At 61.3% G+C, this 56,434-nt stretch carries 55 protein-coding genes (1 of these 55 cut by a window edge); 34 read left to right on the top strand and 21 right to left on the bottom strand.

All coding sequences use genetic code 11. From position 1 onward, the window contains the following. From P3T21_RS26115 to P3T21_RS26105, 3 genes are all read left to right on the top strand, one after another. Window positions 1-810 carry the 3' portion of a porin gene (locus P3T21_RS26115; protein ID WP_429258858.1) on the top strand. The gene continues 339 nt to the left of window position 1, outside the view, so only the last 810 of its 1,149 coding nucleotides appear in the window; the start codon falls outside the window, past its left edge; the stop codon is at window positions 808-810. 351 nt (window positions 811-1,161) lie between these two features. Continuing rightward, the gene (locus P3T21_RS26110; protein ID WP_429258857.1) at window positions 1,162-1,980 is read left to right on the top strand and encodes a YhfC family intramembrane metalloprotease; all 819 of its coding nucleotides are present in this window, start codon (window positions 1,162-1,164) and stop codon (window positions 1,978-1,980) included. 26 nt (window positions 1,981-2,006) lie between these two features. Continuing rightward, window positions 2,007-2,372, top strand: a complete 366-nt coding sequence (locus P3T21_RS26105) for a DUF3022 domain-containing protein (RefSeq protein WP_429258856.1) — start codon at window positions 2,007-2,009, stop codon at window positions 2,370-2,372. Window positions 2,373-2,408: 36 nt separating this feature from the next. Here P3T21_RS26105 and P3T21_RS26100 read toward each other — a convergent pair whose 3' ends face one another. Both P3T21_RS26100 and P3T21_RS26095 read right to left on the bottom strand, forming a co-directional pair. Next, window positions 2,409-2,846: a PGDYG domain-containing protein gene (locus tag P3T21_RS26100; RefSeq protein WP_429258855.1), complete on the bottom strand. Its 438-nt coding sequence runs from the start codon at window positions 2,844-2,846 to the stop codon at window positions 2,409-2,411. 216 nt (window positions 2,847-3,062) lie between these two features. Then, on the bottom strand, window positions 3,063-3,572 hold the full coding sequence (locus P3T21_RS26095) for a Spy/CpxP family protein refolding chaperone (protein ID WP_429258854.1): 510 nt from the start codon (window positions 3,570-3,572) through the stop codon (window positions 3,063-3,065). Between the two features lie 159 nt (window positions 3,573-3,731). Between P3T21_RS26095 and P3T21_RS26090 the strand changes: the two genes are divergently transcribed. From P3T21_RS26090 to P3T21_RS26080, 3 genes are all read left to right on the top strand, one after another. Continuing rightward, on the top strand, window positions 3,732-4,616 hold the full coding sequence (locus tag P3T21_RS26090; RefSeq protein ID WP_429258853.1) for a LysR family transcriptional regulator: 885 nt from the start codon (window positions 3,732-3,734) through the stop codon (window positions 4,614-4,616). Between the two features lie 98 nt (window positions 4,617-4,714). Continuing rightward, entirely contained in the window at window positions 4,715-5,179 is a 465-nt protein-coding gene (locus tag P3T21_RS26085) for an Lrp/AsnC family transcriptional regulator (protein WP_429258852.1), read from the top strand. A 246-nt stretch (window positions 5,180-5,425) separates the two neighbouring features. After that, the gene (locus P3T21_RS26080) at window positions 5,426-6,526 is read left to right on the top strand and encodes a saccharopine dehydrogenase C-terminal domain-containing protein (RefSeq protein ID WP_429258851.1); all 1,101 of its coding nucleotides are present in this window, start codon (window positions 5,426-5,428) and stop codon (window positions 6,524-6,526) included. Between the two features lie 47 nt (window positions 6,527-6,573). Here the strand turns inward: P3T21_RS26080 and P3T21_RS26075 are convergent, their stop codons facing one another. Then, entirely contained in the window at window positions 6,574-7,203 is a 630-nt protein-coding gene (locus tag P3T21_RS26075) for an AAA family ATPase (RefSeq protein ID WP_429258850.1), read from the bottom strand. After that, window positions 7,200-7,358, bottom strand: a complete 159-nt coding sequence (cydX, locus tag P3T21_RS26070) for a cytochrome bd-I oxidase subunit CydX (RefSeq protein WP_429258941.1) — start codon at window positions 7,356-7,358, stop codon at window positions 7,200-7,202. Before cydX ends, P3T21_RS26075 begins: the two co-directional genes overlap by 4 nt. 243 nt (window positions 7,359-7,601) lie before the next feature. Between cydX and P3T21_RS26065 the strand changes: the two genes are divergently transcribed. Continuing rightward, window positions 7,602-8,045, top strand: a complete 444-nt coding sequence (locus P3T21_RS26065; RefSeq protein ID WP_429258849.1) for a hypothetical protein — start codon at window positions 7,602-7,604, stop codon at window positions 8,043-8,045. A 152-nt stretch (window positions 8,046-8,197) separates the two neighbouring features. Next, a complete protein-coding gene (gene corA / locus P3T21_RS26060; RefSeq protein WP_429258848.1) occupies window positions 8,198-9,175 on the top strand; it encodes a magnesium/cobalt transporter CorA in 978 nt (325 codons plus the stop codon). Window positions 9,176-9,237: 62 nt separating this feature from the next. On the opposite strand, the gene P3T21_RS26055 is transcribed toward corA, so the two are convergent. After that, window positions 9,238-9,873: a LysE family translocator gene (locus P3T21_RS26055; RefSeq protein ID WP_429258847.1), complete on the bottom strand. Its 636-nt coding sequence runs from the start codon at window positions 9,871-9,873 to the stop codon at window positions 9,238-9,240. Window positions 9,874-10,277: 404 nt separating this feature from the next. Between P3T21_RS26055 and P3T21_RS26050 the strand changes: the two genes are divergently transcribed. The 15 genes from P3T21_RS26050 (at window position 10,278) to P3T21_RS25980 (ending at window position 31,252) form a co-directional block, all read left to right on the top strand. Next, on the top strand, window positions 10,278-11,234 hold the full coding sequence (locus P3T21_RS26050; RefSeq protein WP_429258846.1) for a sugar ABC transporter substrate-binding protein: 957 nt from the start codon (window positions 10,278-10,280) through the stop codon (window positions 11,232-11,234). 267 nt (window positions 11,235-11,501) lie between these two features. Then, on the top strand, window positions 11,502-13,097 hold the full coding sequence (locus P3T21_RS26045) for a sugar ABC transporter ATP-binding protein (RefSeq protein ID WP_429258845.1): 1,596 nt from the start codon (window positions 11,502-11,504) through the stop codon (window positions 13,095-13,097). Continuing rightward, a complete protein-coding gene (locus tag P3T21_RS26040) occupies window positions 13,094-14,113 on the top strand; it encodes an ABC transporter permease (protein WP_429258844.1) in 1,020 nt (339 codons plus the stop codon). Before P3T21_RS26045 ends, P3T21_RS26040 begins: the two co-directional genes overlap by 4 nt. 160 nt (window positions 14,114-14,273) lie before the next feature. Then, window positions 14,274-15,302: a LacI family DNA-binding transcriptional regulator gene (locus P3T21_RS26035; RefSeq protein WP_429258843.1), complete on the top strand. Its 1,029-nt coding sequence runs from the start codon at window positions 14,274-14,276 to the stop codon at window positions 15,300-15,302. A 73-nt stretch (window positions 15,303-15,375) separates the two neighbouring features. Beyond that, entirely contained in the window at window positions 15,376-16,302 is a 927-nt protein-coding gene (rbsK, locus tag P3T21_RS26030; protein ID WP_429258842.1) for a ribokinase, read from the top strand. Between the two features lie 214 nt (window positions 16,303-16,516). Continuing rightward, window positions 16,517-18,262 (top strand): methyl-accepting chemotaxis protein, encoded by a 1,746-nt coding sequence (locus tag P3T21_RS26025; protein WP_429258841.1) that lies wholly within the window; start codon window positions 16,517-16,519, stop codon window positions 18,260-18,262. Between the two features lie 255 nt (window positions 18,263-18,517). Then, complete coding sequence (locus P3T21_RS26020; protein ID WP_429258840.1) at window positions 18,518-19,279, top strand: 2-keto-4-pentenoate hydratase; 762 nt, start codon at window positions 18,518-18,520, stop codon at window positions 19,277-19,279. 640 nt (window positions 19,280-19,919) lie between these two features. Then, window positions 19,920-21,842 (top strand): PrkA family serine protein kinase, encoded by a 1,923-nt coding sequence (locus tag P3T21_RS26015; RefSeq protein WP_429258839.1) that lies wholly within the window; start codon window positions 19,920-19,922, stop codon window positions 21,840-21,842. A 126-nt stretch (window positions 21,843-21,968) separates the two neighbouring features. Continuing rightward, a complete protein-coding gene (locus P3T21_RS26010) occupies window positions 21,969-23,240 on the top strand; it encodes a YeaH/YhbH family protein (protein ID WP_429258838.1) in 1,272 nt (423 codons plus the stop codon). Then, window positions 23,237-24,913 carry a SpoVR family protein gene (locus tag P3T21_RS26005; protein ID WP_429258837.1) on the top strand — a complete coding sequence of 559 codons (1,677 nt, stop codon included), beginning with the start codon at window positions 23,237-23,239 and terminating at the stop codon, window positions 24,911-24,913. Before P3T21_RS26010 ends, P3T21_RS26005 begins: the two co-directional genes overlap by 4 nt. An 834-nt stretch (window positions 24,914-25,747) precedes the next feature. Continuing rightward, window positions 25,748-27,043, top strand: coding sequence for an MFS family transporter (locus tag P3T21_RS26000; protein WP_429258836.1), 1,296 nt, complete (start codon window positions 25,748-25,750; stop codon window positions 27,041-27,043). Window positions 27,044-27,352: 309 nt separating this feature from the next. Further along, a complete protein-coding gene (locus P3T21_RS25995; RefSeq protein WP_429258940.1) occupies window positions 27,353-28,198 on the top strand; it encodes a TauD/TfdA dioxygenase family protein in 846 nt (281 codons plus the stop codon). A 52-nt stretch (window positions 28,199-28,250) separates the two neighbouring features. Further along, complete coding sequence (locus P3T21_RS25990) at window positions 28,251-29,312, top strand: ABC transporter substrate-binding protein (protein WP_429258835.1); 1,062 nt, start codon at window positions 28,251-28,253, stop codon at window positions 29,310-29,312. 222 nt (window positions 29,313-29,534) lie between these two features. Next, the gene (locus tag P3T21_RS25985; RefSeq protein ID WP_429258834.1) at window positions 29,535-30,377 is read left to right on the top strand and encodes an ABC transporter ATP-binding protein; all 843 of its coding nucleotides are present in this window, start codon (window positions 29,535-29,537) and stop codon (window positions 30,375-30,377) included. Continuing rightward, window positions 30,374-31,252: an ABC transporter permease gene (locus P3T21_RS25980; RefSeq protein ID WP_429258833.1), complete on the top strand. Its 879-nt coding sequence runs from the start codon at window positions 30,374-30,376 to the stop codon at window positions 31,250-31,252. The genes P3T21_RS25985 and P3T21_RS25980 overlap by 4 nt, the downstream gene beginning before the upstream one ends. 45 nt (window positions 31,253-31,297) lie before the next feature. Here P3T21_RS25980 and P3T21_RS25975 read toward each other — a convergent pair whose 3' ends face one another. Further along, entirely contained in the window at window positions 31,298-32,245 is a 948-nt protein-coding gene (locus P3T21_RS25975; protein ID WP_429258832.1) for a glycosyltransferase family 2 protein, read from the bottom strand. Between the two features lie 379 nt (window positions 32,246-32,624). Between P3T21_RS25975 and P3T21_RS25970 the strand changes: the two genes are divergently transcribed. The 4 genes from P3T21_RS25970 to P3T21_RS25955 all read left to right on the top strand — a co-directional run bounded on the left by P3T21_RS25970 (window position 32,625) and on the right by P3T21_RS25955 (window position 35,048). Further along, complete coding sequence (locus P3T21_RS25970) at window positions 32,625-33,491, top strand: NmrA family NAD(P)-binding protein (RefSeq protein ID WP_429258831.1); 867 nt, start codon at window positions 32,625-32,627, stop codon at window positions 33,489-33,491. A gap of 87 nt (window positions 33,492-33,578) precedes the next feature. Further along, entirely contained in the window at window positions 33,579-34,064 is a 486-nt protein-coding gene (locus P3T21_RS25965; protein ID WP_429258830.1) for an SRPBCC family protein, read from the top strand. 346 nt (window positions 34,065-34,410) lie between these two features. After that, window positions 34,411-34,614: a cold-shock protein gene (locus P3T21_RS25960; protein ID WP_429258829.1), complete on the top strand. Its 204-nt coding sequence runs from the start codon at window positions 34,411-34,413 to the stop codon at window positions 34,612-34,614. Between the two features lie 203 nt (window positions 34,615-34,817). Continuing rightward, window positions 34,818-35,048, top strand: coding sequence for a hypothetical protein (locus P3T21_RS25955; protein WP_429258828.1), 231 nt, complete (start codon window positions 34,818-34,820; stop codon window positions 35,046-35,048). Window positions 35,049-35,106: 58 nt separating this feature from the next. On the opposite strand, the gene P3T21_RS25950 is transcribed toward P3T21_RS25955, so the two are convergent. Further along, window positions 35,107-35,553: a hypothetical protein gene (locus P3T21_RS25950; protein WP_429258827.1), complete on the bottom strand. Its 447-nt coding sequence runs from the start codon at window positions 35,551-35,553 to the stop codon at window positions 35,107-35,109. A gap of 52 nt (window positions 35,554-35,605) precedes the next feature. On the opposite strand from P3T21_RS25950, the gene P3T21_RS25945 reads away from it, so the two are divergent. Continuing rightward, window positions 35,606-36,328, top strand: coding sequence for a dienelactone hydrolase family protein (locus P3T21_RS25945; RefSeq protein WP_429258826.1), 723 nt, complete (start codon window positions 35,606-35,608; stop codon window positions 36,326-36,328). Window positions 36,329-36,521: 193 nt separating this feature from the next. Here the strand turns inward: P3T21_RS25945 and P3T21_RS25940 are convergent, their stop codons facing one another. Beyond that, window positions 36,522-36,794: a hypothetical protein gene (locus P3T21_RS25940; protein ID WP_429258825.1), complete on the bottom strand. Its 273-nt coding sequence runs from the start codon at window positions 36,792-36,794 to the stop codon at window positions 36,522-36,524. A gap of 103 nt (window positions 36,795-36,897) precedes the next feature. Between P3T21_RS25940 and cynR the strand changes: the two genes are divergently transcribed. Next, complete coding sequence (cynR, locus tag P3T21_RS25935) at window positions 36,898-37,806, top strand: transcriptional regulator CynR (protein ID WP_429258824.1); 909 nt, start codon at window positions 36,898-36,900, stop codon at window positions 37,804-37,806. A 35-nt stretch (window positions 37,807-37,841) separates the two neighbouring features. On the opposite strand, the gene P3T21_RS25930 is transcribed toward cynR, so the two are convergent. Together P3T21_RS25930 and P3T21_RS25925 are read right to left on the bottom strand one after the other, a co-directional pair. Further along, on the bottom strand, window positions 37,842-38,717 hold the full coding sequence (locus tag P3T21_RS25930) for an amidohydrolase family protein (protein ID WP_429258823.1): 876 nt from the start codon (window positions 38,715-38,717) through the stop codon (window positions 37,842-37,844). 3 nt (window positions 38,718-38,720) lie between these two features. Then, entirely contained in the window at window positions 38,721-40,019 is a 1,299-nt protein-coding gene (locus tag P3T21_RS25925; RefSeq protein WP_429258822.1) for an MFS transporter, read from the bottom strand. A 155-nt stretch (window positions 40,020-40,174) separates the two neighbouring features. Between P3T21_RS25925 and P3T21_RS25920 the strand changes: the two genes are divergently transcribed. Continuing rightward, the gene (locus P3T21_RS25920; RefSeq protein ID WP_429258821.1) at window positions 40,175-40,918 is read left to right on the top strand and encodes a GntR family transcriptional regulator; all 744 of its coding nucleotides are present in this window, start codon (window positions 40,175-40,177) and stop codon (window positions 40,916-40,918) included. A 343-nt stretch (window positions 40,919-41,261) separates the two neighbouring features. Further along, the gene (locus tag P3T21_RS25915) at window positions 41,262-42,539 is read left to right on the top strand and encodes an MFS transporter (protein WP_429258939.1); all 1,278 of its coding nucleotides are present in this window, start codon (window positions 41,262-41,264) and stop codon (window positions 42,537-42,539) included. A 110-nt stretch (window positions 42,540-42,649) separates the two neighbouring features. Here the strand turns inward: P3T21_RS25915 and P3T21_RS25910 are convergent, their stop codons facing one another. Beyond that, window positions 42,650-43,273, bottom strand: a complete 624-nt coding sequence (locus P3T21_RS25910; protein ID WP_429258820.1) for an ABC transporter ATP-binding protein — start codon at window positions 43,271-43,273, stop codon at window positions 42,650-42,652. Window positions 43,274-43,563: 290 nt separating this feature from the next. On the opposite strand from P3T21_RS25910, the gene P3T21_RS25905 reads away from it, so the two are divergent. Together P3T21_RS25905 and P3T21_RS25900 are read left to right on the top strand one after the other, a co-directional pair. Further along, entirely contained in the window at window positions 43,564-44,049 is a 486-nt protein-coding gene (locus tag P3T21_RS25905; protein ID WP_429258819.1) for a MarR family winged helix-turn-helix transcriptional regulator, read from the top strand. Beyond that, window positions 44,046-45,341: an MFS transporter gene (locus P3T21_RS25900; protein ID WP_429258818.1), complete on the top strand. Its 1,296-nt coding sequence runs from the start codon at window positions 44,046-44,048 to the stop codon at window positions 45,339-45,341. The genes P3T21_RS25905 and P3T21_RS25900 overlap by 4 nt, the downstream gene beginning before the upstream one ends. 58 nt (window positions 45,342-45,399) lie before the next feature. Here P3T21_RS25900 and P3T21_RS25895 read toward each other — a convergent pair whose 3' ends face one another. Together P3T21_RS25895 and P3T21_RS25890 are read right to left on the bottom strand one after the other, a co-directional pair. Continuing rightward, window positions 45,400-45,927, bottom strand: a complete 528-nt coding sequence (locus P3T21_RS25895; protein ID WP_429258817.1) for a response regulator transcription factor — start codon at window positions 45,925-45,927, stop codon at window positions 45,400-45,402. A 159-nt stretch (window positions 45,928-46,086) separates the two neighbouring features. Beyond that, window positions 46,087-46,992 carry a S1C family serine protease gene (locus P3T21_RS25890; protein WP_429258938.1) on the bottom strand — a complete coding sequence of 302 codons (906 nt, stop codon included), beginning with the start codon at window positions 46,990-46,992 and terminating at the stop codon, window positions 46,087-46,089. Window positions 46,993-47,292: 300 nt separating this feature from the next. Here P3T21_RS25890 and P3T21_RS25885 point away from each other — a divergent pair, with 300 nt between their 5' ends. After that, window positions 47,293-48,177, top strand: coding sequence for a bifunctional helix-turn-helix transcriptional regulator/GNAT family N-acetyltransferase (locus tag P3T21_RS25885; protein ID WP_429258816.1), 885 nt, complete (start codon window positions 47,293-47,295; stop codon window positions 48,175-48,177). Window positions 48,178-48,216: 39 nt separating this feature from the next. Here the strand turns inward: P3T21_RS25885 and P3T21_RS25880 are convergent, their stop codons facing one another. The 8 genes from P3T21_RS25880 to P3T21_RS25845 form a co-directional block, all read right to left on the bottom strand. Further along, entirely contained in the window at window positions 48,217-49,380 is a 1,164-nt protein-coding gene (locus P3T21_RS25880) for a YncE family protein (RefSeq protein ID WP_429258815.1), read from the bottom strand. Window positions 49,381-49,441: 61 nt separating this feature from the next. After that, window positions 49,442-50,257 carry a creatininase family protein gene (locus P3T21_RS25875; protein WP_429258814.1) on the bottom strand — a complete coding sequence of 272 codons (816 nt, stop codon included), beginning with the start codon at window positions 50,255-50,257 and terminating at the stop codon, window positions 49,442-49,444. A 66-nt stretch (window positions 50,258-50,323) separates the two neighbouring features. Then, window positions 50,324-50,632, bottom strand: a complete 309-nt coding sequence (locus P3T21_RS25870) for an acylphosphatase (RefSeq protein ID WP_429258813.1) — start codon at window positions 50,630-50,632, stop codon at window positions 50,324-50,326. A 274-nt stretch (window positions 50,633-50,906) separates the two neighbouring features. Beyond that, a complete protein-coding gene (locus tag P3T21_RS25865; protein ID WP_429258812.1) occupies window positions 50,907-52,550 on the bottom strand; it encodes an NRAMP family divalent metal transporter in 1,644 nt (547 codons plus the stop codon). Between the two features lie 116 nt (window positions 52,551-52,666). Beyond that, window positions 52,667-52,807, bottom strand: coding sequence for a hypothetical protein (locus P3T21_RS25860; RefSeq protein ID WP_429258811.1), 141 nt, complete (start codon window positions 52,805-52,807; stop codon window positions 52,667-52,669). An 870-nt stretch (window positions 52,808-53,677) separates the two neighbouring features. Then, a complete protein-coding gene (locus tag P3T21_RS25855) occupies window positions 53,678-54,751 on the bottom strand; it encodes a VIT1/CCC1 transporter family protein (protein WP_429258937.1) in 1,074 nt (357 codons plus the stop codon). 371 nt (window positions 54,752-55,122) lie between these two features. Beyond that, window positions 55,123-55,587, bottom strand: coding sequence for a DoxX family protein (locus tag P3T21_RS25850; RefSeq protein WP_429258810.1), 465 nt, complete (start codon window positions 55,585-55,587; stop codon window positions 55,123-55,125). Continuing rightward, window positions 55,584-56,399, bottom strand: coding sequence for a DNA-binding domain-containing protein (locus P3T21_RS25845; RefSeq protein ID WP_429258809.1), 816 nt, complete (start codon window positions 56,397-56,399; stop codon window positions 55,584-55,586). Before P3T21_RS25845 ends, P3T21_RS25850 begins: the two co-directional genes overlap by 4 nt. Window positions 56,400-56,434 lie beyond the last annotated feature (35 nt).

Here is a 56,434-nt window from a genome sequence, read left to right as displayed (position 1 = left end):
GGCACGCTCTCGCTAGGAAACCAGCTCGACATGACCGAGGAGTTCGTCTACCTGTACAACATTTCCTCATGGGCGAGCGGCTATGCGATTCACCAGGGCGACTTCGACCGCATGAACGGCGATCGTCTGCCGAACTCGGTCAAGTTTTTGTCGAATGACTTTGCTGGCTTTACCTTCGGCGGCATGTACTCGTTCGGTAATACCGCCGGCAACTTCCATCAGAAAAGCGCGTGGAGCGTCGGCGCGCATTACGATCACGGCCCGTTCAACATGGGCGCGGCCTATACCCAGTTGAACGACCCGTACGGCATCTATGCGTTCGATCCGTACGCGATGATCGGCACGCGCACCTTCCTCGGCCAGCCGACTGTTTCCGTCGATCCGGCAACGGGCGCGGTGACGGATCTGTACAGCTCATCCGCGTTCCCGGTTGACAGGCAGGGCGCATTTGCGGTCGGCGCGGCCTATACGATCGGCGACCTGATGCTCTCCGGCGACTTCACCTACACGACCATCAAGGGTTTCGGCCAAAGCTCGCACATGCAGGTGTATGAGGCGGGCGCGTCGTACAACTTCACGCCGGCGCTGGTGCTGTTTGGCGGCTATCAGCACACGCGCTTTGAGGCCAACCACTGGAACCAGGGTTCGCTTGCGCTGCATTACCTGTTGTCCAAACGCACCGACGTCTATCTCTCGGGCGATTATTTGCGCGCTTCCGATGGCGTGAATGCGGTGATCGGCTACAGTTTCACGCCTTCGTCGTCAAGCACGCAGGCCGATGTGCGGATCGGCATGCGGCACTCGTTCTAACGAAATGGCGCGGGCCGTCGAGGCTCGCGATAACATCGTCGATGTCAGGTGATGGGGCAATCGGGTTCGCGTATGCGATCTGCGATGCGACGATTGTCCCTCTGATGCGCCTGCAGATAACGTCACGCCTGACGCAAGCACGAAAGCGTTTTACGCCTGGTACATCAAGCTGCAATCGAACGACACCTGACTTCCCCGACCTTCATTAGCTTCTCGCCTCGACATAAGGACAGGCGAGAGAATACGGCACCATTGCGGTATTCAAGATGAATTAGATAACAATGGTTATCAGTTAAGATCATGCGGTTTGAGGCGCGCAGCGGTTGCGCGCCGGTTACTGCAAGGAAGCTCATGGTTGTTGCATCGCTCACCCTCACATGCCTCGCGCTCGCGACGCTCTTCGTCGCCGCTTTGCCCATCCTGCTGTATCGCCGTTTCCGCACGCCGCTGGCGCTTGACCGCCGCGACGCGATCGCCGGCATTGCCGTCTTCGCGTTCTTCGCGATGGTGATCGAAAGGGCGCTGAACGCATTGGTGCTTCAGCAAAACGAGGCCACGGCCACGCTGTTATCGAATCCGGTCGTGTTTGTGATTTACGGCGCGTTCGCGGCCGGCATCTGCGAGGAAACCGGACGCTTCATCGCGATGCGGTTGCTGCTGAAGCGCGCGTTGAAGAAAGCATCACCATCGGCTGGCACCGACGGCACCGCGCTGTCCTACGGACTCGGTCACGGCGGCGCCGAAGCGTGGCTCGTCGGCGTACTGGTGCAGGTGCAGTGGATCGTGTTCGCGGTCTTTGAAAACCGTGGTGAACTCGGCGCGCATCTGTCGAATGTGCCGGCCGAATCGCTCATGCGTATTCATCTGGTTCTCGCGAGCCTGTCACCGGCGACGGCGGGCATTTTCGCGCTCGAACGCGTGGCGGCGCTGGTGTTCCAGATCGCGTTGTCGGTGCTGATGTGGCGCGGCGTGCGGGCAGGGTGGCGCTGGATTCTGCCGCTCGCCATCGTCGCGCATGCGGCGGTTGATCTGCCGGCGGCCCTGTTTCAGGCGCGTCTCTTGCCGCTTGTCGCGGTCGATGGCATCTATGTACTCGTGGCGGTCGGCGTTGCGGGTATGCTGATCAAGGTGTTCCGCCGCCCGGCGCGCCCTGCTCATTCACCCCAATAATCACCTGAAGCCCTCGGCCAGTAACGATGGAAGCCTATCAATACGACTGCGCAAGCCCCGACTTCGAGCAACTGGCGCGTGTGATCAGCGACCTGTTCCCGGAGCAGACCCAGTTCATCGAGCGTCCCGCGGACAACGGCACGCCGGTGCTGACCGTGCTCTGGGTCGCGATGCGCTTCGGTTCGACCGCGCGACGCATCACGATGAGCGTCGTGATCACACCGGCCGCGCTCGCGCGCTATCGGGCGACGCCGGCGCGTCTGCGTGACCGCAGCTTCGCGGTGTTGCGCGCGTATGTGGAAGCGACGCTCGGGTCGCTCGAGGAGATGTACGCGAACGGCGAGGCCGTGCCGCGTGAAGTCACGGTCGACCTGGGCGATGAATTCGCGTGAGCTTGATGAAGTGTCGTTGACCGCGGATCGTGCCGCTCAATCCGCGAGACGATAAACCTTCGCGAAGCGCGCGGCCTGAACGACCCCGTAATCGCCCGGCGCGTATTGCATGATCCAGTCGCCTGCGGTGCCGCGCAGCACATCGCCGCCCGCTGCGGTACGCGCCATCGAAAATGGCGCGTCCATCTGTGTCGCCAGCACGACGGCCGGACGATTGCGATACAGGCCCGCGTCGCCGTGCGCCAGCGACGCCGCTGCCGGTAGATATTTCGCATCGAAACGTTCACGCGACACCACCCAGCGATCGCCGGTCGAACCGGTGATCAGCGCATCGCCGCGCGTGTAGCGGTTCGGGCCTTCGAGGCTCATCAGTTCGCCGTCGCCAGGCGCGAATTCGACGCTGACAGTTTCGTCCTTGACGTAGCGTTGCGCTGCCGGATCAATGCGCAGGTCGATATTCTTCAGTTCGATCATGACTTCGGTTGCCGTGAGGCAGGTAAGGGTGCGGGGCAGCGGGCTGCAAGGTCGCAAGGGTAGCGCGAAAGCCTGCGCTCTGCATCTATGCGTGATATCGCGCGCGCCAGGAACAGAAACAGAAACGCCCGCCGGTGAGGAAGGCGGGCGTTTCTGCTGCTTATATAGCCTGCGCTACGCGCGCCGACTGAATCGCCACAGGTCAGCAATAAAACCTTACGGCTTGACGGTCTCGTCATCCGGTGCGGCGTTTTTCTTCCCCTTGCCACCGTGATGCCCTGCGGCGTGCGACGGATGACGGAAGGTCGTATCGGCGAGCTTTTTCTGATCCGGCGACAGGCTGTTGTAGAGCGGTTCGAACGCATCGACCAGCTTCTTCGTGCCGTCCGCGTGGGCGGTTGCGATGGCCGAATACTGCTTCATGTCATCGAGCGCGGACTGGTTCGGATGCGCCATGCGTTGCTCGTACAGACCCGACATCGTCTGGCCGTTCGTACGCATTACATCAGCGAAGGCTTTCCATTGCGGTTCCTGCTGCGGCGTGATTTTCAGCTGCGTATGCAGGTACGTAATGCGCTGTTCGACGCGCTGTTCATAACGCGCCGCGCCCGAAGCGGGAGCGGGCGCAGCGGCCGGTGCCGATGCCGTGCTGGCGGGTGCCGCGGTTTGCGCAAATGCGCCGCTCATCGCCAGCGTGGAGGCGAGAATAACGAGAGTTTTTTTCATCGAGACTCCTGATGTCTGTTCGTATCGGGCTCAGGCGCACCGTGCCTCGACGGGCCTCCCGTGTGCGCTTCACCGTGGGCGCTATTAGTATCACGATATCTGCGCATACCGACCGGTTTGCCACAACTACTTACAACCGAAACGAACAGGAAATAGCGCGTGGATAAATTCGTCAGCATGGAGATCTTCGTGGCCGTCGTCGAGGCAGGCAGCCTGACGGCCGCCGCCGAGCGCTTCGACATTTCGTCGGCGATGGTCGGCAAGCACATCCGCTCGCTCGAAACGCGGCTCGCGACGCGCCTGCTGACCCGCACGACGCGCCGTCAGAGCCTCACCGAAATCGGCCGTCAATACTATGAGCAGTGCCGGCGGATTCTCGCGGAAGTGCAGTCGGCGGAGTCGCTGGCCGAGGCGATGACGGCAGCGCCGCGCGGCGTGCTGAAGGTGACCGTGCCGCTGACGTACGGCGTCGAGGTGTTCTCACCCGCGATGACTGACTATCTCAGCGCGTGGCCTGACGTCAGTCTCGAACTCGATGTGTCGAACCGGATTGTCGATCTCGTCGACGAGGGCTTCGATGCGGCCGTGCGCATCGGCGAACTGCCGGATTCGAGCTTCGTCGCGCGGCCGCTCAAGCCTTACCGGATGCGCGCGTGTGCGTCGCCCGAATACCTCGCGCGGATGGGCACGCCGCGCTCGCCTGCCGATCTCGAACGGCACGAATGCCTCGGTTTTCTGCACTGGGGACGCGAAGGGCAGTGGCGACTCGACGGCGAAGCCGACTGCGCGAACCCGTTGCGGGCGGGACGTTTTCGCGCGAACAACGGTCAGGCGCTGAAGGTGGCCGCGTTGCGCGGCTTCGGGCTCGTGCTGCAACCGGAAGCGTTGCTGGCAAGAGAGATCGAAAGCGGGCAACTGGTGGCGGTGCTGGATGAGTACCTGCCGGAAGGCGCGCCCGTGCATCTGATCTATTCACGCGACCGGCGTGCGACACCCAAGCTGACGACGTTCATCGATTTCGTCATCGAGCGGTTTGGTGCGTGACATCGCACGTGACATTGTGCGGCGGCAGGCGATAATCCGTGCGTGCCTCCGTGCGTAAATGAAGCAGCCCATTCCTTCAACGTGAAAATTCACTATCGATGAGACCACCGCGCCTCGACCAGCTCGACGACCTCGACCGGAACCTGGTTGCCCTTCTGCAGGAAAACGCCCGCGAGAGCGTGGCGAATCTCGCGCGCCAGCTGGGCGTCGCGCGCACCACGGTGATCGCGCGCATCGCGCGGCTCGAAAAGACGAACGTGATCGCGGGATATAGCGTGCGGCTCGGCCAGGACGTACTCGACGCAAGCATCTACGCTTATGTCGGCATCATCATCGCGCCGAAGTACGGGCCGGATGTGCAGAAACGGCTCAGCAAAATGCCCGAGGTGCAATTGCTGTGCGCGGTGAGCGGCGAGTTCGATTATGTCGCGTGGCTGCGGGCCGATTCGCCGGATCGTCTGAACGATATGCTCGATCAGATCGGCGGGCTGGAAGGCGTCGAGCGCACCACGACGTCGATCATTCTCGCGCGGAAGATTGATCGGGGGATGCCGCACGGCTAGGCCCACGCGGTCTTCAATCTGGAGTCGTATTTACGCGGTTTTAACGCGTTTTCGTCACATTGGCTTCGATGTTCGTCATTTCGACGAAACTCGCCGTCATAACGCAGCATTTTGTGTCTGTCATTCGAACGCACCTCTCCATAAACTGTATCCCATGGGCTCGGCTCATCGCGCGCTGCGTCAGGCGCAGCGCGCCTTCGAAGCCGTCGACCACAAGCACAGTTCACACAGAAAAAGGAGAAGCGCATGAAAGTTGCCATCGTCGGTGCCGGTCTGATCGGCCACACCATTGCCCATATGCTTCGTGAAACCGGCGACTACGAAGTCGTCGCATTCGACCGCGATCAACATGCGCTCGACAAGCTCGCCGCACAGGGCATTCCGACCCACCGTGTCGACTCCGGCGACGCCGCCGCGTTACGCGCCGCGGTGCAGGGTTTCGATGCGCTCATCAACGCGCTGCCGTACTACCTCGCGGTGAACGTCGCGGCGGCGGCGAAGGGCGCGGGCGTCCACTATTTCGACCTGACCGAAGACGTGCGCGCAACCCACGCGATCCGCGCGATCGCCGATGACGCCGAGCACGCCTTCATGCCGCAATGCGGTCTCGCGCCGGGCTTTATCGGCATCGCCGCGCACGAACTGGCGAACCGTTTCACCGAAATCCGCGACGTCAAGATGCGCGTCGGCGCACTGCCCGAATTCCCGACCAATGCGCTGAAATACAACCTGACGTGGAGCGTCGACGGCCTGATCAACGAGTATTGCCAGCCCTGCGAAGCGATCCGCGACAGCCGCACGCAATGGGTGCAGCCGCTCGAAGGCCTCGAACATTTCTCGCTCGACGGCACCGAATACGAAGCCTTCAACACGTCCGGCGGCCTTGGCACGCTGTGCGAAACGCTGTCGGGCCGCGTCGAGACGCTCGACTACAAGTCGGTCCGGTATCCGGGCCACCGCGACCTGATGCAGTTCCTGCTCGAAGACCTGCGTCTGGCCTCGGATCGCGACACACTGAAGTCGATCATGCGCCGCTCGATCCCCGCGACCGCACAGGACGTCGTGCTGATCTTCATCACCGTGTCCGGCATGCGCGATGGTCAGCTGGTACAGGAAGTGTTCACGCGCAAGATCTTCGCGAAGACGGTCTGCGGTGTGCCGATGAGCGCGATCCAGATCACGACTGCCGGCGCGATGTGCGCGGTACTCGATCTGTTCCGCGAGAAGAAGCTGCCGCAAAAGGGTTTTGTGCGTCAGGAGCAGGTCTCGCTGCGCGAGTTCCTCGCTAACCGCTTCGGGCAACTCTACGAAGGGCAGGCGCTGCACGAAGCGACGGCGACCGTTTAAGCCATCCGTCGCATGCGCCGTGCTGGCCGCGGCTGAAGCAAGGCAGTTCAGGCCGGCACGGGCGGCATGATCACATCGGGTTCGTCAGGTGCGCGCGGCGCACCGACGATCCACGCGAGCAACGCGTCATAACCGGCGGCTTGCGGCGCCGTGTTATCGAACATCAGCAGTTCTTCGCACAGGTCGCCACTCGGGACAAACCGGCGCTGCCGGTATTCGTCCCAGTGCGCGAGCTTGTACGCATCGTTCGGATTGTTCCGCGCGACGATGCGCTGGTGCGCCGTCTCTTCCGACGTATAGACCCACACGACGCGAATCTCGACATCGTCTGTCACGCCGAGCCACGCACGGTCGAACAGACGCCGGTCGCGGATCTCGCGCGACAACGGCCCGATTACGAGCGCGCTGATACCCAGCTCGAGATTTTCGCGCGCGGTGTCGATGAGCCCCTGATACTCGGGGTCGCGCAGATGCTGGAGAAAAAGCGGGCTGTCGCGGTCGTTCGGATCGCCAGTGAGCGCGCCCATCGCGGCTGCGCTGTAACGGCCGTAGAGCGTGTCCTTGTCGAGCAGACAGAAGGCCGTGCCGGTCGCGCGCGTCAGCGGCCTGATCAGGCGTTTCGCGAGTGTCGTCTTGCCCGTGCCCGCGTGGCCGCAGAAAAAAACCAGATGCGTCACAAACGCGTGTCCTTTGCACCGGGCGGCAACGCGTCCTTATCGGCCGCGACGCCGCTATCGCGTGCGAACGTATCGTTCGCCTCGAGCCACATCACGTTGATGATGCCAAAGCCGAGTGCAACGCCGATGCCGAGAATCCAGGTGAAATACCACATCGCAGTCTCCCTGTCGGTAAGGCCCGCCGGACGCGCGACGCGTTCAGCGGGCATGGCGCGATCATGACCAGGAAGACCGGGCCGCGCAAGAGGGTACAACGCGGGGTACAACGCGGCATGCCCGCGTGCGCGGCGTTGCCTGCAAGGCATAACCCGCAGGTATCATTGACACCGATCAAACGGCGCCGCCGGACAACGAAGTTGCAATGACCTGACCGCGAAACGAGACAAGGGGACACCGACATGCCGATGCGTCTGCCGGTTGCATGGAAAATCGCCGCGAGCGCGGCGCTGCTGGCGTGGCTGACATCGATCGCAGGCTGTGCCCCGACGCCCGCCGGGCCCGTGCCGTACAAGGACGTGACCGCCGAGCGCATCGTCAAGCAAGGCTACACCCAGCCGGAAGCCGGCAAGATCGCGGTCGATGTCCGCCGCGAGCGTTCCGGCGATGTCGTGATCCGCTTTCGTGATGCGCTCGTCTATGTGGACGGAGAACAGGTCACCGATCTGATGAACGGCGAACGCGTGGTGTTCTATCTCGTCCCGGGCATGCACCGGGTCGCAGTCTCGACGCAGTTCGATCCCATCGTCGAAATCGAGTTCATGGTCACCGAAAAGTACACGAATCACGCCAGCATCACGTTCAATCAGGACCACCGGATCCAGTTGCGGCGCGTGCCTAGATGAAACACCCGTGAACATACCGGCCGCGCTCGCAATTCGACATATCATGCCCACGAAATCGGTAACATGATGGCCGCTCCATTCTCCGTACCCGGACAGGCCTCGCGCATCCACACCAGCGGCCCGTCTGCCGCTGTTATGAAGGTAATCAAACGATGCTGATCAACTGCGCTGCATACCAGGATGGCCGGAAACTGGCCGACATCGAGATCGACGACATCAGCATCTATGTGGCGAAGCCCGAGTGCTTCGTCTGGGTCGCGCTGAAAGATCCCGGCCCCGGCGAACTCGATGTGATGAAGCACGAGTTCGGCCTGCATGAACTGGCTGTCGAAGACGTCCGCAATGGCCACCAGCGTCCGAAAATCGAGGAATACGGCGAGTCGCTCTTCGCCGTGATGCATACCATCGAAATGGACGAAGACGGCGAACTGGTGATCGGTGAAGTGGACGTGTTCGTCGGCCCGAACTATGTGCTGTCGGTGCGTAACCGGACCCGGCACGGGTTCCAGGAAGTACGCGCACGCTGCGAGCGCGAGCCGAAGCTGCTGAAGGAAGGTTCGGCCTTCGTGCTGTACGCGCTCGCAGACAATATCGTCGACCGCTACTTTCCGATTCTCGAAGCGCTTGGCGCCGAAATCGAGGAGATCGAGGATCGCATCTTCGGCAAGCACAGCCTCGCCACGTCGCGCGCGATCATCGAGGATCTCTATGCGTTAAAGCGCCGGCTCGTCCTGCTGGAGCATCACATCGCGCCGCTCCTCGAGGGCATCGGCCAGCTGACGGGCGGCCGCATTCCGACGATCTGTCAGGGCATGCAGGCGTATTTCCGCGATGTCTACGATCACCTCGACCGCATCGTGCGCACGATCGAAGGCCGGCGCGACATCATCGTGACGGCTGTTCAGGTCAATCTCGGGATGATCTCGCTTGCCGAGAACGAGGTGACCAAGCGCCTCGCTTCCTTCGCCGCGCTCTTTGCCGTGCCTACGATGATCGCCGGTATCTACGGGATGAATTTCCAGCAGATTCCCGAGCTGCACTGGCAATACGGTTATCCGGCATGTATCGCCATGATGGCGTTGATCGATACGATTCTGTACTGGCGATTCAAGAAGGCAGGCTGGCTGTAGGCGTGGGCGGTGGCCAGTCCATTACATTGCGAGGGCGGCGGTGAAGGCGCCTTAACGCCGGGTTAGCGCCGGGTCAACGCCAGCCGCACCCCAAGCCCGATAAAGCCGGCGCCGACCACGCGATCGATCCAGCGTCGTACGAGCGGCTTCGAGCGCACCGCGCGCGCGGCGCGCGCCGCAAGCCACGCGACGACGCAGTCGTTAATGAGCCCAAGCGTCACGAACACCGCGCCCAGCACGAGAAAAGCGGCTGTCTTGTGCGGGCTGTCGGTGGCGACGAACTGCGGAAAGAACGCGATATAGAAGAGCAGCACCTTCGGGTTGGACGCGTTCGTCACGAAGCCGCGAAAGAGCAGGGTGCCGCGCGATAACTGCGGCGCAGCACCGGTATCCGCGCTGCCAGCCGGGCTGGCGCCCGGCCACAGCATCCGCAGACCGAGCCACGTCAGGTACGCCGCGCCGATCCACTTGATCGCGTCGAACGCGCCGGGCGATGCCGCAATCAGCGCGGTCAGGCCCACCGCGCATGCGACCGTATGCGCGCAGCCACCCAGCGATACGCCCAGCGCCGAGAGCATGCCGGCGCGCCGGCCCTGCGCGATGCTCTGGCCCGCCACGTAGGCGATATCGGGCCCGGGCGTCAGATTGAGCGCGGTCACGGCGACGAGAAACAGCGGAAACTGGACGATCCCGAACATGGCGTGCCCCGTCCTTGTCGGCGAAGAGGTTGCGTCGATCATAGCGAAATCGCACCCGCCCTGCAGAGGCCACCGCGGACGGGCAGAATCACCGCGTTCTTCCCGCTTGCAGCGCGCGCAATAAAAGGCCAGCATAAGCGGCCCGTCTGTGTTCAACCGTGCATCGGACGGGATAACCTCAACGCCGGACCGAGTGAGAGACCTTGCCAGAACCCAGTCTTGCGGCACACCACACGGCTTGCCGCCTGAGTTGCACCTCGCTCGCGCGCGGCATCGTTGCGTGTGCGCTGCAACACGGGCAGCCGTTGACATATCCGACAGGCTGCGTTGAGAATAGGCCCCGCAAACGTTTGCGCGCAATCAAAAATACGGCTCTTACGGAGCCCCAACAACTGGAGATACGCATGAACCACCGCATTCGCCGCCGCGTCATGGCGGCCACTGTCGTGCTCACCGCTGCCGCCGTTCTGCCCGTTTCGAGCGCTTACGCACAGGCTGCCCACAAGCCCAAGGTCGCGCTCGTCATGAAGTCCCTCGCCAACGAGTTCTTCCTCACCATGGAAACCGGCGCGAAGGATTATCAGAAACACAATCCGAACAACTTCGACCTGATCACCAACGGCATCAAGGACGAGACCGATACCGCGAACCAGATCCGCATCGTCGAACAGATGATCGTGTCGAAGGTCGATGTGATCGTGCTCGCGCCGGCCGATTCGAAGGCCCTCGTGCCGGTCGTGAAGAAGGCCGTTGATGCCGGCATCATCGTCGTCAACATCGACAACCGGCTCGATCCGGACGTGCTGAAGTCGAAAGATCTCAACGTGCCGTTCGTCGGCCCGGATAACCGCAAGGGCGCGCAAAAGGTGGGCGACTACCTTGCGAAGAAGCTGAAATCGGGCGATGAGGTTGCCATCCTCGAAGGCGTGTCGACGACCACCAACGCACAGCAGCGTACCGCGGGCTTCAAGGACGCGATGCAGACCGTCGGTGCGAAGGTCGTGTCCGTGCAGTCGGGCGAGTGGGAAATCGACAAGGGCAACGCGGTGGCGTCGGCCATGCTCAGCGAGCATCCAGGCGTGAAGGCGCTACTCGCGGGCAACGACAACATGGCGATCGGCGCCGTGTCGGCCGTGCGCGCAGCGGGCAAGCAGGGCAAGGTCTACGTGGTGGGTTACGACAACATCAACGCGATCAGGCCGATGCTGAAGGACGGCCGCGTGCTCGCCACCGCCGACCAGTACGCAGCCAAGCAGGCCGTGTTCGGTATCGATACCGGGCTGAAGGCGATCAACGAGCACAAGAAGCAGTCGGAGCTGTCCGGCGTGGTTGAAACGCCGGTCGACCTCATCACGAAGTAACGGCCGACCCGTTACGCGCAGGCCCGTGGACCGGCGCCGCTTTCGCGCACGCCGGTCCATTGGGTTGCAACAGGCGCTCAAGAAAGGCGCGCCGCCGCCGTTATTGCACAGATAACGTCATGGCGGCAGGCTGCCGGACCGCGCGCATCCAGCCATGCCGCGCGTCGCCCGCACCCGGCCGGCATGACACAGGCAGCGCCCACCGGCCTTTTCGCGCGACGAACATCGCATGAAAGCCGGCGTGGACACTGCAAGAACAGGATTGCGATGGATTTGACCGCACAGGATGTACAGCCGGCCATATTGTCCGTCACAGGCATCGGCAAGACGTATGTCGAACCGGTGCTCGCCGACGTCGACCTCGAACTGCACGCAGGCGAGGTGCTGGCGCTCACGGGCGAAAACGGCGCGGGCAAGAGCACGCTGTCGAAGATCATCGGCGGTCTGGTCGATCCGACGACCGGTTCGATGCACCTCGACGGCAACGCGTATGCGCCCGCCAGCCGGACCGCCGCGGAAGCGCTCGGCGTGCGGATGGTGATGCAGGAGCTGAACCTGCTGCCGACGTTATCGGTGGCGGAGAATCTCTTCCTGAATCATCTGCCGCAAAGCGGGCTGCTGCGCTTCGGCTGGATCGACCGCCGCAAGCTGCGCGAGGACGCGCGCGAAGCGATGGCGCAGGTCGGGCTCGATGCGATCGACCCGGACACGCTCGTCGGCGAACTCGGCATCGGGCATCAGCAGATGGTCGAGATCGCGCGCAACCTGATCGGCGACTGTCGCGTGCTGATCCTCGACGAGCCGACCGCGATGCTGACTTCGCGCGAAGTGGACCTGCTGTTCGAGCAGATCGCCCGGCTGAAATCGCGCGGCGTGGCGCTGGTCTACATCTCGCACCGACTCGAAGAACTGGCGCGGGTGGCTGAACAGGTCGCGATTTTGCGCGACGGCAAGCTGGTGCACGTGGACCGGATGGCGAACCTGACGAGCGACCGGATCGTCACGCTGATGGTGGGCCGCGAGATCGGCGAACGGATCGATCTCGGCGTGCGCAACATCGGCGCGCCGCTCCTGAAAGTGGACGGCATGGGACGCGCAGATGTCGTGCGCGACGTATCGTTCGAGGTGCGCGCCGGCGAGATTTTCGGCGTGAGCGGGTTGATCGGCGCGGGTCGCACCGAACTGATGCGGCTGATTTACGGCGCCGACGTGAAGGATCGCGGCACGGTATCACTGGCGCCATCGCCGGGTGCTGCGCCCGTGCCGGTGCAGATCGCTTCGCCCTCCGACGCGGTCCGTCAGGGCGTTGCGCTCATCACCGAGGATCGCAAGGGCGAAGGCCTGCTGCTGCCGCAGCCCATCGCGGCGAATGTGTCGCTGGGCAATGTTGGCAGCGTCGCGCGTCACGGCGTGATCGACGCGAAACGCGAAGACGCACTGGCGCAGAAGCAGATTCAGGCGATGCGGATTCGCAGCGCCGGGCCGGCGCAACCGGTCGGCGAGCTGTCGGGCGGTAACCAGCAGAAGGTCGTGATCGGCCGCTGGCTCGCGCGCGACTGCAAGGTGCTGCTCTTCGACGAACCGACGCGCGGCATCGATGTCGGCGCGAAGTTCGATATTTATGGATTGATGGGCACGCTCGCGCGCGAGGGCCGGGCGCTCGTCGTCGTGTCGAGTGATCTGCGCGAGCTGATGCTGATCTGCGACCGGATCGGCGTGATGTCGGCGGGACGCATGACGGGCATTTTCAGCCGGGACGACTGGTCGCAGGACGCGCTGCTTGCAGCGGCGTTCGCCGGTTACCGGAGCCGCGAGGCGCTGCTCCACGCGCCCGCCACGCATGAAGCAGGGAGTGTGTCATGACGAATTTGACGAACCCGCCGGACGCCGTGCCGCCGACCGACCCGTCGGCGCCGATTCCGGCGGGAAAACCGGCCGGCACGCGCCTCGGCTTTTCGAATTACCTCGGTCTCGCCGGCGCACTGCTTGCGATGATCGCGCTGTTCTCGGTACTGAGTTCGCATTTCCTGACGTACGACACGTTCGTCACGATCGCCAACCAGATTCCCGACCTCGTCGTGATGTCGGTCGGCATGACGTTCGTGCTGATCATCGCAGGCATCGACCTGTCAGTGGGTTCGGTGCTGGCGCTGGGCGCGTCGGTGGTCAGCGTGGCTGCGCTGAAGTGGCACTGGGGACCGTTTCCCGCCGCGCTCATCGGCCTCGCGGCCGCTGCGCTGACGGGCACGGTGACGGGCGCGGTCACGGTCGGCTGGCGGATTCCGTCGTTTATCGTGTCGCTGGGCGTGCTGGAAGCAGCACGGGGTCTCGCTTACCAGATGACGAATTCGCGCACCGCCTACATCGGCGACGCGTTCGATTTTCTGTCGAACCCGATTGCCGTCGGCATTTCGCCGGCCTTTCTGATCGCGGTTGCGGTGATGATCGTCGCGCAGTTCGTGTTGACGCGTACCGTGTTCGGCCGCTATCTGGTCGGCATCGGCACGAATGAAGAAGCCGTGCGGCTCGCGGGCGTCAATCCGCGGCCGTACAAGATCATCGTGTTCGCGCTGATGGGCGCACTGTCGGGGCTGGCCGCGCTGTTCCAGATTTCGCGTCTCGAAGCCGCGGATCCGAACGCGGGCGTCGGGCTGGAGCTGCAGGTGATCGCCGCCGTCGTGATCGGCGGCACGAGCCTGATGGGCGGGCGCGGTTCCGTGATCAGCACCTTCTTCGGCGTGTTGATCATCTCGGTGCTGGCAGCGGGTCTCGCACAGATTGGCGCGAATGAGCCGACCAAGCGCATCATCACCGGGGCGGTGATCGTGGTCGCGGTCGTGCTCGATACGTATCGCAGCCGGCGCAAGCGGAAGGCATAGGGGCAGCGCGGTACATGTAGCGGCAGTCAGTTGGGGGTAGCGAGCAGTTGCAGGAAGATGAAACTGGGCCAGTCATTGATTGAAAAAGCCGGCGGTGGACGCAAAAAACGCGTCGCATGACAGACCGGCTAGCAACAAGAACTAGCGGGAGAAACGGGTTATGGCGACGATCAAGGATGTGGCGGCCGTGGCCGGCGTGTCGTTCACGACGGTGTCGCATGTCGTGAACAATTCACGACCGGTGTCGGCCGATGTGCGCGCGAAGGTCGAACGCGCGATCAGCCAGCTCCACTATGTACCGTCAGCGGTTGCACGCTCGCTGAAGGCACGCGCGACCGCAACGATCGGTCTTGTGGTACCGAACAGCACGAATCCCTATTTCGCGGAGCTTGCGCGCGGTATCGAGGACGGTTGCGCGCGCAACGGCTACTGTGTGTTCTTCTGCAACTCCGACGACGACCCGGCCAAGCAGCGCAACTATCTGCGCGTGCTGCAGGAAAAGCGCATCGACGGGCTGATCATCGCCTCGGCCGGCGACGATGCAGTGCTGGCACAGAGTCTTGCTGACGCGCGCGAACCGCTCGTCGTTGTCGACCGGAATATCGAAGGTCTGAACGCCGATCTCGTCCAGATCGACCATGAAAAGGGCGCCTATCTGGCGACGCGGCATCTGCTCGAACTGGGCCATGCGCGGATCGGCTGCATTACCGGCCCCGTGGAGACAGCGGTAAGCGCGATGCGTGTGCACGGCTTTATTCGTGCGATGACGGAGCGCGGCATCGAGATTCCGGCGGGGGCGATTGTCGAAAGCGATTTTTCCGGCATGGGCGGCCATCGCGCTGCCAGCGAACTGTTCAACACCGTGGTCCCGAGCGCGATTTTCGCGGGCAACGACATGATGGGCATCGGTGCGCTGCGCGCAGCGGCCGAGCGCGGCATCAGCGTACCGCGCGACTGTTCGATCATCGGTTTCGACGATATCGAACTGGGACGCTTCACATATCCGGCGCTGTCGACGGTCGGCCAGTCGGTGCGTGCGCTCGGCGACATGGCCGCGCAGACGCTGCTCGAACGCATCACCGGCGTGACGGATGCGCCGACCCGCCGGCGCGTGGTGGCGCCGCGGCTGATCATTCGCGAGTCGACTTCGGCATTCATGGGCACAGGGCGGCGTCGCGCTGCGGCCTGATTTAACACGGGCAACCTCGGATCTCGCAGGTCCCATCGCGGCACGGCAGTGCTGAAAGTTGAAGGAGACGGATGTGGCAATAGAAGGAACGCGCGGCCGGGTTGCCGTAGTGGGCAGCCTGAACATGGATCTCGTCGCGCGTGCGCCGCGTCTGCCGCGCCCCGGCGAGACGCTCGCCGGACACGCATTCGCGCAGGTTGCAGGCGGCAAGGGCGGCAATCAGGCCGTCGCCGCGGCCCGGCTTGGCGCGCAGGTCGCGATGGTTGGCTGCGTCGGCGCCGATGCCAACGGGGCGCAGCTGCGCGCGAGTCTCAAAGCGGAGGGCATCGACTGCGAGGCGGTCGAAACGAGCGAGACGGCCTCGACCGGCGTCGCGCTGATCATCGTCGATGACGGCAGCCAGAACGCGATCGTCATCGTGGCCGGCAGCAATGGCGAAGTCACGCCTGCGAGCGTCGCGCGCCACGAAGCGGCGCTGGCGGCGGCCGATGTCGTCGTCTGCCAGCTGGAAACGCCACCCGGGACCGTCAAGGCCGCACTTTCAGCGGCTCGCCGTCTGGGCAAGACCGTCATCCTGAATCCGGCGCCGGCCACCGGTCCCTTGCCGGCCGACTGGCTGCCGCTCGTCGATTATCTGATTCCGAACGAACTCGAAGCGGCGACCCTGACGGGCCTGCCGGTCAACACGCCCGAGGATGCCGCGAATGCCGCCGCAGCGCTTCGCCGGGCCGGCGCGCGCAACGTGCTGGTCACGCTGGGTGCGCAGGGCGTGCATGTTTCGCTGGAAAGCGGGCAATCCGCGCATTACGCGGCGCCGAAGGTGAAAGCGGTGGATACGACAGCGGCGGGCGATACGTTCATCGGCGGCCTCGCGGCGCAACTCGCCGGGGGCGTGTCCGTGGATGATGCGATCCGCTTCGCGCAGCGCGCGGCGGCGCTGTCCGTCACGCGGGAGGGCGCGCAGCCATCCATCCCGTACCGCGCGGAAGTGACCCGCTAACCCTCCTCTCCGGATGTGGGGTTGATGTGGGGTTATTGTAATTTTTACAGCAATGCATCGCAGTATTAATCAGACAATATAAAAGCTTCAAGTCCTGTTTAGGGGTGCCGTAAACCCGTTAGAGCTTCGGTTCTATTACCGGAGCAAACGTGTGCGCGGCGTGCTTTTCGTGCTGCGCATGCCAATTCTCATTCGACGGAATACGGGAAGAAGCATGTTGAACAAGGGCATCACGATCAAGACGCGCATCGGATTGACGATGGCGTTTCTCGCTGTACTGTTGATCGTTATCGGCGTACTCGGCCTGTTTGGGATGGGCCGCTCGAACGAAGCTTATCGCGACACTTTCACCAACCAGATGCCAAGCGCCGAAAGTATCGGCACGGCCGAACTGTTCGTCGCACGCGAGCGCCTTGCGCTCGACCGCGCTGCATTCCAGATCGGCACCCCGGACGCCGCACAGACACTGGAACGCGCGCGCCTCATGCGCTCGAAGTCGGAAGCGGCCTGGAAGAAATACATGGACCTGCCGCGCGGGGCCGAAGAGGACCGCCTGGCGCAGGATGTGGTCGCGAAACGCGCGGCGGAATATCAGGTCGCGGACGCATTCGCCGCTGCGGTCACGGCCAATGAGCAGGCGAAGCTCCTCGATCTGGCCAAGCAGTTGCAGGCGGCCCATAACGAACTGTCGTCTGCGGACGAAACGCTGAGCAAATCCCAGTTTACCCAGGCGCAGGACGGTTTCGACGGCGCGCAAGCCAGTTTCGCGACGTTCCGCATCGTGACGATCGTTGCGATCGCCGCAGGCATACTCGCCGCGCTCTTCTCTAGCATCACGCTGCGTGCCGCGATTTCCCGCCCGCTCAGCGACGCCATCGCGCACTTCGATGCCATCGCTGCCGGCGACCTGCGTCGCCCGGTTGTGGTGCGAACGCGTGACGAAATGGGCCTGTTGCTGGAAGGCGTCGGCCGGATGCAGCGCAGTCTGGTCGAGACGGTGCGCTCGGTGCGCTCTGGTAGCGAATCGATCGCCACGGCGACGCGCCAGATCGCGGCTGGCAACACTGACCTGTCGTCGCGTACGGAAGAGCAGGCTTCGGCGCTGCAGGAAACCGCGTCGAGCATGGAAGAGCTCACCGGCACCGTGAAGCAGAACGCCGACAACGCCCGCCAGGCGAGCGCGCTGGCGGCGAATGCGTCGGAGATCGCGAACAAGGGCAGTGCGGTGGTCGGCCAGGTCGTCGGCACCATGGGCGACATCAACCAGAGCTCGGCGAGGATCGCCGACATCATCTCGATCATCGAAGGCATCGCGTTCCAGACCAACATCCTCGCGCTGAACGCGGCCGTCGAAGCGGCCCGCGCCGGTGAGGAAGGCCGCGGCTTCGCGGTCGTGGCAGGCGAAGTGCGCAGCCTCGCGCAGCGTTCGTCGGCGGCAGCCAAGGAAATCAAGGAACTGATCGACACGTCGGTGGAGCGCGTACAGTCGGGCTCCGCGCTCGTTGACGAAGCGGGCCGCACGATGACCGAGATCATCGGTGCAGTGCAGCGTGTGACCGACATCATGGGCGAAATTGCCGCGGCTTCGGAAGAGCAGAGCAGCGGGATCGACCAGGTCGCGCGCGCCGTCACGCAGATGGATGAAGTGACCCAGCAGAACGCGGCGCTCGTTGAGGAAGCGGCAGCGGCAGCACAATCGCTCGAAGATCAGGCCGGTAAGCTGCGCACGGCTGTCGCCGTATTCCATCTGGACGAAAGCGCGGCCGTCGCGAGCCCGGCTGCAGCTGCACGCATGCCTGCACGTCGGGCAATGCCGGCAGTGGTGCGCAAGGCCGCTCCGGCCGCTCGGGCGAAGGCAGCAAGTCTTGCGCCTGCACTGGCTGTAGCCGCGCCTGTCGCGGCCGTGCGCGCGCCGTCCGTGGCGACGGCTGGCGGCGACAAGGACTGGGAAACCTTCTGACGGGCACGGCGGCGCCGTGGCGCCGCTCGGGCAGGATCGAAAGACCGGGTTGCAGACGCAACCACGGTCTTTTTTTTCGTCTTCAGAATAGCGACATGACCCGGGATCGACGCGCTTCCGGTACATTGTCGGGCGCGAAGGTTGCTCGCGCGGCATGATCATCCATCGTCCGTTGCCGGGCGATGCCACTCCGAAGCGGTGAAGAAGCCAGTAAACGCGAAGCGCGTTAAGCGCGATAGTTGAAAGGGATCCGGGATGACGCAATACGACCTCGCCACACGCCTTGTGGAAGCGCGCCAGCAGCATCGACCGGTCGAAGGGCTGCCGCAGGACAGCCTGCCACCCGACGCGGCCAGCGCTTACGCGATCCAGCAGGCCGTCATCGCCGGACTGGGCACCACCACGGGCGGCTGGAAAATCGGCGCCAAAGCCCCGGGGGGCGCCGCCTCGGGTGCGCCGATTCCGGCGCCACTGGTGCTGGCTTCGCCCGCGCGCGTCGCCCACAGCGCGTTCTTTCGCGTCCTGCTGGAACTCGAGGTCGCGTTCCGTTTCGCCGAGCCGATCGAGCCGCGCAACGTCGCCTATGCGCGCGATGAGGTGCTATCCCGCGTCGGCGCAGTGCTGCCGGCCATCGAGATCGTCGACAGTCGCTTCGACGACTGGCCCGACGTTGCGCCGCTCGCGCAACTGGCCGACGCACAGAACAACGGCGCGCTCATTACGGGCCCGTCCGTGCCGTATGCGGGCTTCGCGCGCACATTCGACTTCGTTTCACCTCAACTCGAGCTGACGTTCAACGGCACCTCGCTCGTGCCCGAGTCGACCGGCAATCCGGCCGGCGACCCGCGCGAACTGCTCGTCTGGTTTGTTAACCATTGCGCCGCAATGGGTATCGCGATCGAACCGGAATGGACCATCACCACCGGCACGTATGTGGGCGCGCACCGCATCAGCGAGCCGGGTACCGTGCATGGTCACATTCACGGTCTCGGCGAAGTGGATATCGTCCTGACATAAGTGGCCGGCCTGGAATGCGTCGACATGTAGGCATGTGACCTGCATACCGCGCCGGCCTGTCCGTTCATCTGCCTCTGCAACGTTGCCCCAACGTCGCCCGCTGCACGGGCGAATCCATCTGTTACACATCCCGTTACACGAGATAGTGGGACGCACTGCATCCAGCTGCAGTGCGTGCCCGTACCTGCCGTAAACCCGTTTATGTGCACCGGCAGCGTACATCGCGCGTTGTGGGTAAGAAGCAGGGACGTAGCGTTGAACACGCATGATGTAACACAACTGAAGGTGGTCGCGCGCACACGCGTTGCGCGCGTAATGTGCGCAGGCAGACATCAGAACCAGCGTGCGTTTGCGATTGTCTGATTGACGGAGCATTTATGCTGTATGAGCAGCGAAAGCGTCAGCGATGACGCCGGCTTGAATGCTGCGGTACGGGCCGCGGGGGCTCGCGGAGCGCTAGATTGTAGGTGACCCGAAATTGCTTTGCGAGAGGACGAATGTAACGACGCGGTTACGGGGCGATTTTCGCAACGTAGTTCGTGAAAAAAAATTTAAAAGGGTTTAGGATGAATTCGAGCGATGTTGTTTCCGATTAGCGCGCCGCGCACAGCATCGGTCTAGACTTCGGCGAGGAGGTAGCATGGATATCTACGGCAGTTTCGCGACCCGCTTCGAGAAAACCCGGGAGGATGAACTCTCGCTCGAGGAGTATCTCGCGCTCTGCAAAGACAATCCCGCCGCGTACGCCACGGCAGGCGAACGCATGTTGACAGCAATTGGGGAACCCGAACAGGTCGACACTCGCAACGATCCGCGCATGTCGCGCATCTTCGCGAACAAGGTGATCAAGGTATACCCCGCGTTCCGTGAGTTCTACGGAATGGAAGAAGTCATTGAGCAGGTGGTCGCATACTTCCGGCACTCGGCTCAAGGGCTCGAAGAAAAGAAACAGATTCTGTATCTTCTCGGGCCGGTCGGCGGTGGCAAGTCGTCGATTGCGGAACGTCTCAAGCAACTGGCCGAACGCGTACCGTTCTATGCGATCAAGGGATCGCCCGTGAACGAATCGCCACTCGGGTTATTCGATTACGACGAGGACGGTCCGATCCTCGAAGAACAGTACGGTATTCCACGCCGCTACCTCAAAACCATTCTCAGTCCGTGGGCCGTCAAGCGCCTTCACGAATACAACGGCGACATCCGCAAGTTCCGCGTCGTGCGTCGTTACCCGTCGATCCTCCGGCAGATCGGTATTGCAAAGACCGAACCGGGCGACGAGAACAATCAGGACATTTCTTCGCTGGTCGGCAAGGTCGACATCCGCAAGCTCGAACAGTACGCACAGGACGATGCTGACGCGTATAGCTACTCCGGCGGCCTGTGTCTCGCGAATCAGGGCCTGCTCGAGTTCGTCGAAATGTTCAAGGCGCCGATCAAGGTGCTGCACCCACTGCTCACGGCAACGCAGGAAGGCAACTTCAAGGGCACGGAAGGCTTCGGCGCGATTCCTTTCGACGGCATCATTCTCGCCCACTCGAACGAGTCGGAATGGAAGGCATTCCGCAACAACCGCAACAACGAAGCACTGCTGGATCGTATCTTCGTCGTGAAGGTGCCGTACTGCCTGCGCTACGGTGAAGAAATGAAGATCTACGAGAAGCTCATTCGAAATTCTTCGCTGGCGAATGCCGTATGTTCGCCGGGTACGTTGAAGATGATGTCGCAGTTCTCGGTGTTGACGCGTCTGCATGAACCGGAGAATTCGAGCCTCTTTTCGAAGATGCAGGTGTACGACGGCGAAAACCTGAAGGACACCGATCCGAAAGCGAAATCGTTCCAGGAGTATCGCGATTTTGCGGGTGTCGACGAAGGCATGACCGGTGTCTCGACGCGCTTCGCGTTCAAGATCCTGTCGCGTGTCTTCAACTTCGATTCGACCGAAGTCGCTGCAAACCCGGTGCATCTGATGTATGTGCTTGAACAGCAGATCGAGCGTGAGCAGTTCCCGCCCGAAACCGAGCAGAAGTATCTGTCTTTCGTGAAGGACGTGCTGGCCTCGCGCTACGCGGAATTCATCGGCAAGGAAATCCAGACCGCTTATCTGGAGTCTTATTCCGAATACGGGCAGAACATCTTCGATCGCTATGTGACGTATGCGGATTTCTGGATTCAGGATCAGGAGTTCCGCGACCATGACACTGGCGAGAGCTTCGACCGTGCGGCGCTGAATGCCGAACTGGAGAAGATCGAGAAGCCCGCGGGTATCAGCAACCCGAAGGACTTCCGCAACGAGATCGTCAATTTCGTGCTGCGTGCGCGTGCTGCGAATGCCGGGAAGAATCCGGCGTGGATCAGCTACGAGAAACTGCGCGTCGTGATCGAAAAGAAGATGTTCTCGAACACAGAAGAACTTTTGCCGGTCATCTCGTTCAATGCGAAAGGGTCGGCGGAGGAGCAGCGCAAGCACGAGGACTTCGTCAACCGGATGGTTGCCAAGGGATACACACCGAAGCAGGTGCGACTCCTTTGCGACTGGTATCTGCGTGTGCGCAAGTCGTCATGACATACGAGGCGTATCGCCCGCGTCGCGCAACGGCGCGGGCACCTTGCGAGGCGCAAGCCGCATGGACATGAGGTTGCATGCGCAACTTGCGTCTCGCGCTTCAGAAATTCGAGCGGGAGACCGGGTGTGCTTCATCAAATCATCGACCGCAGGCTGGCAGGCAAGAACAAGAGCATTGCAAATCGCGAACGCTTCCTGCGTCGCGTAAAGAACTATATTCGTCGCGCCGTATCGGAAGCGGTCCGCGACCGTAGCATCAAGGATATCCAGAACACGCAGAGCATCACGATTCCGCGCAAGGACATCGCGGAGCCTTCGTTCCGGCATGGTCCGGGGGGCAAGCGTGAGATGGTGCATCCCGGCAATGCCGACTACATCCGCGGTGACAAGATTCCGCGTCCTGGCGGCGGAGGCGGTGGCGGCGGAGGCAGCAGCGCGAGCAACGAAGGCGAGGGTCAGGACGACTTCGTGTTCGAGCTGAGCCGCGAAGAGTTCATGCAGTACTTCTTCGACGATCTCGAACTGCCGCGTCTTGTGAAGACGCATCTGCTCGCCGTACCGACATGGAAGAGCATCCGCGCGGGTTGGGCGGCCGAAGGCACGCCCAACAATATCGACGTCGTACGCTCATTGCGCAGCGCGCTTGGGCGGCGTATCGCGCTCGGCGCGCCGCTCGTCAACCAGTTGCACGAGATGGAGAAGCAGCTTGAAGTGATGAAGGCTGATCCGGCCGATCGTCGCGAAGAGATCAAGGTGCTCGAAGAGGAAATCCATCATCTGCGCGGGCGCATCTGGCGCATTCCGTTCATCGATCCATTCGACCTGCGTTACGTGAACCGCGTGAAGCAGCCGGAGCCGTCGAGCCAGGCTGTGATGTTCTGTCTGATGGATGTGTCCGGTTCGATGGACGAGCAGCGCAAGGATCTCGCAAAGCGCTTTTTCATCCTGCTGTATCTCTTCCTCAAGCGCAATTACGAGCGGATCGAAGTGGTGTTCATCCGCCATCACACACGCGCTGAAGAGGTCGATGAAGACACGTTCTTTCATTCGACGGAAAGCGGCGGTACGGTGGTGTCGAGTGCACTCGAACTGATGACCAAGGTCGTGGAGGACCGTTATTCACCGAGTGAATGGAACATTTACGGCGCTCAGGCATCGGACGGCGACAACTGGACGGACGATTCCCCGAAGTGTCGCAAGATCCTGGCAGATGACATTCTGACGAAGGTGCGCTATTTTGCGTATATTCAGGTCACGCCTGAAGAGCAGAACCTGTGGCTCGAATACGCGCATCTTGCGCAGACGGCGCCACAGATGGCGATGAAGAAAGTGGAAACGGCGGCGGATATCTACCCGGTTTTCCGGGAATTGTTCGAAAAGCAGGTGGCGACCTCATGACCACGCGACATCTGCACAATGAAGCGCGCGGCTACCAGCCAGAGCGCAGGAAGGGCGCGAAGGAGACGGATTCTGGTCGCGCCGGACCGGCTGCAGCAGTAGCACCTGGGCAAACCGCGGTGCCCGTGGAAGGGCAAAGGGAAGTCCGTATGAACGTTGCCGATAGACGGCCTCTGCCGTGCCCGTCCGACTGGACCTTCGAACTCATCGAAGAATACGATACGCACATCTCCCATGTTGCAGAGCAATATGGGCTTGACACGTATCCGATCCAGCTCGAACTCATCAGTTCCGAACAGATGATGGACGCGTATGCGTCTGTCGGCATGCCGGTGAATTACCGGCACTGGTCGTTCGGAAAGCACTATCTCTCGACTGAAAAGAGCTACCGTCGCGGGCAGATGGGGCTTGCGTACGAGATCGTCATCAATTCGAATCCATGCATCGCGTATCTGATGGAAGAGAACACGATGACGATGCAGGCGCTTGTCATCGCGCATGCGGCGTACGGGCACAATTCGTTTTTCAAGGGCAACTATCTGTTCAAGCTCTGGACGGATGCTCACGCGATCATCGACTACCTTGTCTACGCGAAGAACTATATCGCGGAGTGCGAGGAGCGCTTTGGTCTGGACCGTGTGGAAGAACTGCTCGATTCGTGCCATGCGTTGATGAACTATGGCGTGGACCGTTACAAGCGTCCGCAGAAGCTGTCGCTTTCGAAGGAATCGGCGGCACGTCGCGAGCGCGAGGCGTATCTGCAATCGCAGGTGAACGAACTGTGGCGCACGTTGCCTTCGAAGAAGGAGGCGTTGCCTGAGGAGACGGAGGGTCGTTATCCGCCTGAGCCGCAGGAAAATCTGCTGTATTTCGCGGAGAAGAACTCGCCGCTGCTGGAGCCGTGGGAACGGGAGGTGATCCGGATTGTGCGGAAGGTGGGGCAGTATTTCTATCCGCAGCGGCAGACGCAGGTCATGAACGAAGGGTGGGCGACGTTCTGGCATTACACGTTGCTCAACACGCTCTATAACCAGGGCAAGCTGGAAGACGGCTTCATGATGGAGTTTCTCCATTCACACAGCAACGTGGTGTACCAGCCGCCGGTGACGAAGCCGTATTACAGCGGCATCAATCCGTACGCACTGGGCTTTTCGATGATGAGCGATATACGTCGCATCTGCGAATCGCCTACTGATGAGGACCGGCACTGGTTCCCTGAGCTTGCGGGCAGCCCGTGGCTGGACTCGTTGCATTACGCGATGCGTAATTTCAAGGATGAGAGTTTTGTTGCGCAGTATCTGTCGCCTCATCTGATCCGTGAAATGCGGCTGTTTTCCGTGCTCGACGACGATATGCGGGATGCGCTGGAGGTTTCGGCGATTCATGACGAGAGTGGGTATCAGTACGTGAGGCAGGCGCTGTCGCGGCAGTACGATATGCATCATCGCGAGCCGAATATTCAGGTTTGGTCGGTTAATACGCGTGGTGACCGGAGTTTGACCCTTCGGCATTTTATGAGCGATAACCGGCATCTCTCTGGGGATAGCGAAGAGGTTTTGAAGCATATGGCCAGGCTCTGGCAGTTCGACGTGTTTCTCGAAAGTGTCGATGAGAATGGCACCGTGCGGAAGCGGTATGAATGTCGGTATGTGGCGCCCTTGATCAGGGTTTGATTTTTTTCGGTTTTCTCTGTTTGGGGTTGGTCGTTTTTCTGGATTTTGGTCTTTCCTTGTTTGGCCTTTCCTTGTGTTCATGTCGGTCTATTTGCGTCGCCCCTGTGCGGGGCGGCACCTACTTTTCTTTGTCCTTGCCAAAGAAAAGTAGGCAAAAGAAAGGCGCCGAAATGTCGTCCATTCCGGATTGTGTCGCACGCAGGGAATGGCACCCCATGAAGTGTCGCCCTCGCGCTTCAAGCGGCATGGGTCCGCGCACGATCTGTTTTCCCGCACGGCAGCCTTTGTGACAAAGGGCTCATCCATCCGGCTTCGCACTGCGTGCGTCACCGACCTGCATAACCCGTCCACCGTCACCGCCTGGTAGACCTGTCCGCGACGCGCGCAGCGCGAAGCGGCGTGGATGACAGCCTTGTCACATGCGGTACTGTGCGAGGGGCGGTCTCGTGCGCGGACCCATATCGCCTGGAGCGCGAGGGCGACACTTCATGGGGTGCCATTCCCCGCGTGCGACACAACCCGGAATGGACGACATTTCGGCGCCTTTCTTTTGCCTACTTTTCTTTGGCAAGGACAAAGAAAAGTAGGTGCCGCCCCGCACAGGGGCAACGCAAATAGACCGACATGAATACAAGGAAAGGCCAAAAAAAGCGCGCCTGAAGCAACGCCTATGAACAAGACCGCCCCGCCCAGGGGCAACATAAACGGCCCACGAACCCCAAAAACCCACAAACCAAAACCTTTCATCCGCTAAAATCCGCGACGGGACAAAAAAACAAAACCCCGAGACAGCCGGACAGACAGAAAAAAGCAACGAAAGGAAACCCCAACCCTATGACCGACCACACCATCCTCCAACCCCACGACACCCGTCGTCGAATATTCGCCATCGTCGGCGCCTCGTCTGGCAATCTCGTCGAGTGGTTCGACTTCTACGTCTACTCGTTCTGTGCCCTGTACTTCGCGCCGGCCTTCTTCCCGAACGGCAACACCACGACTCAGTTGCTGAACACAGCAGGTGTCTTCGCAGCAGGCTTCCTGATGCGCCCGATCGGCGGCTGGTTCTTCGGGCGTCTCGCCGACAAGAAAGGCCGACGCGTCGCGATGATGGTCTCGGTCTTCATGATGTGCGGCGGCTCGCTCGTCATCGCCGTGCTTCCCACCTACGCCCAGATCGGCGCGCTCGCGCCCGCGCTGCTGCTCGTCGCGCGCCTGTTCCAGGGCCTGTCGGTCGGTGGCGAATATGGCACCAGCGCGACCTACATGAGTGAAGTCGCGCTCAAGGGCCGTCGCGGTTTCTTCGCGTCGTTCCAGTACGTCACGCTGATCGGCGGCCAGCTCTGCGCACTGCTCGTTCTCGTGATCCTGCAACAAACCCTCTCCACCGAAGAACTGAAAGCGTGGGGCTGGCGCATTCCGTTCGTCGTCGGCGCCTTCGCGGCACTCGTCGCGCTCTATCTGCGTAAATCGCTCGACGAAACCGCGACCGCCGAAAACCGACATCGCAAGGAAGCAGGCACGCTGCGCGGCCTGTGGGTGCACAAGGGCGCCTTCGCGACCGTGCTCGGCTTCACGGCCGGCGGCTCGCTGATTTTCTATACGTTCACGACGTACATGCAGAAATACCTCGTCAACACGGCGGGTATGCACGCAAAAACCGCCAGCAACGTGATGACGGCCGCGCTCTTCGTCTATATGGTCATACAGCCGCTCTTCGGTGCGCTGTCGGACCGCATCGGCCGCCGCACGTCGATGATGCTGTTCGGTCTCTTCGCCACCATCGGCACGGTGCCGCTGCTGCACACGCTCAAGGACATCACAAACCCGTACGCAGCGTTTGGCCTCATCGTGCTGGCGCTCGCGATCGTCAGCTTCTATACGTCGATCAGCGGCCTCATCAAGGCAGAAATGTTCCCGCCGGAAGTACGTGCGCTCGGCGTGGGCCTGTCGTACGCGCTCGCCAATGCAATCTTCGGCGGCTCGGCGGAATATGTCGCGCTGTGGCTGAAGCAGGCCGGCAGTGAACCAATGTTCTACTGGTACGTCACGGCGCTTTGCGCGATTGCAGGCCTCGTGTCGTTCCGCATGCGCGATCCGGGTAAGGAAGGCTACCTGCGTAACGAACCCTAAGCATTGCGCGCTTTTTGTGGCGCAGACAGACGGCGGTTCCGGTATTCCGGCACCGCCGTTTTTCATGGGACCGCAGCGGCAGCAATATCCAGGTCAGCATGCCGTTTATCACTTCAGCAGATAAACGTATCGGATTTGCTTCGTTGACCCCTCGCAGCCGTGTCCGTAGATTGACGGTTTGACGGCGCCCGCTGGCGCTCGCACATCCGACGATCTGACGAAGAGTTTCGCGTGACACCTGCCACTTCCGACTACGCACCCGCTCATCAAGCCGTTCATCAGCCCGCAACCGCCGCTGCAGCGCAACGCATCGAAATCCGCGCATTCGACGCACCCGTGGGCGCCGAAGTGCTGGGTCTCGACCTGAGCCAGCCGCTTTCGGCCGAAGACTTCGCACGTATTCATCGCGCGCATCTCGATCATCACGTGCTGGTGTTCCGCGATCAACGCATCACGCCAGACCAGCACATCACCTTCAGTCGCCGTTTCGGGCCGCTGCAGATTCACGTGCTGCATCAGTTTCAGCTTGCCGGTTATCCGGAAGTGCTGGTGGTATCCAACATCGTCGAGAACGGCAAGCCGATTGGTCTCGGCGACGCTGGGCATTTCTGGCACTCCGATCTGTCGTACAAGGAAAAACCGAGCCTCGGCTCTCTGCTGCATGCTCAGGAGTTGCCATCGGAAGGTGGCGACACGCTCTTCGCCAACATGCATCTCGCGTGGGACACGTTGCCTGCGCACCTGCGCAAAGCAGTGGAGGGGCGTTCGGCCGAACACACCTATCTCGCGAAATACGCGGAATTGCAGAAGCGCAGCCCGTGGCGTCCCAACCTTTCGGCGGAGCAGATCGCACAGGTCAAACCCGTCGTGCAGCCTGTCGTGCGTACCCATCCGGAGACGGGCCGCAAGGCACTCTTCGTCAGCGAACATTTCACGACGCACATCGTGGGTCTTCCCGAAGACGAAAGCCGTCAACTGCTCGAAGCACTTTTCGCGCACAGCGTGCGCCCGGAGCATCTCTATCGCCACGTCTGGGCCGAACACGATCTCGTGTTCTGGGACAACCGTTCGCTGATGCATCTCGCCGCCGGCACGCCCGACCATCTGCGCCGCAAGATGTATCGCACAACCATCGAGGGCGATGCGCCGTTCTGACGGCATCCACGTCCGCGCCCCACGCCTCTCACCCACGCACACTGGAGTTCCAATGTTCCCGTTTCGCCCGGCCGCTGTGCGGTCGCCTGCACGCTCGTCCTTCGCGCGCCGGTTCGCCGCCGCCTGCCTCACGCTTTCGGTTGGCGTCGCGGGTCTCGGCGCGGCCACGCCAGCGCATGCAGAAGGACAGATCCGTATCGCCGAGCAGTTCGGCATCGTCTATCTGCTGCTCAATGTCGCGCGTGATCAGCAACTGATCGAGAAAGAAGGGCGCAAGGCGGGGCTCGATATCAAGGTCGACTGGGTGCAACTCTCGGGTGGCTCGGCCATCAACGATGCGCTGCTGTCCGGTTCGATCGACATCGCGGGCGCCGGCGTGGGTCCGTTGCTGACGATCTGGGATCGCACGCGTGGCCGGCAAAACGTGAAAGGCGTCGCTTCACTCGGTAATCTGCCGTACTACCTCGTGTCGAACAATCCGAACGTGAAAACGATCGCGGACTTCACGGAGAAGGATCGTATCGCGTTGCCGGCCGTCTCGGTTTCGGTTCAATCGCGTGTATTGCAGTTCGCTGCCGCGAAGCGCTGGGGCGAGAAAGATTTCAACCGGCTCGACAAGCTGACGCAGGCCGTTCCGCATCCGGATGCCGCCGCCGCGATCATCGCCGGCGGCACGGAAATCACCGGGCATTTCGGTAATCCGCCTTTCCAGGAACAGGAACTCGCCAGCAATCCGAAGGCGCATATCGTGCTGAATTCGTACGACGTGCTGGGCGGACCAGGCTCGGCGACCGTCCTCTACGCAACGGAGAAATTCCGCAATGAGAACCCAAAAACATACCGCGCGTTCGTCGATGCGCTCGCTGACGCGGCGCGTTATGTCACGGCCAATCCCGACGCCGCGGCCGATACCTATATCCGCGTGAACCATTCGAAGACCGATCGCAATCTGCTGCTGTCGATCATCCGCAACCCGCAGGTGCAGTTCAAGGTCGCGCCGCAAAACACGTTGCCGCTCGCGCAGTTCATGTATCGCGTGGGTGCGATAAAGAACGAGCCGAAATCATGGAAGGACTATTTCTTCGACGATCCGGCTACCGCTGCCGGCAGCTAGATCGCCGCCGATGACGCGCACAAACATCGCATCACGCGTCCAGACAGGGCGTGGCAACAGCGTTTCCGGTGCTTATGCGCCAGCATGTATTGAATATGCGCAATCATTGGTTGGTGTACGCACGCGGGGCCCGTATGGTGTCGTTTTGCCTTTACGGTGTCCCATCGTGAACGTTACGACGCATGTGCCATTCGCCGAAGTGCTACCGCGAGGAGTCGCGTAATGGTGGCCAATCCTTCGATTCTTTTCCCTGACGCCGGGGTTCAGGCAACCAGCGAAGCCGGTGCCCAGCATAGCGAACGGCTGCTTGCTGTCGATAGCGTGAACCTCGAATACCGCACCCGCGAACGCATCGTGCGCGCGACGCATAACGTGAGCTTCGACGTCTACGGCGGCGATCGCTTTGTGCTGCTCGGGCCGTCGGGTTGCGGCAAATCGACGTTGTTGAAAGCGGTCGCCGGTTTCATCCAGCCGCATTCGGGCACGATCTCGCTCGACGGCGAACCCGTTCGCGGACCCGGTGCCGATCGCATCGTCGTGTTTCAGGAATTCGATCAGCTGCCGCCGTGGAAAACGGTGCTGCAAAACGTGATGTTTCCGCTGCGCACGGCGAGAAAACTCGGTCGCGCGGAAGCGAAGGAACGCGCGCTGCACTATCTGGACAAAGTCGGTCTGGCGTCGTTTGCCGACGCGTATCCGCATACGTTGTCAGGCGGGATGAAGCAGCGGGTCGCGATCGCGCGGGCGCTCGCCATGCAGCCGCGTGTGCTGCTGATGGACGAACCGTTCGCCGCGCTCGACGCGCTCACGCGACGCAAGATGCAGGAAGAACTGCTGCGTCTGTGGGAAGAGGTGCGTTTCACGTTGCTGTTCGTCACCCATTCAATCGAAGAGGCGCTGGTGGTCGGTAACCGGATTCTGCTGCTGTCGCCGCATCCGGGGCGCGTGCGAGCGGAACTCAATAGCCATCAATACACGCAGGACAGCTTCGGGCGTGTCGACTTTCAGCGCAGCGTTGCGCACATTCACCGCCTGCTGTTCGAAGAGACGGAGCCCGTTCAATGAGTACGCCCGCCACCTTGTTGCCGCCGGTTCGGCCCGAATACGAGCGCCCGCCGGAATTGCCCGATGACGTTGTCATCGAAGCGCCGTTACCGCTCGCGCGGCGCCTCATCGCGCAGTCGTGGCTGCGCAAGACGTTGATCGCGCTGGTGCTGATTGCCGTGTGGGAAACAGCGGCTCGCGTGTTGAACAACGATCTGCTGCTACCGACGTTCGGCGCAACGTTGAGCGCGTTCGTGCAGGGTGTGCTGTCCGGCGAACTGCTGCAGAAGACGGCTGTTTCGCTGTCGGTTCTGGTGCGCGGCTATCTGCTTGGCGTGCTGTTCGCGTTTCTTTTGACGTCGCTAGCGGTATCGACGCGCATCGGCCGCGATCTGTTGTCGATGCTCACCGCGATGTTCAATCCATTGCCGTCGATTGCGCTGCTGCCGCTTGCGCTGCTGTGGTTTGGCCTTGGCACTGGAAGCCTGCTGTTCGTGCTCGTGCACGCCGTGCTGTGGCCATTGGCGCTCAATACGTATTCAGGTTTTCAGGCCGTGCCGGAAACGCTGCGGATGACCGGGCGCAACTACGGCCTGGGCGGTCTGCGTCACGTGACGCTGATTCTCGTGCCGGCCGCGCTACCGTCGATTCTTGCCGGATTGCGGGTGGGCTGGGCATTTGCGTGGCGCACGCTGATCGCCGCTGAACTCGTATTTGGCGCAAGCAGCGGCAACGGTGGCCTCGGCTGGTACATCTTCCAGAATCGCAACGAGCTCTATACCGACCGCGTATTCGCGGGCCTTGCCGCGGTGATTGCGATTGGCCTCCTCGTCGAGCATCTTGTGTTTGACACGCTTGAGCGTGCGACGGTGCGTCGTTGGGGTGTGCAGCGTTGAAAAGCGCGTGACCATCGTGGATCAGATCAGGCGCACCGTTTGCAGTTAGCGCGGTTTGAGCGTGAGCATCGAACGCGAGATCATCATCAGATGATAGTAGAGCCGCATGCTGAAGCCGTAGTTATAGGCGAACAGATTTTTAGCGGCGATACGCAGCCCTTTGACGGGATCGTGATTGCGCGAGTAAACCGAGACGACGATCGGCACAATGCGTCGCAACGCGAGCTTGCGCGCCGGTTCGAGTTGCCGGTCGAGACGCAGGTTGTCGATGAACGCATACGCCGACACCGAAGCCGCGCTCGTCGAACGTTTGGTCGTCGTCGAAATCGACACATCGGTCTTGCGATAGAACGATACGTATTCGTTGAGGTAGTACACGCGCCTCGCCGCAAGACATAACTCGACGCCGAATACATAGTCGCAGCACATGCCGTACTGTTCCTTGTAACTGATCCGGCGCACGAGATCTGCGTTCGCCATCCAGCCATTGTTAGGGAACATCTGGATCAGACCGGTGCGTCCAGGCGGCTGCTGCAAACCTTCAGCGCTTTTCGTGCGGTAAAAATCGGCATTCAACCGGTCGCTCGCTTCGCGATCGACGTGTCCCGCCTGATCGACTTCATACTGGTTGGCAAACGCGACCTCGAGATCGGGATGGCGATCCCAGAGCGAAACCAGGCGTTCGACGCCATCGGCGACGAGATAGTCGTCGTCGTGGATCAGCAGTATCTTGCTGCCAACGGCGCGCGCGAAGAGACTCGACACATTACGTGCCTGCCCGAGCGAAGGGGTGTTCCTCACATACCGGATGCGCGGCTCGTGCTGATAACGCGTCGCGATCAACTGCTGCGTGCGGTCATCTTTCGAATCGTCGCCGATCAGGATCTCGACGTTCGCATGTGTCTGCGCAAGGCACGATTCGATGCACTCGACAATGAGGTCGGGGCGATTGCAGGTCGGCAGACAAATGGAGACCTTCGTTTGCGTCGTCATCGGGTTCGCCTTATGTCGTGAGTCAGTGTTCGTGCAGGGTCAATACAGTGCGCTTCCATGACGAACTACTCGCCATGCGATACCAGGGTAGCCCAAAAAAAGTCGAAAAAAATCCTCAATAAATCGGCCAAAAAACCGGATTCCCTGCAATCGCCCGCCCTGTAACGCTCGCGCTGCACGGTGCCTGCTGACTTGTCGGGCGCGGGATGTTTGCTGGCAGCAGGACGCGGGGCCGGTTAATACCGCCCTTTTACATGTGAGCCGGATGGGCAGTGACATACTGGCATCAATCAAATGACATTCATGCTCTGGATGGAATTGGGCCTGGCGAACAGAATCCTTCCCGTGCGGTGCTGGCCGCGGTTCACTGGAGAGAAAAATGTTCGCGATTACCGGAATTACAGGGCAGGTTGGGGGTGTTGTGGCACGGCATCTGCTGGCGACGCAGCAGGATGTTCGCGCCGTGGTGCGTGATGCGAAGAAGGGTGCAGCGTGGGCAGAAGCGGGCTGCGACGTGGCGTTCGCCAGCATGGACGACGGCGAAGCATTGACCCGCGCATTGGCGGGCACCGAAGGCGTATTCATTCTGCTGCCGCCGAATTTTGATCCGTCGCCGGACTTTCCGGAGTCGCGCCGGATCGTCGCGACATTGCGTAGCGCACTCGAAGCCGTGAAGCCCCCAAAAGTCGTGTGTCTTTCGACAATCGGCGCTCAGGCGGAACAGACAAACCTGCTTCAGCAACTGCAGATCATGGAACGGGAACTCGGCACACTGTCGATGCCAGTCGCATTCTTGCGGGCCGCGTGGTTCATGGAAAACGCCGCATGGGATGTCGAGCCAGCGAGCACAACCGGCATCATGCCGAGCTTTCTTCAACCGCTAGACCGACGGGTGCCGATGGTCGCGACCGCCGATGTCGGTCGCGTGGCGGCGATGCTTCTGGGAGAGACGTGGTCTGGCCGTCGCGTGGTGGAACTCGAGGGCCCGGCGCGCCTCAGCCCCAACGATCTTGCGACGGCCTTCGGTCATCTGCTCGGCAGGGACGTACGCGCGCAAGCGGTGCCGCGCGATACGTGGGAATCGTTGTTCCGCGCGCAGGGCATGCAGAATCCGGCGCCGCGAATCCAGATGCTCGACGGTTTCAACGAAGGCTGGATCAGGTTCGAAGCCCCAGAGGGCGAAACGATGAAGGGCGCCGTGACCCTCGAAACGGTACTGCGGGGGTTGATCGAGTGCGCAGAATGAGCGCATCAGGCACTATATCGATGCGAAACCCGGAAAGCGCGGGCGGCTGGCGGGATCTGGCGTGGCAACCTGATCGCGGGAGGAATCGTGCACACGATCGAATACCGTTTTTCGACGACGTGGCGAATCGAGGCGCCGTTGCCTGCGGTCTGGGCCGCCGTCCACGATTCGTCGCGCTGGCCGCGATGGTGGAAAAGCGTCGAACGCGTCATCGAGGTCGCGCCGGGAACCGGCGAGGGCGTGGGTGCCGTGCACCGCTATATATGGAAGGGCGCATTGCCTTACCGGCTTGTGTTCGACATGCAGGTGACGCGTATCGAGCCCCTTGTCGCGCTGGAAGGCGACGCCTCGGGCGATGTACAGGGAACCGGTCGCTGGTTTTTTTCACACGATGGCAGCGCGACGATCGTGCGTTATGACTGGCACGTCCGTACAAGCCGGCCGTGGATGAATCTGCTCGCGCCGATAGCGCGCCCCGTTTTTCAGTGGAATCACGACGCGGTCATGCGCGAAGGCGGCGAATCCCTCGCTCGTCTTCTTCACGCACGTCTGCTTAGTATTGACCACGCGTGAAGCGGTTTGCGTCTCCTTACGGGTCCTCGTGTGCGATATGCAAGGCTTCCGACGAAGACAACCCCTGGCCCATGTATTCAATGAGCCGCGCCGTGCGAGCGCCCGATCCGAAGAGATCGTGTAACCCTTTGCTGTGGCGGCTGCGAGCGAGACCAACAAACCGTTACTGAATAAACCTTGCTTCGAAGGGCCCAACAGCGTACTGTGGGGGCCGAAGTTCAAGAAGGTCGATTGCTGATCATCAATGTGTCGCCTCTACCGCGGTATTCGTTGTCCTCTCACTCCTTGATTCTTCTCCATCGCCCCTCTGTGGGGCGGATTACTTATTTTTTTCGCAAGGTTGGTTATGGATACCGGTACCGTCAAGTGGTTCAACGATAGCAAAGGCTTTGGCTTCATTACGCCGGACGCAGGTGGTGAAGATCTGTTCGCGCACTTCTCGGAAGTGAAGGGCGACGGCTTCAAGACCCTGGCTGAAAACCAGAAGGTCAGCTACGAAACGAAGCGTGGTCCGAAGGGCCTGCAAGCTGCGAACATCACGCCGCTTTAAGCCTGACAGACCTCTCAGCCGCGCGCCCGTCATGGGCATCCGGCTGATCTGGTTGTAACGACAACCTTTATGGTCGTCGTCCGCTGCCGCCCTTATAGGGCGGCAGTTTTGTTTGTGCGACCGCTTTGCGTTTTTCCGTTCGCTTCGTTTGATTGATAGACTGATATCCCGAGGCACAAAAGACCCGGAAACAGGAGACATCCATGACGAAAATTGCCTTCAAGGATTTCGAGCGGCAGGTTGTGCAACGTCATTTGATCAAGGGGCACGTGTACGAAAACGCGGCGGCGTTGGTGGAAAGGGCCAATGCGTGGATCAGCGAGGCGGGGATCGATGTGGTGAACATCGAAAGCCTGTCCACATTCGGCACGGGCGACGATACGAGCGTCAGCCACTGGTATTCGGGCATCCGCATCTGGTATCGGACGCAATAACCGGGCGAACGCCACACGCTCAATGACAGCATCGCCTGTTTGTCTGCTGTCGTTGATATCATCTGGCTCGCTGCGGCGACGCGAGTCTGCTTGCCGCATCCATTTGATCAAAAGAAAAGCCGGAACAACGATGCGTTTGCGGAAAATTGAGTTTGCGTTTCTGGCTATAGCGGTGGTGTCGGTCGTGGGTTTTGGAACGTGGCTTCAGCGGGAGATGGACCGTGCCGCGCGTACACGGAATCAACGCACGGTCGATGACGTTCACAATAATTGCAGCGATGCCGTTAATCGCCGCTCCAGTCACCTCGATACGATCTGGTGTGGCGCCGTCGCCCGCGACCGGACGAATCTGACTCGCCAGGTCGTCCAGCTTGTTATCAGGTAAAGCTATATAACGTGTTTCATCAGGCGGTATGAATGGGCACACCCACGTTGCGGCAGCATTGCCGGGTACTGCGACAACAGCATGCCTCACCCATCGGCAGACGAGGTAGCGCGTCGGCATCATTGCGCTGCAGGCGCTATGCTAGCGGTTCCGTTTAATCGAGGACCCGCTCATGAAACAGACACCAGGCTCCATGGTCACCTTTCGCCGCCCCGACGGCCAGGACGTGCAGGGCTATCTCGCGAAGCCGCAGAAACTCGAGGGCGCACCTGCCATCGTCGTGATTCAGGAATGGTGGGGTTTGAACGACCAGATTCGCGGCGTAGCGGACCGGCTTGCGCAGTCCGGCTATCTGGCGCTGGTCCCCGATCTGTACCGGGGAAAAGCGACAGTGGAAGAGGAGGAGGCGCACCATTTGATGACCGGGCTCGACTTTGGCGACGCCACTGCTCAGGATATTCGTGGTGCCGTCCAGTACCTGAAGACGCATTCAGAACGGGTCGGCGTGGCCGGCTATTGCATGGGTGGTGCGCTGACATTGCTGGCGCTCTGCCAGATCCCTGAGCTGTCAGCCGGCGTGGTCTGGTATGGCTTTCCGCCGATCGAGTACATCGACGCGACGAAAATCAAGGTTCCGGTGCTGGGTCACTGGGCCACACAAGACGCGTTCTTTGCAGCTGAAACGGTGGATGCACTGGAAACCAGGCTGGTCGACGCCGGTGTCGACGTGGAGTTTCATCGCTATCTCGCGCATCATGCGTTCGCCAACGAAACGGCGGTCGGGCCGGGCCGGATCTCCAGAACCCAGTTCGATCCGGTCTGGTCACAGCTGGCCTGGGACCGCACGCTGACCTTTCTGGGCCGCTCGATGTGGCCGCAGCGGGTTCGAAGCTGACCTGGCTCGCAGCGTCGACACCGGCGGCTCTGGTCATACGCGTGTGGACCCGACGGCGCACGGCCTTTCAGTGCGGGTGCCGCGTTGCGCACACCTTCCATGACGGGGCCGAAGCCATTTGATCGATTTGATTTACTACGGATATCTAACTAACAAGATATCCGTAGTGCACCGAAAATGCGCTCACAGTTACTCAGTTCAGAGTTTCGAGCCGCCGTCGACGCGCAACGTGTCTCCGGTAACCCAGCGTGCCGCGTCCGACCCCGGTCGGGCGTTGTTGCGAAAGCCGTCGGTTCCGTCGGGACGGACGTTCGATTTCTTTCACGCCGTCCTCACCAAGATATGCGTACCGGCCGTTACGTGAGCCCTTCAGCGCGACTTCGTCCGACATGAAGCGCGCGATCAGGCAGGTGGCCAATGCACCCAGGAACATCGCACTGATCGAAGCGACGATGAGGTCTTGCATAAGGAATCCCGTTGAGTAATTTCATTCAATTCTGGGTGCAGCTGTTCATATAGTCCAAGACCTGTTTAGAATAGACTCGATAATTAAAACTTATGGGAGGCGCGTGATACTCCGTCACATACGCTATCTGCTGGCGGTCGCCGAATATCGCAACTTCACGCGCGCAGCCGACAGCCTGCATATCTCGCAGCCCGCGCTGTCACAGCAGATACGTCAGCTCGAAAATGAGATCGGCGGACAGTTGTTCGACCGGAGCGGCCGTGTGGTGCGGCTTACCGATTTCGGAAGCGCCTACATCGACTATGCACGCCGTGCGCTGCTGGACCTCGATGCGGGCCAGCGCGCCTTGCACGATGTGCGAGATCTGTCGCGGGGACGGCTGAGGCTCGCTTTCACGCCGACTTTCACCGAATATCTGGTGGCGCCGGCCATCGAACGTTTCCATTCGACGTATCCCAACATTGCGATCGAGATGACAGAACTGTCGCTGGAGGCCATTGAAGGCGGATTGAGCGAAGACCGGATTGATCTGGCGATCGGATTTACGGATATACGGTCGGACGATATCGAGGCCGAAGCGCTGTTTCAGGAGCGAATGACGCTCATCGTGAGCGATAGCCATCCTGTCGCGGAACAGGGCGTAGCCGTTGTCCCCTCGCAACTGGCTACATTGCCTTTGGCCTTGCTCAGCGGTCAGTTCATGTCGCGCTTCTACGTCGACAGCTACTTTGAGTCGCAAGGAATCAAGCCCAACGTTGCCATGCAGGCGAATTCGATCAGTGCCGTGCTAAAGATCGTACGCAGAGGAATCGTCGCAACGCTTCTCCCCAGTGCGCTGCAGTATGAGCATCGCGATCTGAAGTACATCGCCCTTGAACCTCGATTCCCGGCGCGAACCGTGGCACTGCTCAGAAGGAAAGGCGCCTATCAGACGGCGACCGCGGCCGCGTTCTCCGCCACCCTGAGAGCGTTACTGGAAACCGGAGCGTTGTCGTCGCTGTCTGCCGAATAGCAGAGGGTGATGGAATATCGGTGAGTGTCCCCTCGCTAGGAAATTGACGTCGTCAAAGTCTTCTTTCCCGTCGGCTCTTTTGCAAAGCGATAGAGCGATTGAGCGGTTGAGCACAGCATGGCGTCGAGAATAGCCTTATTCAGGTTCAGGTCGAGCAGGTTCGATAGCGTATCGCTGTAGTTCGCGACCTGCTCGAACTGAGTGTGCGGCCAGTCGCTGCCCCACATGAGACGCTCCGGTCCGAACGCGTCAAGTAGTTGCGCGGTAGCGTCGTAGATAAAATTCGACCCCCGCGCTGCGCATCGGTAAGCGCCCGAGACCTTCACCCATACACGGCCCGACGGGCCGAAGCGCAGCAGGTTCTTGAATCCCGGATCGTTCGTTCCTTGCTGAGGATCCGGCCGGCCGAAGTGATCCACCACCACCGGGAGTCCGGTGTCGAGCAATAATTGAATCAGAGGCGCTATGTCGGCCGCCTCCCTGTGCAGTTCGACGTGATAGCCAAGGTCGCCGAGCCATCGCCACAGATTCGTATAGCTGGGATTGCCCAGGTCTGGATATGCCTGCTGCACGAGGTTTAACCGGATGCCGGCAACGCCGGCCATACTCAAATTCAAGAGCGCTTCCCGGCTAACGTCTGGCGAAACCACGGCAACGCCCTTAAGCCGGCCCTGATTCCCGGCGAGTGCGCGCAGCAGGCAACTGTTGTCAGTGCCAAGAAAACTTGGCTGAACGAGAACCGCGTTGCCGATATCGTGCGCGTCTAACAGTCCCAGGTAGGCATCAAGCGGCGCGTCGTAGTCGGGCGCGTAACGCCGCTCGACCGCTAGCGGCAGGGATGTCGAAAAGACGTGAGCATGCGTGTCGACACGTTGGGACAGTTGCCGTGTAGCGACGATTGGCCGGTTCATTGATTAGCTCCGTGGACGGTCGAGCGACAACTCAACGTCCTTGATTGCCTGGGCGTTGTTTTCGACGCTCGAAGGCCGCAGACGCTTGCCACGCGTTTCCGGAAGAAAGAGCACGGCAATCATCGCGAGTCCATAGGCAATAGCAGCATCGATTCCGATTGCCGCACCCAGGGACATCGAGTGGCTCATGTAGCCGACCAGGACGGGAAATCCGGCTGATGCGATGCGGCCAAAGTTATAGCAAAAGCCCACTCCCGTGCCGCGCATGTCGGCCGGATAAAGCTCATTGAAAAGTGCGCCCAGACTGGCAGGAATGCCGGCGGCGAAGAACCCCAGCGGGAAGCCGAGAATCAGCATCTCAGTGTTGCTCAGGGGCAGCATCACATAAGCGAGGACCGTGACGATGCAGCAAAACGCGAAGAGCGCGACGTTACGCCGGCGGCCGATGCGGTCCAGCAGATAAGCGCTCGCCATGCAACCGCACCAGAACGCCGCGATGACGACAGCCAGATAGCCACCGGTATTCAATACCGAGAGATGGCGCTCCTTGGAGAGGAAGGTCGGCAGCCACGTCATAATGGCGTAATACCCACCGTGGGCGCCCGTGCCAAGAATTGCGCCAATGAGCGTCGTCTTGAGAACGCGCGGCTGGAAGACCTGCGCAATCTGTCCCCACACGGAGACAGTCGGCTCGTTCGAGCTCGGCCCCATACGGGCAGGCTCTTTGAGATTGCGCCGGACAAACAGGACCAGACCGGCGGGCAGCAAGCCGACACCGAACATCACGCGCCACGCTGTATCGGACGGGAGCCAGGAAAACGCCACGGCATAGAGCAGCACCGCGCCCGCCCAGCCTGTCGCCCACGCGCTCTGTACCGCACCCATTGCCTTGCCACGGTGTTCAGCGCGGATCGTTTCCGCCATTAGCACCGCGCCAGCCGCCCACTCGCCGCCGAAACCGAAACCCTGTAACGCTTTGAGCACGAGCAATTGGGGAAAGCTTTGCGCGAAAGCGCAAAGAAACGTGAAGCTTGCAAACCAGAGGATGGTGATCTGAAGCGTGCGGACGCGCCCGAGCTTGTCGGACAGCGCTCCCGCAAGCCAGCCACCCAACGCCGACGAGACCAGGGTCACGCTGCTTATCGCACCTGCCTGGGTATGGTCGATGCCGTACGCCGCGATGATGGCCGGGATAGCCAGCGTGAACATCTGCACGTCGAGCGCATCGAGCCCCCAGCCCGCGAAGCACCCCCAAAAGGTGTTCCGCTCCAGCGGGGTGCCTTCCTTGTACCAATTGAACATTGCTGTCTCCGTCGTCATCCGTCATATATTCATATACATGACTATATGTATAGTGTAGACCAGCCGGCCAGAATTTCAGCAGGGAGAAACCCTCGCTAGGCGTCGTAGATCCTTATGCGATACAGTGACTACTCCTGTGAATAACTATATGAATCATGAACACGGCTTCCCAATCGTCGATCCCAGACGAAAGATTGCCTCGCTATCAGCAACTGCGGGATGACCTGGTGCGTCGCATCGCAGAAGGCGAGTGGTCGCCCGAAAAGGCCATAGCGACCGAGGCCGAGCTCAGTCAGTTCTATAACGTTTCGACGGGAACGCTGCGCAAGGCGATAGACATTCTGGTTGCAGATGGGGTGCTCACGCGAACGCAAGGGAAGGGGACGTTCGTTCGCCGACCCCGGTTCGACTCCTCACTGTTTCGTTTCTTTCGGTTCAAGTCGCCCAACGGGGAGCCGGTACGGCCGACCGCACGCATTCTTCGACGCGAGATTGTGAAGCCACGCGAGGAAATCCGGTCGGCATTGCAGATGAAGGCAGGCGAGAAGGCGATTCACCTCTCCCGGGTCCGGATGATCGACAGTGAAGTCGTTTTATCGGAAGAAATCTGGCTTCGGCGCAGCCGGTTTGAGGCACTTGCGACATTGAAACTGGAAGACTTCGACGATCTGCTTTACCCGATGTATGAGCGTTTGTGCCGCCAGATCATCGCTTCTGCCTCGGAAACGCTCAACGTCGAGCAAGCTACGGCCGACGATGTATCCGTGCTGAAAGTCAAAGCTAACAGCCCGATTATTGTTGTGCAGCGGGTCGCTGCAGATTTTGCGGGGACGCCTTCCGAGTGGCGAAGCACACGTGGCGCTGCCGCTTCCTTCCAGTATCAGGTCGACATTCGCTGACCGATCCAGCGTTGACGCTATCGCTTGCATTTCGTACTTCTGCGCCATGCGCCGCGTCACGTGATCCGGTCAGCGTAGCCTGAAGAAGATTGCTACCATCCGCCGCCGGCGGACACCCGGGCCGACCGTAGCGGTGTCTTTCCGGGCCCGCAACGCACCCTGACATGGCTTTGTTCGGGTAAAACCTCATGGCGTCGCCGGACAATTCATATAAACATATATATGAATGTATGAATTCCGATGCGCCTGCGACTCGCCACAAACGTGGTCTTGGGTCAGCGGTCGCAGCCGGCGCACCCATGGAGCAGTCATGTCGACACCTTTCAGATCCGAACCGCAGGTCATGAAGAAAATGGCTTGGCGTCTTATGCCATTGCTCATTGTTATGTTCCTGATCGCGTTCATTGACCGGCAGAATGTCGGCTTTGCCAAGCTGGAAATGGTGCATGCGTTGGGGATGACAGAGGCGGCATATGGCCTCGGCGCCTCGCTTTTCTTCATCGGCTATCTGCTCTTTGAGGTACCCAGCACCCTTGCATTGCATCGATTCGGCGCGCGCAAATGGCTCGCGCGAATCATGGTTACGTGGGGCGTCATCACGGTGCTGATGGCATTCACGCACACGTTGCCCGTTTTTTATACGTTCCGGTTCGCGCTTGGCGTTGCGGAGGCCGGTTTTTATCCTGGCGTCATCTATTACCTGACGCAGTGGTTCCCACAAAGCTACCGTACCAGGGTACTCGGATTTTTCACGTTAGGCAGTGCGCTGGCAAATATGCTTGGCGCGTTAGTGGGTGGTCTCCTGCTTTCGTTAGGTGGAACGCTGGGGCTTGCCGGCTGGCAGTGGGTTTTTATCGCGACCGGCATTCCGGCAATCGTGATCGCGTTCGTGGCATTGAAGTACCTCCCCAATTCTGTGGAAGACGCGCCATTTCTCTCCGAACAGGAGAAAGCCCTCGTGCTTGCTGCGTTTAAGCGGGAAGCGTCGGTGGAGGCTACAGCTTCTCGCCCCTGGGCAGCGCTGCTTGACCCGAAAGTACTGATGTTCGCCGCCACTTACATGCTGATGTCGACGTCGCTGTACGGCGTCACCTATTGGCTGCCCACACTGGTCAAGAGTTACGGCGTCTCATCGTCGGTGAACGGATTGCTGAACATGATTCCCTGGGCGCTCGGGACACTGTTGCTTCTGTGGTTGCCGGGCAAGCTCAAACGCGAGCGCGTGGTTTTGAAGGCAATGACCGTCGTGGCAGGTATTGGCGTCATCTGCTTTGCCGCCAGTCTTCTCCTGCCGACGACAACGTTGCGCTTTGCAGCACTGTGTCTGGGTGGCGCGTGCATTCCGCTTCTTTATCCTTGCTTCTGGTCGCTTCCGCCGCGCTTTTTTGTGGGCGCCCGAGCGGCGGCCAGCGTTGCAGCCATCAACTGCATCGGCAACCTCGGCGGGTTCTTCAGCCAGAACCTGATGCCCTACGTTGGGAAAGTAACGCAGAGCCACGCGGCTCCTATGCTCGTACCGATGGCCTGCCTGTTCGTCCTTGCGATTGGCACCGCGACTGCATGGTCGGTGAGTGCGCGCAAGCGAGCGGTGGTCGCCTCAGCCGAGCCCCGGTCTGTTTGAATCGAGAGGGGCGTTTTGCCTGCGGTAGAGTTCTGTGGATGGCTGCGTGAAGAAGATCCGGCCAAAGTGGTCTGTGAATTCGCTTCCAGGCAAGGCGCTTGCACGGTCTTTTAGACGGTCATGCCAAGGTCGACAAAACTGATCGATTTCGCATTGCAAGCTTGCGCAAGGCCCGTGTCATAGCTTGAGAAAAAGACCGTGCGATCCTGGGCCAACGTTTTGAACAACTCAATCAGAACAGCGCGCGCTGCGGCGTCGAGTCCGCCGCCCGGATCATCCGCGATGACGACTGTCGCTTTGCCCAACGCGGTCGCCGTCAGGAACATTTTTTTTCGGGTGCCAAACGACATTTGCTCGAAGCGTTTCTCGATATGTGGCGCCAGTCCGAAACGTTCTGCCAGGTCAAGCGTATCGCTGTCGACTGCCGTGTTCCTGGTCGATGCCACGCGCTCCAGATACACGCGACCTGTCTGGAGCGGATCAGCCATGCAGTCGTCAGGTACGTAAGCGAGCAGGCGTTTCGCATCGTGTGGTGCGGTGCGCAACGAATACCCATCGATCCACACATCGCCCTCGTCGGTGGGGATCGCCCCGGCGAGGACGCCGAGCAAAGTGGACTTGCCGCTCCCGGATTCATCGTTCAGCAATACACATCCCGCGCCGGTGCTGTAGCGCAGCCCCTGGAAAATAGTGCGCTCGCCATAGCGCTTGCAAAGGTTTTCGAATCGAAGCATGAGGTGCAGGGCTGGTCAGACGAAGATTTTGCTGTGCGCCAGTAGCGCAGATTGCGATCGGTATCGTCCCGGCAGCACGGAGTGTTGAGAGGATGAGCGTTGCGACAAGTGTAACAGTGCAAAGCAGTCGCGCCTGAGGCAGCACGATGGTCGCCAGATTGATACAACCATTTTCCGCTTGCAAACGGTAGCGCTTCCGATGCGAACCCGTGCCCGGTCGACTTGACGTTCATGCGCATGCGAAGGTAACCTGACAAGGTAACCTTCTTAAATTACGACGGATCCGGGAGATGAACGAGCAGCAGGATGATGCCGACATCGCGCGCGCGTTAGCGTTGGCAGGGGAGCTTCGTGTTCTCAGCGGCAAGCTGAAGAGAAGGATGCGCGAAGAGGCGAATCTGGGCGATCTCACCTGGTCGCAGACACGGGTTCTGTCTGTACTGGAGCGCGAGGGGCCCACAACCGTGACAGCGCTTGCACGGGCTGAAGGCGTGCGTCCGCAATCGATGGGCGAGACGGTTTCCGTGCTGAAGGCCGCCGGACTCGTGAGCGGCGAACCGGATCCCGCAGATGGTCGACAAACCGTCCTGTCGCTAACCGCTGCGTGCCGGAAAGCGATCAAGGCCGGCCGCGCGGCACGGGAGGACTGGCTGTTCCGTGCCATTCGCGCGAAGCTGGCGCCAGCGGAGCAAAAGAAGCTCGCGACGGCTGTCGAACTGCTCAAGCGCGTCCTCGACGGCGGCAATGTTCCTGAGGACTCGGGAGCGGGCAGGTGAGCGGCACGTTCCGTTCGCTGCGCGGCTACAACTATCGGGTGTGGGCGAGTGGGGCGATTGTGTCCAACGTCGGAACGTGGATGCAACGTACTGCGCAGGACTGGCTGGTTCTGACGCAGCTGACACATCACAACGCAACCGCTGTGGGCATCGTCATGTCGCTGCAGTTCGGGCCTCAACTACTCCTGTTGCCGCTAACCGGTTTCGCGGCCGATCATTTCGACCGGCGCAGACTCCTGTTCGCCACGCAGACTGCGATGGGAACATTGGCGCTTGGACTCGGCATGCTCACTGTCACCGGGTCTGTTCAGCTGTGGCACGTGTATGTGTTCGCCTTTCTGCTTGGTTGCGTCACCGCGTTCGACGCACCCGCGCGCCAGACCTTCGTGTCGGAACTGGTTGGCGAGCGTGATCTGTCGAACGCCGTGGCGCTGAATTCCACGTCTTTCAATGCGGCACGGATGATCGGTCCTGCTGTTGCCGGCGTCCTGATCGCCGCGGTGGGAACAGGATGGGTATTTCTGATCAACGCGGCCTCGTTTGCTGCCGTCATTGGCTCGCTCCGAAGCCTTCGCCTCGATGAGCTTCATCTGAAGAGCAGGGCGGCGCCCACCCGCGGAAGTCTGGCCGAAGGTCTTCGCTATGTCTGGAATCGCCCTGACCTGAAAACCGTCCTGCTCATGCTTTTCCTGATCGGCACATTCGGCCTCAATTTTCCAATTTTCATTTCGACGATGTCGGTCACGGCCTTTCATGCCGGAGCGGGCCAATACGGGCTGCTGACGTCGATCATGGCGACCGGATCGGTGGCTGGCGCGCTCCTCGCTGCCAGACGGCCGAAACCGCGCATCACGCTATTGCTGACTGCATCCGCCGTTTTCGGATCCGGCTGCGCGCTGGCTGCGATCATGCCCACCTATGGACTGTTTGGCGCCGCGCTTGTGATAGTCGGCGTCGCCGCGCAGACCGTCACGACGTCGACCAACAGCCTCGTGCAACTGTCGACCGAGCCCGCGATGCGCGGCCGTGTGGTCGCGATACTGCTTGCCATCGCGTTGGGCGGCACGCCGCTCGGCGCGCCGGTGGTCGGCTGGGTCGCCGATCACTTCGGGCCGCGCTGGGCGCTTGGCGTAGGCGCAGCGTCGGGTTTTGCCGCAGCGATCGTTGCAATCCGTTATTTGATGAAGTGCGGGTATCTGCGTGTGCACAGGGACGGCGGACGCATTCGCTTCAGTTTCGACAGGCTCCATGCTGGGGATGCTGGAATCGGTCGGCCTGTGGATCAGGCCTGATTGGCGTTGACGTTCGATGGATAGCGCCAGGACGCGGCGACGACATCGCGTCGATTCACTACACCATGATGAATCCGTGCCGCATACCGAGCATCACCGCTTCAGTGCGGTTGGTTGCGCCGAGCTTGCCGAAAATCGAGGAGAGGTGGAATTTCACCGTGTTGTCCGAGATGTCGAGTTGCCGTGCGATCTCCTTGTTGCCGAGTCCGTCCGCGAGCATCGCCAGTACTTCGATCTCGCGCAAAGTCAGAATTTCGAGGGGCATTCTGGGCGCCGTCTGCCGCGGCAGTTTCCGTCCGGCCAGGAGCCGCGCGAGGATCTCCGGCGACAGCACGCTAAGGCCTGCGGCCACGGCTTCGATCGATGCGACGATTTCGCCTGGCATCGCGTTGCGCGGCAGGATCGCCGTCGCATCACCCGGCAAGGCATCAAGGATCCAGTCGCTGTCCGCCTCGTCGATCAACAGGACGAGCGCCGAGGGCGCGTGTCCTGCGTCCAGTCCGTCCTGGGGCACGTCGCTCGCCGCGGGCTCCACGTCGATCACGATCACATCCGGTACTGAACCGGCAAGACGGTCGGCGAGCATTTCCGCGTCCGCTGCGCTGGCCGCGAATCTGAGTGCCGGATTGGACTCGACAAGCGCTTGCAGGCTTGCGCGCACCTGCGGCGAATCCGCAATGACCGCGACCTGAACTGCGCCCATCTGTGCCATCTGTCCATCCGACATTTGACCGGTTCCTGGACTTCACCGGCATGAATCCCGTTGTGGGCGTTCGCCGACGGTGACTGAACACGCGTTGCGTTCGCCGCCCCGGATCAACCCGATTTTCAACCGCTGTCCGATGCTTCCGGAACCCAGCGCGGTGTGCACGTCGTCCATGTCGCGGCAAGGCTTGCCGTCCAGTTCGATCAGCACATCGCCGAGGAGCACGCCCGCCGCCTCGGCGGGACCGCCCGGCGCGAGCGAATTGACCAGCAATCCGCGGTTGGAAGACAGGTTCATGTTCTTGATCCACACATCCGACAGGTTCACCTGCTGCGTGCCGACACCAAGATAGCCCCGTGAGACTCGCCCTTTAGCCAGCAATTCGTCGGTGACGCGCTCCACGGTCATCCCGGGAATCACGATGCCGAAGCCACGCGCCAGCGCCGATGTGCAGATGCCCATGACGTGCCCGCGCACATCCGCGAGGGCCGCGCCCGAGAAACCCGGATGCAGGCCGCCGTCCAGTCGCACGAAGGCATCGAGCTGACCGCCGCGCCAGGTGCGCCAGGGACCACCAGCGCTGCCGATCACGCCAAAATCGGCACTGGTGCCGAACGCGTCGCCCCGCGCGACCGCGAGCGCAAGATGACCTGCCTTGAGCGAGCGGGCATCGCCGGACTCGACTGGGTCCAGGTCCACGCCGTCCAGTTTCAGTACGGCGACGTCAGTGCCCGTATCCCGTCCCGCGAGGACTGCGGCGACCACACGACCATCGGCCAGAGTGACCTCGATTCCTTCCTCGCGTCTGAGCGTGTGCGCAGCGGTGACGACGACGTCGTGCCGCCAGATTACCCCACTTGACGGAATGCGACGCCGGCCGTGTACCGCGACGACGCTCTGTCCGACCCGCTCGACGATTGCCGCCAGATTGTCGGACAGATCCAGCAGGGGATTTCCGCTTGACGATGTATTTTCCATCTGAAGCCTCCTGTCGATTGCGGCGCGATCCGCTCGCGCCTGACGCCGCCCATTCCGCACAGATCCTGGGTAAGTAAAGTGGCGACGTGCGGATTCAGAATGACAGAACGACAATGGACGCACACCACCCGAACGGGTAGCTGGCCGGATGCAGCAGGCACATCGGAGGCATCGCTGCAGCCACGGCTGCGGGACGCGCGTGATGTATGCCCATAGTGAAAACGCGGGCGTTGACGAAGTCATAATCTCTGACTAAAGTCAGAGACTATGAAGACACTCGATATTCAGCAGGTTCGAAGCTTCAACCGGGTAGTGGCTGAGGGCATCGGCGCGATCGACGACCGCTTCCTCGGCCGCGGCCGCCCAATGGGCGAATCCCGGCTGCTGTGGGAGATCGGTCCCGATGGCGCTGAAGTTCGAACCCTGCGCGCGCGTCTCGGCCTCGACTCGGGTTATCTCAGTCGTATCCTCGTCTCTCTCGAGCGGCAAGGGCTGGTGGTGGTCGAGGCTCATCCTGATGACCGCAGAGTGCGCAGGGTCTGTCTCACCGAGACCGGGCTCAATGAAAGAGCCGAACTCGACCGACGATCGGACGCGGTGGCCTCGCGCGTCCTGGAGCCGCTCAGCGACCAGCAGCGTGTGGCACTTCTCACGGCGATGGCCGAAGTCGAGCGGCTGCTACAGCCATCTTTCGTGCGCTTTTCGATCGAGGCCCCGACTACTGAAGACGCGCGCTGGTGCTTTGAGCAGTACTTTGCAGAACTTGATAAGCGTTTTGAGTCAGGATTCGACCCGTCGCTGAGTCTTTCAGCTGATGCCTGCGAATTGACGGCGCCCGCTGGAGCCTTGATTGTCGCGAGACTGCGCGACCGGCCGGTAGGTTGCGTCGCACTCAAGCTGCACAAGAGATCTCCGGCCGAGCTAAAAAGGATGTGGGTCAGTCCGGCCGCACGCGGTCTCGGCGTGGGCCGGCGACTGCTTGATGAAGCGGAGAAACATGTCCGGAAATCAGGAAGCCGGGTCGTCCGTCTGGAGACAAACCGGACGTTATCTGAAGCGATCGGTCTGTATCGACGGTCTGGGTATGTTGAGGTAGATGCATTCAGCACCGAGCCGTACGCTCACCACTGGTTTGAAAAGAAGCTGACCTGACGTGGCCTGTTCGACGCCTGCCCGAGCGCGGTGCCTCGGTCAACGCATGTTCCCGGTGTGCCCCAGTGAATAACGCCCAGGCTGCGGCCAGACCGTGAGGCCGTGCGGCTCCATGCCGACCGGAATGGACTTGACCGAACCGGTCGTCGTGTCGATCGCGTAGACCACGTCGTCGAAGCGTCCCGATAGCCACAGCATCTTGCCGTCGGCGCTGACGTTGCCCATGTCGGGACTGCCGCCGCCCGGAATCGGCCAGTTCGCGACGACCTTTTGTGTTGCGAAGTCGATCACCGACACGCTGCCCTTGCCATGTTTCGGCCCGTGCACGAGATTGGAGCCGCGATTGGACACATAGAGCCGGGTGCCGTCGCGGCTCGGGTACAGGCCGTGCGTACCGACGCCGGTCTTGATGAAGCCGATCTTCGTGAAGCTGTCGCCGTCGACCACGTAGACGCCGTCGGCCATCATGTCGGCGACATAGAACACCTTGCCGTCCGGCGAGATACGGATGTCCTGTGGCATGCCCTTCCTGTCGAGTTCGAGGTAGCCCACGACCTTGCGGCTGACGAGATCGATCTTGGCCAGCTTGCCGCCGAATTCGCAGGTGAAAAGCGCGTACCTGCCGTCGATCGAGAAATCGGCGTGATTGATGCCCTTGCACTGCGGCGCTTCGAGACTCGATTTCAGCGCCATCGTGTGCGCATCGCGAAAGTCCAGTCGCGCGTGCGCTTCGGCCACCACGATCGCCTCTTTTCCGTCCGGCGTGAAGTACATGTTGTAGGGATCGTCAACCATGATCGCCTTGCCGGGTTTGCCGGTCTTCGGATCGATCGGGGTCAGGCTGCCGTCGGGGCGGCCTTCGGCGTTGTTGGCCACCCACAGCGTCTGCAGATCCCATGCAGGGACGACGTGCTGCGGACTGACGCCGACGTGAAACCTGTCGACCACCTTGAGCGTGGCCGGATCGATCACGTAGACGTCATTCGAACGCAGGTTCGGCACATAGACACGCGGCAACGCGCTGGCGATCGCGGGGCTCATATGGCCGGCGCCCGCTTCGCTGTACAGGTTATCGGGGTTCGCCACGGGCGGCATGCCGGCCACCGTGGTGACAGCCAACGCAGCGCCGGAGCCGCAGAAACCGGCCAGCGCAACGGCGGCGGCCGTTGCAACATGCGAAAAGCGGGGAGAACACAATTGCATGGCGAAGTCCGTTATCGAGTGAATGGCGATCGGGGGCGGAAGCGGGCGCGTGTCGAATGCTTCAATGGCTTGCGGTCCCTTTCTTGATGGCATCGATCGTCCGCGACACGATCGCGTCAACGCCCAGTTGACCGAGTTCAACGCTTGAGTGCCGCGGGTCGCCGCCATAGACGCCGTCGGCCGGTCCCGGTTTCGGACCGCTTCGCAGATGCTCGAGCCGCACCATCTGCGGTGCGACCGCCAGCAGCAGCGAGGTATCCGCGAGTCCCGCATGGGTGCCGATCTCGGCATCGCTGACGCCGTGTTGCCGCAGGATCTGCGCGTAGCCGTCCGAGCTGGTGCCGTAGTACTCTGGCGGCACGAATGCGCGGGCGCCCGAGCCGGCCCAGCTTTTGTTGAGTTGGGCTACTGCGTGCCTGACGTCGTTCTGGTAGCCGCCGTGGTCGCCGAGAAAGACGACGTTGGTAAAGCCGTGAACCTTGAAGCTGTTCGCGGCGGATTCCAGCGTTTTCTCGAACGCGTCGTCCGGTACGGTGATCGTGCCGGGAAAGCGCATGTGCGAGGTCGGCGGAGCGTAGCCGCCCTCCGGCACATAGGCGATGACCGGCGCGACGATTGCGTTGCCGAGGCCCTCGGCGATGCGCTGCGACAGCACCTTGACGCGCGCATTGTGCTTGCCGAGTGCGACGTCTGGGCCGCTTTGCTCGGTTCCGCCGATGGGGATGATGATGGTGGTCTTGCCCGCATGGATCTGGTCGCGCAGTTCGGTCCAGGTCAGGTCCTCAAGGAGTACGGTTTTCGGGGTTTGCGCAAAGACGGTCTGCGTGGCGATGAGCAAAATGGCGGAAGCGAAAGCTCGTCTTAATGAAAAGCGCATGAAGGCTCCTCATGGGAAATGCTTATCGTAAACGAACGTTCTCCAGCTGTCGCTGCCTGCTACCACTCACTGGGTGGGCAGACGCTCAAAGTTGTCAAAGCGGGCAAACGGCGGCTGTACCTCAGTCACCTCGAGCTCGTCGACAAGCGCTGCGGACATACCCTCGCTGAGCCAGGCGCACATGGTCGCCAACTGCTCCGGAGAGCCCTGCAGCATCGCCTCTACCGAACCATCCATCCGGTTGCGAACCCAGCCCGTTACGCCCAGCGCTCTGGCGCGGCGTACGCACGCTTCCCGATAGCCGATACCCTGTACCTCGCCACGCACCTGTACCAGCCGGGTTTCGAGCGGCTCGTCGTTATCGCCGGATTCCATGCGCGTACTCCAGTTTCATGTTGATGCACCCGCGAAGGCGCTTAAATGAAGCGGCTCGGCGGTACCGGGAGCAAAACGAATAGCAGCGCTGTCATTGTTCGGAAAGCGAATGTCCCGTGAGTCGGTGCGGATTGAGCGGACAGAGCGCGTTCGAGGCCGACTCACGACATCCACCTTTCGCGCCACGCAACCTGCCGGCTGGTTGCGGGCAGGTGTGGATTGCGCGTGAGCGAATGGATGGATGGAGAGAGTACGGACTGCGCCGGAGTCTGTTTTACTTCAGGAGCGTCATCTGCACGACCTTCACGATGACCAGCGCAACCGCGAGCAGCAGATAGCCGCGCAGCACGCCCATCCAGACACGCTTGGCCAGCGTGAGGTTCGGGGCCGGCAGTTCGTCCAGCGGCGGCATGCGCCAAGTATCGCGCGCGCCTTTCGGATACGTCTGCACGCCGTCTGCCTTTTCACGACGCAGCTTGCGAAGGCCTAACGTCGCGGCATAGCCGACGATGGCCAGCAGTGTCCCGCCAGCGAGCGTTTCCAGAATCGTCTGGCCCGTAATGTCCGGGTACATCACCGACGCGGTGAGGATGATGGACAGCATCACCAGCACCCAGATCACGGCGCCCGTGAACACGTTGAGCTTCTTCGAGTTGACCCACGGACCGAGGACGGCCTTGTCATTGCACAGCAACAGGAGGAACACCGTAGCGCTGGGAAGCAAAACACCCGCGAGCGTTTGCACCGCTTCGGTCAAGAGACCCAGCGGGCTGCCAGGAATCAGTACCAGCGCAGCAGCGGCAGCAACGATGCCGAAGTAAACGAGATAGAAACCTTTGGCGTCCGACACGGGGCGATGCAGCGAGTGGCGAATCTTGAATACGTCGCCAATTGCGTATGCAGTCGACAGCGACACCGCCGCAGCGCCAATGATGGCGGCGTCAAACAGCGCGACCGCGAAGAGAACAGCCGACGTGCGGCCTGCATACTTTTCCAGGCCTGTGATGATGCCGCCGGCGTCCGTGAAATTGCCGAGCTCGGGCTTGCCGGCGTACAGCGCAGCACAGAACGAAATCATCGCCACTGCGCCGATCAGCACGAACACGATGCCAATCCACAGGTCGGCCTTTTCGTACTTCATGAAGCGCGGCGTGATGCGCTTGTCGACCACGTAGCTTTGCTGGAAGAACAACTGCCACGGCGCAACGGTGGTGCCGACGATGCCAATGACCAGCAGCATCACGTCGCTGAGCTTCGAGTGAGCGGGCCAGTTCGGAATGAAGAAGTCGCGTGTCATCTGGCCAACCGGCGGGTGAATCGACACCAGCACAGGCACGAGCAACAAGCTCAACACGCACAGCCCGACCGCGAAGCGTTCGAAGCGCCTGAAATTGCCCGTACTGACGGCGGCCATGGTCAGCGCAGCGGCAATGCACACCCCGGCAATCTTCGAGACACCGAAGAAGTCGAGCACGAACGTGATGCCGATGAACTCGGTCACGATAGTCAGTGCATTGAGAATGAACAGATCAACAACACTGAACGCGCCCCAGAATTTGCCGAAGCGTTCGAAGATGAGGCGCGCGTGGCCGACACCGGTCACGGCGCCGAGCCGCAGCACCATTTCCTGGTTGACGAAGAGCACCGGCACCAGAAGCAGCATGGTCCACAGCAAGGTGGTCCCGTAGTTCTGCCCCGCCTGGGTGTAGGTGCCGAAGGCGCCGGCGTCGTTGTCGCCGACCATCACGATGAGACCCGGGCCGAGGATGGCCAGCAGCGTACGAAAGCGCGCCCACCAGCTGGTGCGAGGTGCGGTGTCGTGGTGGGCGATCGTGCCGAGCGCGCCCCTGATGTCGCCGACGTGCGCCGCGTCGAGCACGGCGCTTCGCGTTGATGAGACTTGCGTTGGAGTAGACATTTTGCTTTCTTCTCTGAGTCTGGATTTGAAGTGAAATGCGCACCTCCGGCATACGTAAGGGCGTGTGTCGTGCAACGTTGGCGTCGCTTGCGTATGGCGGAAAAGAACGTGGGAAATCAAGAAACGGGAGTCTCGCGACGCAGCCAGAACGCGGCGAATCTGTGCGGTTCGGGAGCGTGCGGGGCAAGCATGGCGTCGTAGTGGACGCGTGATTCCTGGATGTGCGGCAGGTGCGACAGAAGGAGGCCGAAAGTCATGATATTTCTCCGGGCGTCTGGCTTAACGCGGTTCGAGAAAAGCCAGAAGACGCGAAGGCCGGGCGCACGATGCGCGCAGCGACGAACGTCTACTCGCTTTCCTCAGGCAAAGGTAAAGGTGAGCGGCATATGGGGTAACTGTCACTGTCCGGCATGGCGGTTCTCCTTATCGGCGTCAGGTACGCACGCCTGCTACACGCATCTGCTACGCGTGTGCTGATCCACGCGCCCGCCCGCGCCGATGGTTTGAAAGGGCGCGAACGAACGCAGCCGCGAGTTGATGCTCGCGACGCGTTGCCAAACGGACGCGCGTTATCGCTGCGGCCGAATGGCGCTAATCAAGGTGCACGGAGAGAGTGACTACGGCGCGCACCGTCTGCCTGCTGGCAAGACGGCGGCTAGGAAAAGGGAGCGCGACGTCCTGCGGGTCAGGCAGCGAAAATATTCGAAGGTCGACTACTGCAGGTGTCCAAGGCATCAGCCCCGTTTGTGAAGATTGTTAAATTTTAGGCGTCGCCCGAATCCGAAGTCAATATGCTTCGTTAAGCAGAGAAAATATTAATTTTCGGGCGCCTCCAGATCTTTCAGAACGGCAGTCAAGAAAGGGGGATGAAAGCGCGGGGCGGCTGCGAATGACCCTGTGTTACGGCTGAGCGGGTGGTTTTCCTGAGCGAGGACCGGATTCACAGTGCCGCCACACTTCGCGTGTCACATCCTTCCAGTGCGCGTTCTGGCCGGCGGGCGGCATTCCCAGCCGGGACAATCCATCGCAACGTGTCGGCAACGAAGCTGTGGTTGGCGTGAGGACCAGCATCACGTTCTGATGCCGATGTATCGACTCGCCCGAATACGGGCGAGTCGAGCCGTACGCTACGACATCGACACCCCGAGCAGCGCGCCGACGCCATATGTGAAGGCGGCGGCGACACAGCCAATGATGACCTGGCGGGCCGATGAAAACCAGGCGGTCCGCCCGTTGAACAGCGATGTGACCACGCCGATAATCGCCAATCCAAGGATACTGAGCGCGGCGCTCGTCGCAATGCCAATGAGGCCATGCGACCAGAAAAATGGCATCGCTGGAAATATGGCGCCCAAGGCGAAGAGGCCGAAAGACGTGCCGGCCGCACTCCATGGATTGCCTCCGAGCTCATCCGGGTCGATGCCAAGTTCTTCCCGTGTGAGCGTATCGAGCGCCTTGTCATGGTTGCGCATTATTTGCTCGGCCACCCGATGTGCCTCGTCCTTATCGAGACCTTTTGCCTGATAGATGAGCGCCAGCTCCCGCTGTTCAGCCTCGGGCGTGTGCTCGAGCTCCTCAGCTTCACGCGCGATCTGAGTCGAAGCGAGTTCCCTCGCGTTCGTCACCGAAAGCCATTCGCCTAACGCCATGGAGCAGGCGCCTGCGATGAGGCCAGCGAGTCCAGTGAGAAGAATGACCTTGCTGGATGACCCGGCGCCGGCCACGCCCATGATGAGACAGAAGTTCGACACAAGGCCATCATTGGCGCCGAGCACCGCGGCCCGCAAATCGTTGCCCGACGCCCCGCGATGCCATGACTCCGCCCGGACGATTTCCGCGCCGGTCACGCCCCCGGTGTGGCCTCTTTGCGCTGCTGCCGCCACGACTGCCGCATGACTGTGTTCGTCTGCAGAGAGGCCGAGTGAATCCGGCTGGTTTGCGTATTTGTCGCGGTCCGCAAACTCGGCGGCAGCCAGCACTGGAAGTACAAAGCCTGGACCAAACCGGCGTATAAGCGTGCGCAATGTCTTCGTTTTGAATGACGGTCTGGCAACTGGAGCGTGGATGCCCCGCTCCGCGAGCCTGGCGCGCCATAACTCCGCATGCTCCCGTTCAGCCTGAGCTAACTGCAGGAATACGTCCCGGCGGGATGAGTTCGATTCCGCTGCCGCGAGTTCTTCATAGAGCGCAGCACCGTCCATCTCGTCCCGCAGGTTGGCACGGAACCGTTTGACGTCTTTCTTGTGGGGTTGTGTCATGAGCACAGTGGTCCTGAAAGTCATCGCGCGAGTGTAGGTGGTTTCCCGTGACAACAAGATAAAGGCCACACGCTTCGCTTTAATTGCGAATAACAAGGGCTCTCATTCTCGCTTAAGCCGCGCGCGTTCCGGAGCGAATGAAGGCCCGGAAGGCTGTGAGCGATTGCTGCTGTGTCCGTCGCAACTGTGCTCATCTTCGCGCGGTCGCTCGTCCACCTCGATTTGCTGTCTGATGCGATGCACCTCGCTCACCAGTTTCTGCCTTCCGCGAATTGTGAGGGTCGTTAGCCAGTCTCGTCTCCTGCCGGAGAGAACTAGCCGATCCAGCGGTATCGTAGCCAATGATCGACGGACAAGGTTCCGGCACCGCGGCATAGGAGCACCAGCAGCATGGCAGCCCACTGAACGTGCGTGGGCCATGCCAGGGGATAGACAAATATTTCGATGACGGCTGTCATCCCCAGAAGGACGAACGCAACAGGCCGGGTTGCCAGGCCTAAAATCAGCAGCACGGGTGTGGTTAGCTCGATCGACACGGCCATGTAGGCGGCGAGTTCCGGCGGCAGGAGCGGCAATCTGTATTCATCGCGGAACAGGGCAAGAGCGGTCTCCCAGTTCGCCAGTTTGGTCATCGCGGAGTTCCAGAAGACGGTCGCAACCGCAATCCGTAACGGGATCGCGAGGAGCGCGTAGGGTACACGCTCGAGCCATCGGGCAAGACGCGTGATGCGACTACGATTGACCGGGGACGGGCCGATCGGTTGGGGAGCGCGCGTCATGGAGAAGTCCCCCGGAACGCGCGTGCGGATGTCCCTGAACCCACGCTGGCGTCCACAAGGCGTCCGCGCGCCAGATGCAGGGCAAGCACGGCGTGCGCGTCGTCGCAGGATGCCTCTTCCAGCGCTGCGGGCAACGATTTCCCCGAAAACAGCGCTGCTGTAAAGCGCCATTCGCACTCGCCCAGACGCACCACATCGATGCCGCTCCGCGTTCGCTGAACGAGCAGGCAGACGGGCCCATCCGCGAGATTGACTGCTTCCATGGTCCGGTCATCGTGTTCCAGGACTGCGCGCCAGATGACGTCAACCGGGAATTCACACCGCAGCAGCCGCACCGCCGGGTGAGACTGGAAGCGCAATTCCGCCGGCCCGGCTTCGCCCAGCGCCGTCAGGCGCGCGATATCGAGCGGCGCGGCGTCTGGCGCGTGGAGGACGAGGTTGACGTGCCATTCCAGACGTGCGACGTCGGCGAGATAAGGCACCGATGCCGCTTGTGGCAGCCGGTCCAGAAAGTCCGGAAATTCCGCGCCGTACTCATCCAGCCACGCACTGCGCGGTGGAGCCTGTGCAACGAATAACCGCGCAGCGCCGTCAAAAAACGCCGGCCCGACCAGATGCTGCACGGCCGGGAAGGCCAGGCGAAGGGCTGAGGAAAGCACGCTCGCGCAGGTGTTCCGGTAAATGCCCAGCCGTGTGGCAGCGTCCAGCCCGTCGGCGATCACCCAGGCCGACGCGTCGCCGTCCGCGCAGTTGAGCAGGCTTCGCTGCATCGCGCGCTGCAGTTCAGGCAGCGTTGGCACGCGGAGATTCAAGACGTTGCTCCTCAAGCGCGGCCTCGGCCATCGCT

Source organism: Paraburkholderia sp. GAS334 (assembly GCF_050436625.1).
Taxonomy (GTDB): Bacteria; Pseudomonadota; Gammaproteobacteria; order Burkholderiales; family Burkholderiaceae; genus Paraburkholderia.
Note: the sequence above shows the minus strand (reverse complement) of the source record. Positions and strands in the feature narration are given on the sequence as shown.

What these genes read in the sequence shown, in the direction of transcription:
- P3T21_RS26110 (WP_429258857.1), top strand. Translation starts at nt 1,162, where the DNA reads ATGGTTGTTGCATCGCTCACCCTCACATGCCTCGCGCTCGCGACGCTC.
- P3T21_RS26105 (WP_429258856.1), top strand. Translation starts at nt 2,007, where the DNA reads ATGGAAGCCTATCAATACGACTGCGCAAGCCCCGACTTCGAGCAACTG.
- P3T21_RS26100 (WP_429258855.1), bottom strand. Translation starts at nt 2,846, where the DNA reads ATGATCGAACTGAAGAATATCGACCTGCGCATTGATCCGGCAGCGCAA.
- P3T21_RS26095 (WP_429258854.1), bottom strand. Translation starts at nt 3,572, where the DNA reads ATGAAAAAAACTCTCGTTATTCTCGCCTCCACGCTGGCGATGAGCGGC.
- P3T21_RS26085 (WP_429258852.1), top strand. Translation starts at nt 4,715, where the DNA reads ATGAGACCACCGCGCCTCGACCAGCTCGACGACCTCGACCGGAACCTG.
- P3T21_RS26080 (WP_429258851.1), top strand. Translation starts at nt 5,426, where the DNA reads ATGAAAGTTGCCATCGTCGGTGCCGGTCTGATCGGCCACACCATTGCC.
- cydX (WP_429258941.1), bottom strand. Translation starts at nt 7,358, where the DNA reads ATGTGGTATTTCACCTGGATTCTCGGCATCGGCGTTGCACTCGGCTTT.
- P3T21_RS26065 (WP_429258849.1), top strand. Translation starts at nt 7,602, where the DNA reads ATGCCGATGCGTCTGCCGGTTGCATGGAAAATCGCCGCGAGCGCGGCG.
- corA (WP_429258848.1), top strand. Translation starts at nt 8,198, where the DNA reads ATGCTGATCAACTGCGCTGCATACCAGGATGGCCGGAAACTGGCCGAC.
- P3T21_RS26055 (WP_429258847.1), bottom strand. Translation starts at nt 9,873, where the DNA reads ATGTTCGGGATCGTCCAGTTTCCGCTGTTTCTCGTCGCCGTGACCGCG.
- P3T21_RS26050 (WP_429258846.1), top strand. Translation starts at nt 10,278, where the DNA reads ATGAACCACCGCATTCGCCGCCGCGTCATGGCGGCCACTGTCGTGCTC.
- P3T21_RS26045 (WP_429258845.1), top strand. Translation starts at nt 11,502, where the DNA reads ATGGATTTGACCGCACAGGATGTACAGCCGGCCATATTGTCCGTCACA.
- P3T21_RS26040 (WP_429258844.1), top strand. Translation starts at nt 13,094, where the DNA reads ATGACGAATTTGACGAACCCGCCGGACGCCGTGCCGCCGACCGACCCG.
- P3T21_RS26035 (WP_429258843.1), top strand. Translation starts at nt 14,274, where the DNA reads ATGGCGACGATCAAGGATGTGGCGGCCGTGGCCGGCGTGTCGTTCACG.
- P3T21_RS26025 (WP_429258841.1), top strand. Translation starts at nt 16,517, where the DNA reads ATGTTGAACAAGGGCATCACGATCAAGACGCGCATCGGATTGACGATG.
- P3T21_RS26020 (WP_429258840.1), top strand. Translation starts at nt 18,518, where the DNA reads ATGACGCAATACGACCTCGCCACACGCCTTGTGGAAGCGCGCCAGCAG.
- P3T21_RS26015 (WP_429258839.1), top strand. Translation starts at nt 19,920, where the DNA reads ATGGATATCTACGGCAGTTTCGCGACCCGCTTCGAGAAAACCCGGGAG.
- P3T21_RS26005 (WP_429258837.1), top strand. Translation starts at nt 23,237, where the DNA reads ATGACCACGCGACATCTGCACAATGAAGCGCGCGGCTACCAGCCAGAG.
- P3T21_RS26000 (WP_429258836.1), top strand. Translation starts at nt 25,748, where the DNA reads ATGACCGACCACACCATCCTCCAACCCCACGACACCCGTCGTCGAATA.
- P3T21_RS25990 (WP_429258835.1), top strand. Translation starts at nt 28,251, where the DNA reads ATGTTCCCGTTTCGCCCGGCCGCTGTGCGGTCGCCTGCACGCTCGTCC.
- P3T21_RS25985 (WP_429258834.1), top strand. Translation starts at nt 29,535, where the DNA reads ATGGTGGCCAATCCTTCGATTCTTTTCCCTGACGCCGGGGTTCAGGCA.
- P3T21_RS25980 (WP_429258833.1), top strand. Translation starts at nt 30,374, where the DNA reads ATGAGTACGCCCGCCACCTTGTTGCCGCCGGTTCGGCCCGAATACGAG.
- P3T21_RS25975 (WP_429258832.1), bottom strand. Translation starts at nt 32,245, where the DNA reads ATGACGACGCAAACGAAGGTCTCCATTTGTCTGCCGACCTGCAATCGC.
- P3T21_RS25970 (WP_429258831.1), top strand. Translation starts at nt 32,625, where the DNA reads ATGTTCGCGATTACCGGAATTACAGGGCAGGTTGGGGGTGTTGTGGCA.
- P3T21_RS25960 (WP_429258829.1), top strand. Translation starts at nt 34,411, where the DNA reads ATGGATACCGGTACCGTCAAGTGGTTCAACGATAGCAAAGGCTTTGGC.
- P3T21_RS25955 (WP_429258828.1), top strand. Translation starts at nt 34,818, where the DNA reads ATGACGAAAATTGCCTTCAAGGATTTCGAGCGGCAGGTTGTGCAACGT.
- P3T21_RS25950 (WP_429258827.1), bottom strand. Translation starts at nt 35,553, where the DNA reads ATGCCGACGCGCTACCTCGTCTGCCGATGGGTGAGGCATGCTGTTGTC.
- P3T21_RS25945 (WP_429258826.1), top strand. Translation starts at nt 35,606, where the DNA reads ATGAAACAGACACCAGGCTCCATGGTCACCTTTCGCCGCCCCGACGGC.
- P3T21_RS25940 (WP_429258825.1), bottom strand. Translation starts at nt 36,794, where the DNA reads ATGCAAGACCTCATCGTCGCTTCGATCAGTGCGATGTTCCTGGGTGCA.
- P3T21_RS25930 (WP_429258823.1), bottom strand. Translation starts at nt 38,717, where the DNA reads ATGAACCGGCCAATCGTCGCTACACGGCAACTGTCCCAACGTGTCGAC.
- P3T21_RS25925 (WP_429258822.1), bottom strand. Translation starts at nt 40,019, where the DNA reads ATGTTCAATTGGTACAAGGAAGGCACCCCGCTGGAGCGGAACACCTTT.
- P3T21_RS25920 (WP_429258821.1), top strand. Translation starts at nt 40,175, where the DNA reads ATGAACACGGCTTCCCAATCGTCGATCCCAGACGAAAGATTGCCTCGC.
- P3T21_RS25915 (WP_429258939.1), top strand. Translation starts at nt 41,262, where the DNA reads ATGAAGAAAATGGCTTGGCGTCTTATGCCATTGCTCATTGTTATGTTC.
- P3T21_RS25910 (WP_429258820.1), bottom strand. Translation starts at nt 43,273, where the DNA reads ATGCTTCGATTCGAAAACCTTTGCAAGCGCTATGGCGAGCGCACTATT.
- P3T21_RS25905 (WP_429258819.1), top strand. Translation starts at nt 43,564, where the DNA reads ATGAACGAGCAGCAGGATGATGCCGACATCGCGCGCGCGTTAGCGTTG.
- P3T21_RS25895 (WP_429258817.1), bottom strand. Translation starts at nt 45,927, where the DNA reads ATGCTCGCCGACCGTCTTGCCGGTTCAGTACCGGATGTGATCGTGATC.
- P3T21_RS25885 (WP_429258816.1), top strand. Translation starts at nt 47,293, where the DNA reads ATGAAGACACTCGATATTCAGCAGGTTCGAAGCTTCAACCGGGTAGTG.
- P3T21_RS25880 (WP_429258815.1), bottom strand. Translation starts at nt 49,380, where the DNA reads ATGCAATTGTGTTCTCCCCGCTTTTCGCATGTTGCAACGGCCGCCGCC.
- P3T21_RS25875 (WP_429258814.1), bottom strand. Translation starts at nt 50,257, where the DNA reads ATGCGCTTTTCATTAAGACGAGCTTTCGCTTCCGCCATTTTGCTCATC.
- P3T21_RS25870 (WP_429258813.1), bottom strand. Translation starts at nt 50,632, where the DNA reads ATGGAATCCGGCGATAACGACGAGCCGCTCGAAACCCGGCTGGTACAG.
- P3T21_RS25865 (WP_429258812.1), bottom strand. Translation starts at nt 52,550, where the DNA reads ATGTCTACTCCAACGCAAGTCTCATCAACGCGAAGCGCCGTGCTCGAC.
- P3T21_RS25860 (WP_429258811.1), bottom strand. Translation starts at nt 52,807, where the DNA reads ATGACTTTCGGCCTCCTTCTGTCGCACCTGCCGCACATCCAGGAATCA.
- P3T21_RS25855 (WP_429258937.1), bottom strand. Translation starts at nt 54,751, where the DNA reads ATGGACGGTGCTGCGCTCTATGAAGAACTCGCGGCAGCGGAATCGAAC.
- P3T21_RS25850 (WP_429258810.1), bottom strand. Translation starts at nt 55,587, where the DNA reads ATGACGCGCGCTCCCCAACCGATCGGCCCGTCCCCGGTCAATCGTAGT.